Here is a 56,911-nt window from a genome sequence, read left to right as displayed (position 1 = left end):
CCAAGACGGTGTGGCACGCCGAAACCACCAAGGCCGCCGCCGCACGGGGCTACAGCACCGCCACCGATGTCGCGGATTACCTCGCCCGCAACGGCCTGCCTTTCCGCGAGGCGCACGAGGTCGTGGGTGGGCTGGTGGGCCTTGCCAGCCGCTCTGGTCGACAACTCTGGGAATTGACCGACGAAGAATTGTGCTCGGCCCATCCACTCCTTTCCGCTGAAGTCGCCCAGAAGCTGACCGTAGAAGAAAGCGTTCGCAGTCGCCAAAGCTTTGGGGGCACTGCACCAGAGCGGGTGCGCGAGGCGATTGAGGCGGCGAAGCGGCAGATGGCTGAAGGCTGAAGGCAGATGGCGAAGTCTGTTCAAAATCGTGCTGAAGTGCTTCGGGCCATCGCCGCGCACCGTGAGGAACTGGCGGCGCTGGGCGTGGCGGAGGTGTGGCTCTTCGGTTCGGCGGCGCGTGACGAGTTGCGCCCCGACTCGGATATTGATGTGCTGGTGCGGCTTTCGCGTCCGCTGGGTCTGGCGTTTTTCGACATCGCCCCCGCTCTGGAAGGCTGGTTGGGGCGGCGGGTGGAGGTAGGGACATTCGACGGCCTGCACGAGCGGGCCCAGGCCCAGGCACAACGAGAGGCCGTGCGTGCCGCGTAGCGATGCCGAGCGTGTGGCCGATGCGCTGCAATCGGCACGTCTTGCCGTAGATTTTGTCGCCGCGATGAGCTTGGGCGACTTGACCGCCGACCCCCGAACCCTGGCCGCCCTCAAATACGAGTTGCTGGTTCTGGGGGAAGCTCTGGGAAGCGTCAGCGAAAAAACGCGTCTCGGTGCCGCCCAGCTGCCGTGGTCGCAGGTGCGGGGTCTGCGAAACGTCATCACACACGAATATTTCCGGGTCTCGCCTGCCATTTTGTATCAAGTCGTCACTGCCGACCTGCCTGAACTTATCCCGGCCTTGGAAGCCTTGCTCAACGACTTGGAGTTGAAGACAGATGACTGACCAGGCGAAGCCCCTTTTTTTCAATCTGGACGGCACGCTGCTGCAAAAGCGCGAGCGGGAGTGGGCGCACCACCTCGCCCAGCCAGACGAAAATCCGCTGACCACCCGCGCCGACTTTGCCGGGGGCTTCACGTTGGAAAATGACCTGTGCGTCTACACCCAGAACCCCAAACACTTTGACGGGCTGCCCCACTCCGGCCTCATCGTCACCAAGCGTCCATGCGAAACCGTCTTTGACCTGACACCCGCCGAAGCCGCCGCCGTCCATGCCCTGCTGCACGAAGTCCGCGCCTATCTGGATGCCACTGTTCAGCCCGACGGCTACACCGTAGGCTGGAACGTCTACCCGGCGGGCGGGCAGCACATCCCGCACGTTCACCTGCACGTCATCCCGCGCTGGAACACCGACGCGGCAGCGGGGGCGGGTGCGCGGTACTTCCTCAAAGCTGCGGCCCAGGCCGCCGAACGACGAAGTTAAGCATCTCGAAGTTAATCTTTAGATTAACCGAGCGGAGCGAGTATCGAAAAAAGTACGTCGAACCGGGAATGAAGCGTTTTCGGTTCTTTCCCGAAAATGCGAAATGTTAGGTTCGACGTACTTAGGCCGCCTACCCATTGCCATCAGCCACCCGCACCCAAAAGGAGTTTTCCCCTTGACCCTCTCCGACAAACACATTCGCCTGCTGCAAGCTGGCCCCGACGACTTTGAAACGGTCAAATCCCTGCTCCGGCAGGCCGAGTTGCACACTTCCAGCGTGACCCCCGAAGGCTCGACCTATTGGATCGCTTTTCTCGACGGCAAGCCCGGCGGCTGCATCGGCCTGGAGCACGGGCAGGGCGTGTCGCTGATTCGCTCGACGGCGGTGCTGCCCGATTTTCGCAGCCACGGCCTGGGGCGGGCGCTGGTGCGGTCGGCCCTGACCCACGCGACCCTGCGCGGCGACCACACGGTTTACCTGTTTTCCTCCGAGGCGGGCGACTACTGGAAACGCTTCGGCTTCGTGCCCAGCACGGCGGCAGAGGTCGAGGCCGCCATCCCCGAAGCGCCGCAGGTCAAAAGCGGCATGTGCAAGGGTTGGATTCAGGAAGAACAGGTCTGGAAGTGCCAACTGGCACAGCCGGAGGTCGCGGGGTGAGTCAGACAGCCTGCGCCGCAGCAGGTGTCCTGCGCTATGCTGCGCCCACAGAAAAATTTGCCCGGCAAGGGCTGGAACTGGGCAGCGCGGCGGCCTGGTGTTCCGCTTCTGCCGCAGGAGGACTGCATGACCGATACCACTCTGACCACCCGTCTGGCGAACGCTGCCGACAAACCCAATGTGACCCGCGTGTTTTCCGAAGCCGGGCTGGACACCGACGCCACGCTGGAAGGTGGCACGACCTACTGGATCATGGAGCGCGACGGGCAGGCCGTCGGTGCGGTGGGCTTGGAACACGGCGACGGGGTCAGCCTGTTGCGTGGAGCCGCCGTGACTCCGGCAGCGCGGGGGCTGGGCCTGGGGCGTCAACTCGTCATCAGTGCGGTCGAGTACGCACGGGGCCGGGGCGACCGGGCCATCTACATGTTTTCCAAGGGGGGCAACTGGGAAACCTTCGGCTTTACTCAGATTCCGCTGGCGGTGGTCATGGGCGAAATCCCCGACGCGCCGCAGATTCAGGCGTACAAGGCACGCGGCGAGCGGCCCGGCGGCACAACCTGGATGCGCGACCTGACCAAGTAAGGGTCGCCACGTCCGTGCGGGCGGGGGAGAGGCGACTATGACCTTTCTCGCGCTCGATTCCATTGCCATTCCTGACCTCCACCCCGACGCGCCGCTGCATGAGCGTAAGGCGCGGCTGTCGGACATCGAAGCCATTCACGAACTCATCGGCTACTGGGCGGCACGGGGGCTGATGTTGGTGCGTTCGCGCCCGCTGCTGGCGGAAACCATCCGTGACTTTCATCTGGTGCTGGCCGACGCCCACGAGGGCAAATCCGGCGGGCTGGCGGGCGTGTGCGGGCTGCACATCCTGGCCCCCGACCTGGCCGAAGTGCGCGGTCTCGCCATTCACCCCGCCATGCAGGGCCGGGGACTGGGCCGCCAACTGGTCGCCGCCTGCGAAGCCGAGGCCCGCGCCCTGAACCTGCCCGCCCTGTTCGCCTGGACGTATCAGCAGGGCTTTTTCGAAAAGTGCGGTTTCTGGCGTATCGAAAAGACCAGCCTGCACCCCAAGGTCTGGAGCGAGTGCCAGCGCTGCGCCTTCTTCGAGAACTGCAACGAAATCGCCATGTTCCGCGAACTGACCTGAGGTAGTTGGTTATGTTATTTACGTAAAAAAAGATAAGCCATCTGGCTCATGACCAAGCGTTCGTTGTTCGCTATGCTCTGGTCATGAACAAGAATGTTCTGGTGACGGCGGGGCTTCTGGCTCTCGGGTCTGGCGCGCAGGCGGCGAGCTTGGCGGGGCATCTTCCGGCGGGGGCGCTGCTGACCTTCGAGACGCACGACGCGCAAAAGGCGTTCGGGCGCATCGTGGGGCTGGGGGCCGACGCCGCCGCCAAATTTGGGCAGAGCGAAGACCTGACGGGGGCAGTCAAGGGCATCAAACAAGTGCTCAACGGCTCGCTCGCCGATGAAGCGGTGGTCGGTGTCTTCGCGGTGGGCAAGCCGGGGAAGCCCTTCATGCCACAGGTGCTGGGGGCCACGCGGGTGTCGGCGGAAGCCCGTGGCCTGCTGCGTGACCTGATTCCCGACAAACCCGGCGCACGGGTGGGCAACTACACCTTCTCGCGTCAGGGCAGCGTGTTTGTCGGCATGTCGCAGAACATGGCGTACTTCTCCACCGACAAAGACCTGCTGATGGCCTACCTGGGCCGACTCAGTGGCAAGGCTGCGCCCCGCTTGATGGAATCGGCGGCTTACACCATGCCTACGCGCTCGATAGGGCAGCAGGAAATGTCGCTGTACATGAACTTTTCGGGTGCGGCCAAGGTCGTTCGCAGCCAACTGGGACAGTGGGGCTTTCCGCGCCTGCTCTCGCCGCTGGTGGACGCGCTCGACACCCTGGGCCAGTACGCGGGCGGCCTGACGACCAATGCCGGGGGGCTGACCAGCGCCGGGGCGCACGTGGTCAACACGGCGGGCAAGGACAAAGCACTGGCCCGAGTGCTGACGCACCAGACCACCTTCGGCGTGGCGAACATCATCCCCGCCGATGCCGAGTCCGTGGTCGCCAACGCTTGTGCGCCGGAGAGTAGCCCCTATACCGCCCGCTGGCTCACCCGGTTCGATCTGCTCGACCCGTTCGGCTTCCTGAGCGACAGCCAACTCGCCAGCCACCTCGAACGCTCGGCGCAGTACCTCGGGGACGAGTGCGCCCAGGTCGCGTTGGCGGGCAGCACGGTCAGTTCGTTCGACTCGCAGACCGACCCGCTGGCGAGCATGGCCCATAGCCTGTACTACCAGCGCGTGCGTGACCGCGCCCTCGCCGAAGCCGAATTGCCCGGTTATGTCGCCAGCGTCAACAAGGCGTTCCAGGGGGTCGGGCAGTCGCTGGGTGAGCTGCTGAAAAACAAGGACTTGCCTGACGAAGCGGCGACGGCCCTGGGTCAGGTGGGCGACCTGGGCAGCGCCCTGTCCGACCTGAAGATGGTCTACGGTTTCCGGGGCGACTATGTGGTGTTTGCCTTCAGCGACTCGGCCCTGAAGAAAGCGCTCGACGAAACTGCGCCCGTCCTCGGCAGCGACCCGACCTTCCAGGCGGCGCAGTTGCCCCAGACGGGTGCGGGCTGGCAGTACGGGCGCAACCTGCCCGACCTGACGCCCGAAGACTTTGGCCTGGCCCTGGACGGCGCAGAAGCGGAAGATACGGGCCTCGACCTGACCGGCGAAGAATATGCCGACCTAACCGACGAGGAACGGGCTCAACTCGAAGAACTCGACGCCCTGCTGGCCGAACTCGGGCCGGACGGCCCCAGCGCCGAGCAGCAGGTGGGCCTGGTCATGGCTGACCTGTTCAACCGTTACGACGGCATGACGGCCTCCAAAGCGGTGCGCGGCAATGTCGTTCTCAGCAAATCCAACGTGCTTTACCGCTGGTAGCGCGCCTGTGTAGACGGCCGGGCCTCTCCTTCGGCGGGTGGCCCGGTCCCCTTTTATGCGGCTGGCAGTGTCAACAACCATTGGCTGGTTCTACGGGTCATCGGCTCTAGACGGGTCGCCTGCTCAGGGAAAGGGGAGGGGGCCGCCGAATAGGGCAGAATAGGGGGAAGGCGGGACTCGGGTCTCGCGCGCTAAACCATGAAATCCGCCCAGCGAGGCGATATGGAGGTAAGAACATGATTCGCAAGGAACGCGCCATTCTGGCCCTGGAAGACGGCACCGTGTACCGGGGCTACGCCTTCGGACACCGGGGCGAAACGGTGGGCGAGGTGGTCTTCAACACGTCCATGACGGGCTACCAGGAAATCATGACCGACCCCAGCTACAACGGTCAGATCGTCACCATCACCTACCCCCATGTCGGCAACTACGGCGTCGCCATCTATGACATGGAGAGCAACAAGCCCTACGTACGTGGCTTCATTTCCCGCGAATTCAGCGGCGAGTACTCCAACTACCGCGCCCAGCAGTCGCTCGAAGAGTTCATGCAGGCGCACGGCGTGGTGTCCATTCAGGGCATCGACACGCGGGCGCTCGTTCGCCGCCTGCGCACGGGTGGTGTGGTCAAGGGCGTGATTGCCCACCGCAGCTACACCCACCCCGACGACCCCTACGGCGAGTTCACGCCTGCCGAGGAACAGGTCTACGTGCAGCGGGCGCTAGACCACCAGGACATCGACGGTCACGACATGACCAAAGAGGTGACCACGGCCCTGCCCTACGCCTTCCCCACGCTGCGCCAGGGCAAGCGCGTCGTCCTGATGGATTTTGGGATCAAGCACACCATCATCGAGCGCCTGGCCGAAGTGGGCATCGAACCGATTGTGGTTCCGGCGCATACCACTCCGGCCCAGATCATGGCGCTCCAGCCACACGGCCTTTTCCTGAGCAACGGCCCCGGCGACCCCGCCGCTCCCACGTATGCCCATCAAACGGCCTGGGAAATGATGGGACTGCTCCCCACCTTCGGCATTTGCCTCGGCCATCAGATTCTGGGACTGGCGGCAGGCGGTAAGACCTTCAAGATGAAGTTCGGGCACCGGGGCGGCAACCAGCCCGTCAAGAACCTGCTGACCGGAAACGTCGAGATCACCAGCCAGAACCACGGCTACGCGGTGGACCTCGACAGCATTCCGAACGGCGCCTTCGTGGCGACCCACGTCAACCTCAACGACGGCACCCTGGAAGGCATGGCCCACAGCCGTTACCCCGTCTTCTCGGTGCAGTACCACCCCGAGGCCAGTCCCGGTCCTCACGACAGCCGCTACCTCTTCGACCGCTTTATCGAGGAAATCGATGCTTTCGATGGTGGAAACGGTACTCCCATTTCTAAAGCAAGTGCTGGGCGTCTGGGGGTTTGACAACTGCCTAAGGGCGCGGAATCATGTTCGCAGAAGGTTCACCTACGTGAGATTTATCCGTTTTCCGAAACACTTTGTGATAAATCTCATGAAAACCTTCTCGCGTTAGGGCATTATGATAGGTGTCACGCTTGTACTCACCTGGCCGTGAGTGCAACGTGAGCGACAGAAAAGTGTGTTTTGAAGCATAGAGCCATCTGACGTATTCGGGCGCCTGTCGGATGAGGAGCGAGTGGCGCGACCGACAAAGCCGTGTTCGCACGATTTGTCGGTTTTTTAGTTGCTGTCTGGATCGTATCTCTGTTCCTCAAGGAGTCATCATGAAGAAATCCTGGTCTTTTATCGCTCTGGTTGCCGCCCTCGCCGTAGGTACCGCTTCTGCCGAAGAGCAGCCCACTGCCGCTGGCACGAAGATTATCAACGAGGCGGAAATCACCTTCACCCCCGAGCCCACGAAGGACAACCCCAATCCCCCGAGCGTGACGGTGACGACTCCTCCTGTCGAAACGGTCGTCGTGCCCGTGCCCAGCTTCACCATTACCCCCAACGACGGCAGCACCGACACCACCAAGCCCGACTACACCGACCCTGGTCAAACCGGCACCGTCAAGCCCTGTGACAAGGACGTCAAGTTTGTCTACAAGCTGATCAACACCGGTAACGTCAACGGTGAGTCCTACACCCTGACCAACACCCCGGATCCCACCGGCGCGGTCAAGACCCCCGAGAACATCCGTTACTACATCGACAGCAACGCCAACGGTCAGCTTGAAGCCGCCGAGATTGCTGCCGGTGCTGTCACCACCATCACCAACGTGGCTATCGGCCAGACGGTGCAGTTCATCCAGGTCTATGACATCCCCTGCACGGCGACCAGCACCGACAAGTTCGGTGGCGACCCCACCGGCACCCGCAACGACAACCCCAACTTCAACAACGACCCCAGCGTTCCCCAGGACGGCAACAACTCCAACGTGGTGACCGTGGACCGTAAGGACGGCGTTGTGATCGGGCCTAAGGCTGACGCCGACGGCAACGGCAACCCCGTGACCCCTGCTTACCAGAGCCCCGAAGGCATCACCATCACTCCCACTGCCAGCGACAGCCAAGTGGCGACCGTCACCACGCTGCCCAGCGGCCAGCTGACCGTGACCTTCACCAACACGCTCCAGAACACCGGTAACCGCACCGACACGTTCGAGCTGACCCAGACCAACAACTTCCCCGCCGGCACTACGGTCGTTTTCAAGGACGCCAACGGCAACACCCTGCCTGACGCGGACGGCGACGGCAACCCCGAAGTGCCCGGCCTCGCTCCCAACGCGACCGCCGACATCCAGGTCATCGTGACCCTGCCTGCGGGCACCACCGCGCCTCAGCTGGCCGGTCTGCCCTCGGTGGTCATCACCACCACCAGCCAGAACGACCCCACCAGGAGCGACAAGACCACCGACATCATCGAAGTCAAGGTGCCCGGTCTGTCCTTCGGTGACCCCACCCCCAACACCCCCGGCGGTGATCCCACCATCCCTGGTACGCCTGCGGTTGACGTTCCCGGTAACCCCAGCAACCCTGTCAAGCCCGGCAACCCCGAAACCTGCACGGCCCCCATCCGCAGCTACCTGCCGATGGAAATTGCCAACCTGGGCAGCCAGGACGACACCTTCACGGTCACCGGCACCGCGCCTGTCACGGTCCTGAACGCCGATGGCACCGTGAACCCCACTCCCGTCATCGTGCCTGTGACGTACTACAAGGATGTCAACGGCGACGGCAAGCTGGACGCTGGTGACACTGCCTTGGTCAACGGCAACACCGGCCCCATCAAGCCCGGCGAAGAAGTCAAGCTGATTGCTGTGGTCGACGTGCCCTGCGCCGCCGCCAAGCAGACCATCACCCTGAACCAGGAAGCCAAGTCGAACACCAACCCCAACGTCAAGGTGCCCGACACCAACGACACCATCACGGTTGGCGACAACGGCGGCAAGCCCACGGTCACCAAGACGGTCGACTTCAAGGAAGCCAAGCCCGGCGACACCCTCACCTACACCATCATCGGCAAGAACACCACCAACGCCAACGTCACCAAGGCTCTGGTGTGCGACACCCTGCCAGCGAACACCACCTTCGTCAGCTTCGTCGCGACCACCACGGCTACCGGTACGGTGCTGTACTCGACCGACGGCGGCACCACCTGGAGCGCGACGGCTCCTGCGACGGCGGGCACCAAGCTGTGCGCGGCTGTTGATACGGACGGCAACAACCTCATCAACACCAGCGACATCCTGAAGCCCGGTCAGACGGTGAACGTGACCTTCAAGGTCAAGGTGAAGTAAGGCCCCTTGCCAAGCGGCGCACGCTCTGCCCTTGGGCGGGGTGCGCCGCTTTCGCTCACTTGTTCATGTAAGACTTCTCCTTTTCGTATCCCTCACAACAAAAGACACCCGTTTTTGAAGTCAACCCTGAGTTTGGGAGGCAACGTGCAACAATCCCTTGGACTGAAACAGTCTCGCCTAAAGTTCACCGCGCCGCTGCTGGCGCTGAGTCTCGCGCTGAGCACTCCCGCCCTGAGTGCTGGAACGCCTGCGGGCACGGTCATTCGTAACCAGGCCACCCTGGACTATGTGCTGCTCGATGGTCAGCCCGGTCGTGTGCCCAGCCCCGTGGTGGAAACGGTTATCAACCCGGTCTGTAGCGCCAGCGTCACACCGAACGGCAGCGTCAGTGCGCCTGGGCAGAGCATCACGCTCGACCCCGGTGGCACGGGCTTCCTGCGCTATCAGCTCTCCAACGCCGGGAACGTGAGCAGCCTGTATAACCTGAGCGCAGTCACGGAAACGGCGTCGCAGTTCACGCCACAACTGACCATCTACCAGGACACCAACGGCAACGGTGCGGTGGATGCAGGCGAATCTGCTGTGACGAGTACCACGGTAGGGGCCGACCAGACCGTGAACCTGCTGGTTCGGGTTTCGGCGGCGGAAAGTGCGCGTGGCACGGCCTACCCCAACCTGATCGCGAGCTGCACGAGTAACAGCGTGGACACTGCGGGTGGTCGTGATGCCGACAACGTGGCTCAGGTGCTCCTGACCGACCCGCCCGCGCTGGCGCTGCAAAAGACCTTTGCCCCCACCGAGGTGCGCCCCGGCGAAGAAACCACCGTCAATGTGGTTCTGAGCAATACGGGCGGCACCTCGCAGGAAGCGGTCGTCACCGACTTCCTCAACACGGCGGACATGCGCGACTTCACCTTCGTGAGTGGCAGCGCCCGCCTCGGTGGAACAGCTGCCGCCGCTGCGGTCCTCGAATACACCGCCGATGGCGTCACCTGGAACACCACGCAGCCCCAGACGGTTCTCGGCATCCGGGCACGGACGCCTGCTGTCGCCCAGGGCGGCAATCTGGTGCTCACCTTCCGGGTGCAGGCTCCGCGTGTAGACGCCACCACCCGCCGCAACGTGGCGACGGTGACGAGCGGCGGAGCCACCATCGACGCCTCTGCCGTGGTAACCATCCGCCCCGAGCCGGGCATCGCACTCGGGCCGCAGGGCAACCCGCAGGCCCTCCCCGGCGGCGAACTGAGTGCCAACGACCGTCAGGTGCGCGAGCAGGCGCTCGGTGGTCAGGTCGTGTGCTTTACCCACACCGTGCAGAACCTGGGTGACCTGCCCGATACCATCACGACGCGTGTAGAAAACCTGACTGCCGGAGCGGAAGCCCAGCTTCGCGACCTGGCGGGACAGCCCCTTTCCGGCAACGCCTTCGTGGTCACCCTCGACCCGCAGGCCACCGCCGATTTTCAGGCCTGCTATGTCACCGAGCCGACGGAGCCCACACGGGTCGAAGCCACGCTCATCAGCGAAAGCTCCAAGGGAGCCGCGCCCAACCGCACCATCGACCAGATCACGACCGTCTACCCCAACACCATCGGCTTGACCAAGGTCAGCGACCGGGGCAACGGCACGCTGGTGGGTCCGGGTGAGGAGATGACCTACACCCTGAGCTTCACCAACAGCCTGCCTGTGCCGCTGCTGAACGTGGTCGTCCGTGACCCGCTGAGCATCGTCTACCCGCCCGGCACCGGTGTGAAGCCCAGTGCGGTCACCGCGCCCGTATCCAAGCTCTCGGCAAGCGCTGTGAACCAAAGCGTCACCAGCCAGAGTGTCTTGAAGGCGCAGGCGACGGGAACCGCCGTCGAATTCCTGAGTGCTGATCGGGGCGGCGTGCTGGAAAACGGCGAGGTCGTCTGGCGTCTGGGCACAGTGCAGCCCGGCGAGACGGTGACGCTGACCGTCAAGATCCGCGTTCCGGCAGACGCAGTCGACGGCGCGGTTCTGATCAACACCTTCAACGTGACGAGCGACCAGTTCACCACGCCGCTGGTCTCGCCGCCCACCAACAACACCGTCTTCAACAGCGGCAACTTCACCCTGATCAAGGAAAGCAACCCGCCCACGGTCAGCTTCGGTGAGGAAGTCACCTACGTCTTCACCGTGACCAACAACAGCGCCACGCTGCCTCTGACGAACATCGAGATCAAGGACGTGCTGCCGGTGGGGCTGAACTACATCGCCGGAAGCAGTGGCTACCGCGCCACGACGGCCGTGGGTACGGACTTCACGCCGGTTGACCCGCGCATTGATGCCGCCACCCGCACCTACGTCTGGACGATTCCGCTGATTGAACCGGGCAAGAGCGCCCAGGTTCGCTTCAAGGCCACCGTGACCCCGGAAGCCGACCCGCAACTGCGTAACAACGCGGTGGCCCGCGCCGTGGCGAGTGACCGTGAAACCCAGACCAAGAACGCACAGGTTCTGAACAAGGTGGAACCGCTGAGCTTCGGGGTCAACAACGCCGACCTCGTCGGGTACGTGTTCCTTGACCGCAACCGCAACGGCGTCTACGACTACCGCGTGGACCTGCCTTGCCCCAAAGCCCGCGTCATTCTGGCGAACGGCCGCATTGCCGTGACCGACGCCGAAGGGCGCTACCACTTCCGCAACGTGCGCGAACAGACCTGGGGCCTGCGCCTCGACCCCAACTCGGTGGCGCTGCCCAGCCTGAAGATGCCGCAGGACAGTGGCCTGCCCGGTAGCCGTCAGGTGTACGTTCGCAACCTGACCAGCGTGGACTTCCCGCTGGCCCCCGACGGCGGTGACATCGCCGTAATTCGTGACACCACGCTGCGAATCACCGGCGGTCCTGAAGGGGCGCAAAAGGCCATGCAGGTGAACAAACAGGTCTTCACGACCGAAGATAAGGGGGTGTACCGCGTGCAACTGATTCTGAGCAACAGCCAGCCTCTGCCCGGCTTTACCCTCACCGATCCGCTGCCCCAGGGCGCACAGCTCGTGGACGGCGAAAATATTCTGAACTTCGACCCGCTGCCGACGGGCGAACGTGCGGTGACCTACCGCTTCCGTTGGCTGGGCGATTCCAAGGCCGCCGTCACTGACCCGACGGCAAGCTGGAGGTACTGAGAGTGAAACGCGCCATTACCACCCTGACGGCGGCGCTGCTGGGCGCGGCGACCGCCCAGGAAATCGCGACGTCTCTGCCCCTCACCTCCGTCGGCAACAAGCTGATGTGGACGGTGGGCGACCAGGAACTGAAACTGGTGGTCGGGGTTTCTTCCCGTGTGCAACTGGATGTCTATGGGGCGCAGTTCGACCCCCAGGACTACCGCAGCCCCGACTACTACGGTGACGAGAACTACTCCACCGAGAAGCCCAAAGCCCCCGTGTCGAGCACCTTCGTCCTGACCAATGCCGAGGGCGAGGTCGTCAAAGAATTCGACTACGGCCTGGGTGCCCAGGACTGGCAGACTTTCATCAACGAAGACCTGCCCGCCGGAACCTACACCCTCAAGGTCACCACCGAGGGCAACGGCAAGAACACCTTCGCTTTCCGCCTGAACTCCATCAGCGCGGCGGTGCAGGCAGACCACCTCAACGTCACGGTTCGCAGCAACGACTGGGTTCCGGCGCTGAACGTCTACAACCCCGGCGGCGCGATGTCGCTGCGGATGTACGACGGCGACGGCCCCAAGGAACTGGAAGCCGAACTGCGTGACGCCGAGGGCAACACCTACCCCATCAAGGTCAGCGGTCAGTTGGAGTGGGACGACATTCAGGTTCCCGAAGCCAAAGGCAACTACACGGTCTACCTGCGTCAGCCCAAGGACACCTTCCAGTACTCCAACACCGTCGGTTTCGAGCTGACGGGTGCGCCCATCACGGTCGTCAACGCCGACACCACCGGCAAACTGCAACTGGTGGCCGAGCTGGTGCTGCCCGACGAAACGCTGCCGACCCAGGCCACCGTGCAGGTGGGCGAACAGGCTTACGAAGTGCAGGGCTCCGCCGGGCCGTTTACGCTGCCCGCGCAGGAATACGCTCTGGAAGCCGAGCCGATTAAGGGCGCCGAGGTCACCATTGACCAGACGGCGGTCACGGTCGAGAAGGAGCAGACCAAAACCGTCAAGGTGCAGGTCAAGCCCCAGATGGACCTCAGCTTCAGCGCCGACAAGCCTGAAGTGTGTGTGGGCGACGTGGTCAAGTTCACGGCCCGCGCCACCACCGAATTCGAGCGCCAGCCGCTGCCCGCCAATGTGCAGGTCAAGCTGCCCAAGGGCTTTACGGCAGATGGCGAAACCTCGGTGACGGCCCGTGTGGACGCCGCCAACCCTGGGGTGCTGGTTTTCGAGGCCAAGGCTGGCCCGGAAGCGGCTGGGCAGGTCAGCGCAACCGCGACCCTGCTGCCCTGGAACAAGAGCCAGAACCTCGACCTGCGGGTGCTGCCGACGGCGACCCAGATCGAACTGCGCCGCGCCGAACTCTCCGAGGTCAAACCCGGCGAAACGGTGACGGTGACGCTGACCCTCAAGAACACCAGCACGGTAGCGGCCCCCTACCAGCTCACCGACAACCCCGGCGAGCGTCTGGAAGCCCTCGACCCCGCGACTTTCAGCGGCGAGTTGCAGCCCGGCGAGGAAAAGACCCTCAGCTACCGCGCCCGCGTGAAGGGCGAGGAAGCCGGACAGGGCGACCTGCAAGCGACCCTCAGCAGCGCCTGCGACAGCCAGCAGACGGTGGTCGGCACGCTGACGGTGACCCCGCCTCCGCCTCCCGCCAAGACCGTGGTGGCGGTGCAGCGCGAAAGCACGGTGCGGATTCCCTTCGATTCTCCGAAGGCCGCCACCCAGATCGTCATTGCCCACCAGCCGCCCAAAGACGCGACCTACGTGGCGGGCAGCAGCACGCTTAACGGCAAAGCCCTGACCGACCCCCAGACCGGGCCGAGCGGCAAGCTGTACTGGACGACGCCGGGTGCGCCGCGTGGCGTGCTGACCTACAAAGTCACCCACGAAGGTGCGCTGGGCGCCCTCGAAAGCCCCACCCTGGTCGGCAAGTACGCCAAGAACAACCTGGAAGTCCTGGTCGGTGACGGCAACCTCGACGACCTGAACGGGCTGCGTCCGGTCAGCGTGCAGGCCGAGGTCCAGGAAAACCCCGGCGAACTCAAGCTGCCTGCCGCCGGAACCATCTACCGTGACCGCGACCGCATCACGGTGGCCGTGCAGGGCAACATGGACGACGCGTCTCTGCCGACCGTCAACGGCGTGGCTGTGGATGCCGCCACCCTCGGCAAAAAGGTCACCGACCCCGGCAAGGGAACGCAGCGCCGCGAGTTTTTCGGTCAGGTGCTCAAGCCCGGCGAGAACGTGATCGCTTACGGCGGGCAGCAGGTCAAGGTGTACCTCGCCGGTGTGCCGGTTACCGCCGAACTGACCCCGGAGCAACTGGTGGCCGACGGCGTGACGCCCATCAAGGTCGGCATCAAACTGCTTGACGCGGCGGGCCTCCCTAACGGCAGCACGGTGACGGTGCAGACCTCGCTGGAACCCGAGCGCCGTGACGCCCAGCCGACGGTGGGCAGCTACCAGATCACCCTCAAGGACGGCGAGGGCGTGCTGGAAATGCAACCCCTCAATGCTCCGGTGCGCTTCGACGTGAAGGTGCTGGTGGGCGACAAGCCCGTCGTCCGCAGCTTTGAGGCCGTGCCGAGCAAGACCCGCGTCGGTATCGGTACAGTGTCGGCAGGTGCTCTGCTGGGCAGCGGTGGCGCAGCCGCGGGCGAAGTTCGCGCTGCGGGCTACCTCGAAACCCCTATCGGTGAAGGCAAACTCTACGTGGCCGGAGCCGGAGCGATGACGGCGGAGCGTGGAACGAACGGACAGTTCGCCTTCGCGCAGGACAAGAAGGCGGGCCTGCCCAACACTGCTAACCCGCTGGAGCGCTACCCCACCTACGGTGACGCCAGCGTTCACGACATTCCGCTGCAAGGCATTGACCCGGTGGCCTTCCGCTACGAGCACCCCCGTTTCAACGTGCAGTACCGCCAGTCGGCGCTGCCGGTGGACGTGTTCAACCTCGGCATCAACCCCACGGCCCTCAGCGGCTATACCCGCACCAACCCACAGGTGTCGGGCTTCGTGGCGGCGCTGCCCAAGGGCGAGGTGCAGGCCGAGTTCCCCGCCGACGGCACCCGCGTCCTGAGCCTGGGCAAGGCGAACCTGCTGGCCGACAGCGAAGTGGTCGAGGTCGTCTCGGTGGATGCGCGTACCGGAGCCGAGCAGATCAAGCGTCTGCAACGCCTGCGCGACTACACCGTGGACTACTCCAGCGGCGTCGTGTACTTCCAGAAGGCCGTCGGCCTGACCGATGAGGAAGGCAACAACCAGCTGGTGCGCGTTCGCTACCGCCTGGACGACCCCATGACCCAGCGCCAGATTGCCTGGGGCGTGCAGGCCAGCACCCGCCTGATGCAGGACCGCCTGACCCTGGGCGCGGCGGCGGTGGCCCTCGACGGGACGACCAGCGTAGGCGTTCGCGCCCGCTACGCCGACGGTATCAGCCGCGCCGACCTGCTGACCGCCTACAGTGGCGGCGGCGTGATGGTGACGGGCACGGCCAACGTGCAGGCCGAGCGCGTGCAGGCCAACGGCAGCGTGCGCTACCAGGACCCCAAGTACACCGGCCTGAACCAGGTCGAAAACGGTCTGGCCGTCAGCGGCGACGCCGCCTACAAGGTGACGGACCGCCTCGGCGTGGGCGTGTCGGGCTACTACCGCAAGAATGCCCGTACCGACGACCAGGTGGGCAAGGACGGTGGCTACGCCGACGTGAAGGCGACCTACGACCTCAAACCCTTCACGGTGGGTCTGGGCGTGCGTGCGGGCTTCGGTGACCAGAAGGGCTTCGGATTGGTGGGCAGCGCGGGCTACAGCAAGAGCGGCTACGTCGTCAAGGTCGAGCATGCCCAGCCTATCGGCGGCGAACTGACCCCGACGACCACCGTTACGGCGACGGCACCTATCCGCGAGAACGTGACGTTGACTGCCCGTGACGAAGTGCGCTGGGGCAAGGACAGCCGCGCCTCGGTGGGCCTGAACTCGCGCTTCGGCATGACCAACGTGGCGGTCAACTACGACCTGCCCGGTGCAGACGGCTGGGGCAACCGCGCCCGTTTCGGGATGGACACCACCCTGCCCATCAACGACAAGGTGTCGCTGGGCCTCAACGGTGGCTACCTGCTCGACCTCGCGGGTGACGACGACGGCTGGAACGCCGGGGCGAGCTTGCGCTACAAGGACGAGCGTCTGGTGGCGACCCTGGGCAGCGACGTGTCGCACAAGCAAGACGGCTTCCGCGTGGCGCTCAAGGGTGGCGCGAGCTACTCGGTCAACGACCGCCTGACCCTCAGCACCGACGCGACCCGCGTGATGGGGCCGAAAGCCACCGATACCGGCAACAACGTCGCCATCAGCGCCGCGCTGCGGGCCAGCGAGTGGCAGGGCTTGGCCTACCTGCGCTACAAGGACGGCGCACTGGCCGCCCAGAACCCCGAAGTCATCGGTGAAGCGAACCTGGAATACCACGTGCCCCGCTACGCCCTGCGCGGCGGCATCGCGGGCCGGATGCTGCTCAACCAGCCCAACAGCGCCACCTATCAGGCGTCGGCCAGCGGCACCTATTACTTCACCGACCGTCTGGGTCTGGGTCTGGCGGCCCGCGCCCTGCTGCAACCCGCCACGGGTTACCAGGGCTACAGCTTCGGCATCGAGGGCAGCGTGCGTGCCCTGCCGGGGACCTGGGTCACCCTGGGTTACAACCCCATGGGCTTTACAGGCATCAACTCCAACCTGTACACCCGTCAGGGCGCTTACGTGCGTCTGGACTTCATGCTCGACGACGGTCAGCAGGGCGGCGTGGCCCAACAGGTGGCGTCCCAGCAGGTTGTCACCGACACGGCCCCGGTCCGCGTTGCCGCGCCCACATCCGAAGCGCCCGAAATGGAGGGGCAACCCTGATGCAAACCTCTAGCTATTCCCGTTTGCGTTTCCGCCGCAGCCGTCTGGCGCTGACCTTCGCCCTGCCTGCCCTGCTGGCCTGGGGCGGGCAGGCCAGTGCGGCCACGTCCACCACGGATGTGGCGGTCTACAAAAACGTCGACCTCAGCAACAGCCGCGACCCCCGTATCAGCAAGTTCTATGTGGGCGATACGGTCAAGTACACCCTGCAAGTGGTCAACAATGGGCCGGTCGCAGCGGATGGCGCCACCCTGATCGACACGGTCGAGCCGGGACTGGTGGGCCTGAACTGGACCTGTACGGTGGTGGGCGGCGGCGCGCAGTGTCCGGCCCCCTCCGGCACGGGCCTGCCCAACTTCACCATTCCCAAGTTGCCCGCTGGCAGCGAGATGAGAATCACCTACACCGCCAAGGTCACGGCGGTCGATCCCCAGCTCACCAACACGGCGCAGATTCAGCTGCCTGCGGGAATGACCGACAGCAACCCGGCCAACAACAAAGACGCGGTTTACATCTGCACCTTCGACACCAATCTGCCGCGTGACACCACCCTGACCCTGTCCAAGACCAGCAACGGCCCCTGGACGGTCGGCCAGAGCGGGGCCACCTATACCCTGACGGTAACGAACCCGTCCAACTCGCCCACACGGGGAACCATCACGGTCAAGGACCTGCTGCCCACCGGCATCACGCCGACCAGCACCAGGTTCTCGCCCGCACCCAATTGGACGTGCTCGGTCAGCGGGCAACTCGTGACCTGCACCACCACCAGTGTTCTGGCTGAAACGGGCTCGGTGACCCTGACACTTCCGGTCAATGTGGGCAGCAGCGCCGTCGGCAGCGTGACCAACAAGGCCGCTGTGGGCGGGGGAGACGACCCGGACAATATTCCTGACCCGGCGACCTGCACCCCCGGCACCACCAACCCGGCCAACCAGTGCGCTCAGAACACCACCACCGTGACGCAGGTGAATACGCCGGTGCCGACCCAGTGCACCACGCTTTACGGTCTGATGGTTCCCAGCACGGGGAGCCTCTATGACGGGCGCACCATCAACGTCATTGACCCCACCACCAACACGGTCGGTACCCGGATCGCCACCCTGCCCCGCGTTGGCTCGCTATTTACGGGCTATCAGGATTTGACTTCGGCGGCGCTGGCGCTCTCGCCCGACGGCCAGACCTTCTACGTGGCAACCGATGCCATCGGCTATCCCTACAACGTCCCGACCCGTCTGTGGATGTACAACTCGTCCACAGGTCGCTGGACAGAGGGCAGCACATTCAGCGGAGTCTCAGGGCGTATCGTCCGCATGGCGATGACCAGCAGCGGCGTCGGTTACGCCATGGACTCCAGCGGCAACTTCTGGAGCTTCAACACCAGCGGCACGGTCACCAGCCTGGGACAGCTCAAGCCCGCCAGCACAGCGACTGGCGTGTCGGGCTTCTACGAAAACGGCGATTTCTTCGCCACTGCCGACGGCAAACTCTACCTGCTCAGCGCCCAGACCAGCGGCAACGTGAACCTGTGGTTCGTGGACCCCCGCACCCTCACGGCGGAGTATCTCGGCAACCTCACCTCGGCGTCGGCCACGGTGCAGTACAACGGCTTGGCAGCGGTGGGCAACACCATCTATGCCGCCAACTCGGCAGGCAGACTCAATATCGTGGACCCGGCCAAGATTGGCCTGACTGCGGTGGGTGGGACGACTGCGGGTTCGACTGACCTCGCGAGTTGCTCCTACCCCGACCTGCGCCCCATCATCGAGCCGGTCAAGAGCTACAAGAAGGTGGCAGGTCAGGACGGCAGCGCCGTGCAGCCGGGCGATACGCTGGAATACACCATCGTGGTTCGGAATGCTGGTCAGCTTCCGGCCGGGGGAGCGACCTTCCGCGACGTGCTGCCCGAAGGCGTGACCTATGTCGCCGACAGCGCCCGTATCAACGGAGCGACGACGACGGTTCTCAACGGCCAGACCGTCAGCCTTACGGGAGCTGCCTATCCCTTCGCGCAGCCTGTGGGTATTTGCAGCTCGACCAGCACTGGAGCGGCCTGTACCACCCAGGTGCTGCATGTCCATACCACGCCGGGCACGCTCGACCGCGAGGCGGTCATCACCTTCCGTGTCAAGGTCAACGACCCCTTCACCCCCACCAGTGGCATGGTGCGGAACGTCGCCGTCATCACCTACACCGACGGCAACACGCCGCCCATCCCGATTCCCACCAACCCCACCGAAACGCCTATCTACCGTCCGGTCAAGCTCACGGCCATCAAGACCGTGCAGAACGTCACGGCGGGCGGGCCAGTGGGCACGAGTGGCAGCGGCAAACCGGGCGACGTGCTCGAATACTGCATCACCACCACCAGCATCGGCAGCGGCGTGGCGACCAACCTGCGTTTTGCCGACACGGTGCCGAGCAACACCACCTTCCTGGCTGGCGGCTTCGGGCTGGCTGGGCAGGACATCCGTTACACCGACCCGGCCGGACAGACCCAGTACCTGACGGCGGCTGCCGACGGTGACGCGGGCGTCCTCACCAGCGGACGAGTCTATGTCAACGGTGCCCCCGCCCGACTTGAACCCGGCCAGAAGTACCAGGTCTGCTTCCGGACCACCATCAAGTAAGGACGGCACCAGCAGGTGCGGCAAAGGGGCCACCTCTCGGGGTGGCTCTTTTCGTTGCGCTTAGCAGTGGGGCCACCCCTACCTGGGTTCGTGGCCTATCAGAATTTGAAGTGGTAGCTGCGCCGATTTATCATCTTTACGGCAACCACGAAAAGGCATCGTTATGTGCCGGGCGTACCGGGCGGGGTCTGCCGCCTCCCTCCTCCGTCTCTCGCTTCAGAAAGAAGGTCTCCCTATGACTGACCATCCCGACCTGTTCGGCCTCGCTGCGGACGTGCCAGCGCCCAAGCCGCTTTATCCGGCCAACCTGCCCGAAGATTGGAAAGCGGCCCTGCACGACGAATTTGCCGCGCCGTACTTTTATGCCCTCAAGGACTTTCTGGTCGAGGAACGCCGTGAGCAGACCATCTATCCGCCTGCGCCCGACGTGTTTAATGCCCTGCGCTACACGCCGTTGGGCAACGTCAAAGTCATGATTCTGGGCCAGGACCCCTATCATGGCCCCGGTCAGGCGCACGGCCTGAGCTTCAGCGTGCGTCCCGGCGTCCGTATTCCGCCGAGCCTGCGCAACATCTACAAGGAACTGACCGACGATATCCCCGGTTTCGTGGCCCCCCGGCACGGTTATCTGCGCTCCTGGGCCGACCAGGGCGTGCTGCTGCTCAACGCGGTACTGACGGTACGGGCGGGGCAGGCCAACAGCCACCAGGGCAAAGGCTGGGAACAGTTCACCGACGCGGTGATTTCGGCTGTCAACGCCCAGCCCGAGCGGGTCGTCTTTATCCTGTGGGGCAGCTACGCCCGCAAGAAAAAGAAGCTGATTACGGGCAAACAGCACGTCATTATCGAGTCGGGCCACCCCTCGCCCCTGAGCGAGAAACTCTTTTTCGGCACGCGGCCCTTTTCGCAGGCCAACGCTGCCTTGGAGCAGGCCGGGCGAACCCCGGTGCAGTGGCAACTGCCCGAGCAGGTCAGCGAAGAAGGCTAGGCGACAGGGGTAGACTGGACCCATGAAACATCACGCGGTATTGGCGACGGGGCTGCTCATGCTGGGGCTGACGGGCTGCATGCCTGCGGCCAAGTCCCCCAACTGGACGGCGACGCCCGGGCCTGCGGGCACCACCTCGCTGATTTCGGCCACCGGGCAGCCCATCAAAATGGCGCTGACGCCCCGGTTCGCCGTGCAGGAGGGCGACGTGTTCGGCGGGGTCGAACTGGTGGGCCAGATGGGGGTGTGGGTGCTGCGCTCGGACCGCACCCGCGCCGATGTGGACGGCCTGAAGGTGCAGGGCCGCAACCTGCGCGAGCCGGTCAACGTCGTCATGGTAGACCTGTTCGCCAAATCGCCCCAGGAAGCCCTGCTGCGCGTGACCAGCGCCCTGGACCGGGTCGGCCTGAACCCGGCAGACGGCTATACGCACGGCTATCAGGCGTACCTGAACGGCGATTTTGCCCCCGAAGTTCCTGCCGGACAGACCTTCGCCCGTGGCCTCGGCACCGCCCGCGAGGAGCGGCTGCGGCTGTTCGGCCCCTGGAAATACGGTGAGGGATACGTGTTTCTGGCAGGTATCGCCGCGCAGAACGTGACGGGGCAAGGCCGCAGTTTCAGCGACTTTATGGTGACCCGCGAAGATTTGGCCGAGCAACTCAACACCCGCACCCCTTTCCGCAAGAAAGGCTATGTAGACCTGCTGAGCAAGGTAGACACGCCCCGTGAAACCACCGCCGACCATGACGGCTGCGCGGTCGTGTTTGTCGCCCGCGAATAAACTTTGGTCGTTTTTTTCTTCTGCCGCGCCCCGGAGAGCCAATTCCCGGGGCGCGGCATTTTGCCTGAAAAAATCCGAACGTTTTGCAAGCAGGTGGAAAAACTGACGCGAAATCCGGCCATGTGTGCAAGTTGTCCAACTATCTGATGACAAATTGCATGGATTCATCTATCCTTCACCTAGAATTTGGAGAGATTCGGGGAGGATGGCATGAAACTGATTACCGCAGTGGTGAGACTGGAGCGGGTGCAGCAGGTCAAGGAGGCGCTATTCGAGGCGGGCATCAGCGGGCTGACCCTGAGCCGCGTGAGCGGGCATGGCGGTGAGCAGGTACTGGTCGAGCACTACCGGGGCAGCCGGGTCATGGTCGAATTCCGTGACAAGGTGGAATTCCGCATGGCGGTCAGCGAACCGTTCGTGCAGCCCGCCATAGACGCCATTTGCCGGGGTGCCCGGACGGGCGAGGTGGGCGACGGCAAAATCTTCGTGCAGCCGCTCGAACGGGTCATCCGGATTCGCACCGGCGAGGAAGACAGCGCGGCCCTGACCCCGGTCAACGAAACCCAGCTCGTGCCCACCGGGGGAAACGCATGAGCCGCTTCCTTCCTTTCCTTATGCTCTCGCTGCTGTCTCAGGCAGCGGCAGCCCCGGCCAAGGCCGACAGCGGCGACACCGCCTGGATGCTGGTTTCGGCGGCGCTGGTTTTGCTGATGACGCCCGGCCTCGCATTCTTCTACGGCGGTCTGACCCGTGCCCGCAGCGTCCTGAACACCATGATGATGAGTCTGGTCTGCGTGGGCCTGATCGGGGTGCTGTGGATGTTGGCCGGGTATTCGTTCGCCTTCGGGCCGGGCAATGCCTGGTTCGGTGACTTTTCGTTCTTGGGACTGAACGGTTTGCAGGGCCAGCTCACCGGAACCGTGCCGACCTACATTTTCGCGGCATTTCAGGCCATGTTCGCCATCATCGCCGTGGCGCTCATTTCGGGCGCGGTGGTCGAGCGGATGCGCTTCGGGGCCTTCGTGCTGTTCGGCGGCCTCTGGAGCCTGCTGATCTACTCGCCGCTGGCCCACTGGGTCTGGAGTGCCAACGGCTGGCTGTTCAAAGATCAGGCGCTGGACTTTGCAGGCGGCACCGTCATCCACATCTCGGCGGGGGTTTCGGCGCTGGTGGCGGCGCGGGTGCTGGGGCCGCGTCTGGGCTTCCCCCGTCACGCCCACGTGCCCCACAATGTTCCCCTGGTGCTGCTGGGCGCGGGCCTGCTGCACTTCGGCTGGATGGGCTTTAACGCGGGTTCGGCCCTGGCAGCGGGCGAAACGGCGACCCTGGCATTCCTGACCACCCTGATTGCCCCGGCGGCGGCCATGCTGACGTGGCTGCTCTGGGAAAGTGGACGCGACGGTCACCCGACTGCCGTGGGAGCCGCGACGGGTCTGGTCGTCGGTCTGGTGGCGATTACCCCGGCGTGCGCCTATGTGTCGCCCTGGGCCGCGATGCTGATCGGCATTCTCGGTGCGACGGCGAGCTACTGGACGGTTCAGTTCAAGCACCGCCTCAACACCGACGATTCGCTGGACGTGTTCGCCTGTCACGGCGTGGCGGGCATCGTGGGCGCCCTGCTGACGGGTCTGCTGGCCTGGACGACGGGCAGCGGCAAGGAAGTGGGCGAGCAGTTTGTCACGCAGTTGGTCAGCGTGGTGGCGGCCCTGGTCTACGCTGGAGTGGGAACGTTCGTGCTGCTCAAGCTCGTCTCGCTGGTCATGCCTCTGCGCGTCTCGGAGCGGCAGGAACTGGCAGGCATCGACCTCAGCGCCCACCGCGAGCAGGGCTACAGCGAAAGCGAACTGGGTCTGGGCGCGCCGGTATTCCTGGGCGGCGACTGACCACCAGGAGAGTCAGGAGGGGCGGGGAGAGCGAGGTGCTTTCCCCGTTCCCTTTTCGCTGTCTGCTGGGGCACAGTCGCCGTGCCTCTCAGCGGGTTACAAGAGCCGCAGAGCATGTCTGCGAAATCGGGACTCCTGCCCCACAGGTGCTGAATTAAGGCTGTGTTACGATAGACGGGAGTCTGACGCAATCATTACAAGGTCGGGCCACCAGTCTTCGCCGCACCCTGCCCGCGTACCTCATCCCCGGATGAGGCTTTCGTCTGGAGTGCGGGTAGGTTATGAAGGGAAAGGAGGAGGGAGTTGGACGTTTCAAGTCGAGTCTTGAGTGAACTGGCGAGCCGTGAAGCGGCTCTCGATCAACAGATCGAAGCCGCCCGCGAGGAAGCCCGGCGCGAAGTCGAGGCCGCCGAGCAAGAAGCCCGGCGCATCGTTTCGGAGGCCGAGGCCCGCGCTCAGCAGATGCAGGCCGAACATGACCGCGCTCTGGACGGGGAAACCCAGCGCATCCGCGACGAAGCCCGTGCCCAGGCACAGGCCCGTTCGGAAGAAACCCAGTCACGCGCAGCAGGCCGCGTGCAGCAGGCCGCCGAACAGATTCTGAGGGCGGTGCTGCCGTGATTAACCCCATGCAGCAGGTCGTGATTGCCGTTCGCAAGCGGGACAGCGAAGCGGTCATCACGGCGCTGCAAGATGCTGGCGTGCTTCACCTCAAGCCCATTGCCGACGGCCCCCTGCATACGGGGAACCTGGCGGGGCAAGATGCTGCCGACCGCCGCGAGGACGAGCGGCTGCTGGCCCGCGCCGAGAGCACCATTGCCGAACTGGGCGCGTACCGTCCGGCTCCCGCGCCCCTGCCTGCTCAGGGTGAATGGGAAGCAGTGGTCGAAGGCGTGGCGCAACCTGTGGCCGAACTGGCCCGGCAGCGCCAGGAACTGCAGTCTGACCTGGACGTAGAGCGCACCTATGGCGACGCCGTGCGTGCGCTGGCGCGTATGGTCGGCACGCTTGACCGCAGCCGCCGCGTGGCGCTGGTGCCGTTCCTGGTCGGCCCCACCGAAAGCCTGACCGAGCTGGACGCCGCCCTGCGCGAAAGCCTGGGCGAGCGCTACACGCTGGCCAGCGAAACCGTCGGTCAGAACCAGGTCGGGGTCGTGGCGACCCTGCGCGGTGACCGTGACGCGGCCCGCGCTGTCCTGAGCAAAGCCCGATTGGGCGAACTGCGTCTGCCGGGCCGTTACGACACCATGCCGCTGACCAGTGTGGCTGCCGAACTGGAGCAGGTGCGCCAGAACGGTGACGCCCGTCAGCGCCACATCAACACCGAGCGTGACCGTCTGGCGCAGGAACACGGCCCGGCGCTGTTTGCCGTGCGTGACGCGCTGAAAGACCGCGTGGCGGTGCATGACGTTCGTGCGGTGTCGGCACGCGGCAAGTACAGCCTCGCCATGCAGGGCTACGTGCCCGCCGACCGCGTGGCTGGCCTGCAAAGCGCCCTGTCGCGTTTTGGCGACGCGGTGAGCTACGAGGTTCACCCGGTCGACGAGCACCACGACCACGGCGTGCCCGTCGAGCTGAAGAACAGCAGCTACGTGACCCCTTTCCAGAACACGGTCATGGGTCTGATGAGCCTGCCCAAGTACGGCAGCTTCGACCCGACCTGGGTGGTGGCGTGGTTCTTCCCGTTCTTCTTCGGCATCATCATGGCCGACATCGGTTACGGCCTGCTGTTCCTGGCGCTGGGCATGTGGCTGCTGGGCAAGGGCAAGCGTGGCGAGGGCTGGAACGTGCCGGTTCTCGGTGCTTACCTCGGCCCGCAGACCCTCAAGGATCTGGGCTTCGTGACCAACGTCATGGCGGGCTGGACCATCCTGTGGGGCTTCCTGACGGGTGAGTTCTTCGGCACGCTGCTGGAGCACATGGGCGTGTTCTACATGAACAACGACCTGCTCAACCGTCTGTGGGGCTGGACGGGTGTTCACTGGGGCGCACATGGCGCACACGGTGACGCCGCACACCACGGCACGGGCCTGATTCCCATTGTCTTCCCCCGTCTGGATACCGAGAACTTCGGCAACATCGCATTGGTGTTCGCCCTGTGCTTCGGCATTCTGCAAGTGCTGTGGGGCTGGGGCATCCGCGTACAGCAGGGCCTCAAGCACAAAGACCAGGTTCACGTCTGGGAAGGCCTCGCCATGTTCGGCGGCGTCGGTGCCCTGATTCTGCTGGCGTTCATCAGCCGTGGCGCTCAGGACTTCGGTGCGCTGACCAACTTGGCTGACCCCCGCGTGCTGCTCATGATTCTGGGCTTCATCGTCTTCGTCGTGGGCTACCTGCGCGTCGCCAAGCAGTTCCCTATGCTGCCCATCGAACTGATGTCGCAGGGCGGCGCAGTCGTCAGCTACGCCCGTATCTTCGCTGTCGGTCTGGTGTCCGCGATTCTCGCCAAGCTCTGCACCGACCTGGGCTGGACCCTGTCTCAGAGCATCGGATTCATCGGCATCATCATCGGCATCATCGTCGGTGCGCTGCTGCACTTCTTCGTGCTGGCGCTGACCCTCATCGGTCACGTGCTGCAACCCATCCGTCTGCATATGGTCGAGTTCCTGAACCCCACCGGCTTCAACAACGAGACCAGCCCCCGTTACAACCCCCTTCGCCGCCTCAGCCCTGCGCCTCAGGCCGGGCAGGTCAAATAACTCAGGAGAAAACAGCCATGAACAAAACCACCAAGATTGCTCTCGCCGCCCTCGTCCTCGTTCTCGCCAGCACCGGTTTCGCTCAGGAAGCCGTCGAGAACCTTCCCGCCAACGACCCCAACAACAACGTCGGCCTGGCGGGCATCGGCAAGGGTCTGGCCCTCGGCCTCGGCGCTCTGGGCACCGGTATCGCCCAGGCCCGCATCGGCTCCAGCCTGGTCGGCGCTGCCGCCGAAGACTCCAGCAAGCTCGGTCAGCTCCTGCTGGTCTTCCTGCTCCCCGAAACCCTGGTCATCTTCGGCTTCCTGGCCCTGTTCCTGATCTGATATGGCCCTCGACAAGCTCCTCGAAAACGAAGCGCACTCCGAGATAGAGCGCATTCGCGCCGAAGCTCGGGGACGCGCCGAGAAGATCGTGGCCGATGCCCGCGAACGCGCCCAGTCGCTGCTCGACAGCCGCCAGCGTGCGCTGGAGACCCAGCATCAGGCGGGGCTCGTGCGCGCCCGCTCGGCCGCCGACCTCGAACTGAACGCCTCGCGCCTCGCGGCCAGCGAAGCCGGAGTGAATCAGGTCTACCAGATGGTCGATGAGTATCTGGCGGGCATCACGAGTGCTCCTGAATACGGCAACATCCTGTCTCGCCTGATTCAGGAAGGCCTGGAAGCCGTGCCCGACGCCGAAGCCATCGAACTCAACCCCGCCGAGGCCCACATTGCCCGTCACATGGTGACTGGCGTGGAAGTGCGCGAAAACCCCGCCATCAAAGGCGGCGTGCGCGTGGTGGCCCGTGGCGGCAAGAGCGGCATCAACAACACCCTCAGCGGGCGTCTTGAGCGTGTCAAGGCCGACCTGGCCCCGCAGATCAACCGTCTGCTCACGGAATAAGGGCAGGGAAAGGACTCTATGCCCGACGACTACTCCTATATCAATACGCGCGTTCGCGTCATGCGGACCAAGCTGCTGGACGGGCGTGCCCTGGACGCGGCGCTCGCGTCGGGCAGCTACCAGGAGTTCCTGCGCGTCCTGACCGAGACGGACCTGGCGCCCAACATGCGCGAGGCCACCGGTGAGGGTGCGGGCCTGCCCGAACTCGACCGCGCTCTGTCGCAGAACCTCTTTGCGACGACCCAGCGCGTTCTGGGGTTCGCGGACGGCGACGCCAAGCGGGAAATTGAAACCCTGCTGATGAAGTGGGACCTCACCAACCTCAAGACGCTGGCACGCGGCATCGTCAGCGGGCGCGGAGCCGAAACCATCGGGCAAAACCTGATTCCGGGCGGCACCCTCAAGCCCAGCGTGCTGCAAACCGCGTCTCAGGCGTCAGACCTCGCTGGTGCTGCCACGGCGCTGAGCGTGGGCGGTCATCCGCTCGCCAAAGCGTTCCGCAATGCCGTGAACGCCTACACCTCGACGGGTCGCCTGCTCGACCTCGAAGTGATGCTCGACCAGGGCTACTACCGTTACGCCATTCAGGCCACGCGGGACAGCAGCCTGCGCCGCTACCTCAGCCGTGAAATCGACATCACCAACGCCCTGATTGCCCGCAGCTCGCGTGGCGGTGCCCTCGACCCGAACCTGTTCGTGGCGGGCGGCAGCCTCGACGCGGCGGCCTACGGGCGACTGGCGACGGGCGACGCCGGGGGCAACCCCGACCTCACGGCCATTCTCGAAGCGCCCAGCATCGAAGAAGCCGAAGTCGCGGCCCGTTCCGCACTCGACAAGGCCGCCCGCAACAGTGCGGTGGCGGATGTCGAGGGCGTGGGCATCATCCTCGACTTCCTGCGGCGCAAGGAAATGGAAATTGCCAAACTCCGCCTGATTGGGCGCGGCAAGTACTACGAGTTGCCCGCTGACCAGATTCGCAAGGAGGTCGGCGCATGACCAAGGCTGAAGCCACCATGCAACGGGTCGCGGTGCTGGCCGACGCAGAAACGGCGACGGGCTACCGTCTCGCCGGGGCCACGGTCATCGAGGCCAACCCCGATACGGCGGTGCAAACCCTCGAGCAAGCCATCGTGGACGGCGGCTACGGCCTGATTGCCGTCGACACGGGCCTGATCGCTGACCCGGCCACCGCCACCGCCCGCATCATGCGGGGCCGCGACCTGCCCATCTTGCTTCCCATTCCCAGCCTCAAGGACGCTTTTGCGGGCGAAAGTACCGACGCCAAAGCGTACATGGGCAAGCTGGTGCGGGACACGATCGGGTTCGATATCAAACTGTAAAAGTTGTAGAGGGTTAAGGGCGGAGAGTGGAGAGGTAAAAGCGCTTGGATTTTCTCTCTGCTCTCTACCCTCCACCCTCTCCCAAGGAGACTTAAATGACGCAAGAAAAGCAAGGCCAAGTGCAAAGCATTGCCGGGCCTGCGGTGATTGCCAAGGGCATGTACGGTGCCAAGATGTACGACATCGTGCGTGTGGGCAAAGAGCGCCTGGTCGGTGAAATCATCCGTCTGGACGGCGACACCGCGTTCGTGCAGGTGTACGAAGATACCGCTGGTCTGACCGTCGGTGAGCCTGTGGTCACCACGGGCCTGCCCCTCTCGGTGGAGCTTGGCCCAGGGATGCTCAACGGCATTTACGACGGCATTCAGCGCCCCCTCGACAAAATCCGCGAAGCCTCCGGCGACTTTATCGCCCGTGGGATTGAAGTGTCCTCGCTCAACCGCGAGCAGAAGTGGGACTTTACCCCCAGCGTCAACGTGGGCGACACCGTCAGCGGCAGCGGCATTCTGGGCACGGTTCCGGAATTCAGCTTCACCCACAAGATTCTGACTCCCCCCGACAAGGGCGGCAAAATCAAGTGGATTGCGCCCGCTGGTCAGTACAACATCGACGAAACCATCGCCGAACTGGAAGACGGCACCAAGCTGCGCCTGGCCCACTACTGGCCCGTGCGTGCGCCCCGCCCCGTTGCCAAGAAGCTCGACCCCAGCCTGCCGTTCCTTACCGGGATGCGCATTCTGGACGTGCTGTTCCCCCTGGTGATGGGTGGCGCTGCCGCTATCCCTGGCCCCTTCGGCTCGGGCAAGACCGTGACCCAGCAGTCGGTCGCCAAGTACGGCAACGCCGACATCGTGGTGTACGTGGGCTGTGGCGAGCGCGGCAACGAGATGACCGACGTGCTGGTGGAATTCCCCGAACTGGAAGACCCCAAGACCGGCGGTCCCCTCATGCACCGCACCATCCTGATCGCCAACACCTCCAACATGCCCGTGGCGGCGCGTGAAGCCTCGGTGTACACGGGGATTACCCTGGCGGAATACTTCCGCGACCAGGGCTACAGCGTGTCACTGATGGCCGACTCGACCTCCCGCTGGGCCGAGGCGCTGCGTGAAATCTCCAGCCGTCTGGAAGAAATGCCTGCCGAAGAAGGCTACCCGCCCTACCTGGGTGCCAAGCTCGCGGCGTTCTACGAGCGTGCCGGTGCGGTCAAGACCCTGGCAGGCGACGACGGCGCGGTATCGGTCATCGGTGCCGTTTCGCCCGCAGGTGGCGACATGTCCGAACCCGTCACCCAGGCCACGCTGCGTATCACGGGTGCCTTCTGGCGTCTGGACGCGGGTCTGGCCCGCCGCCGTCACTTCCCGGCGATCAACTGGAACGGCTCCTACTCGCTGTTCACGCCCATTCTGGACAAGTGGTACCGCGAAAACGTCGGTGCCGACTTCCCCGAACTGCGCCAGCGCATCGGCACGCTGCTCCAGCAAGAAGCCAGCTTGCAGGAAGTGGTGCAACTCGTCGGCCCCGACGCGTTGCAGGACAACGAGCGCCTCATCATCGAAACGGGCCGCATGCTGCGCCAGGACTTCCTGCAGCAGAACGGCTTCGACCCCGTGGACGCTTCGGCCTCGATGCCCAAGAACTACGGCCTGATGAAGATGTTCCTCAAGTTCTACGACGAAGCCGAGGCGGGCCTCAAGAACGGCCTGACCATCGACGAAATCATTCAGAACCCGGTCATCGAGAAGCTCGCCCGCGCCCGCTACACCCCTGAATCCGAATTCATGGCGTATGGCGAAGGTGTGATGGACGAACTCGATAAGACCTTCAAGGCGGTGAAAGCGTGACCCTTCTTCAGAAGGAATACAACGATGTCGCGTACATCTCCGGGCCGCTGCTGTTCGTGAACGCAGCCAGCGACCTGCCCAACGGCGCGATTGTCAACATCAAGGACGGCAACGGCAAGGTGCGCGGCGGACGCGTGATTTCGGTGTCCGACCAGAATGCCGTCATTCAGGTGTTCGAGGAAACCCGTGGCCTCGACCTCGCCACCGCCAGCGTGAGCCTGCAAGAAGACGTGGCCCGCCTCGGCGTGAGCAAGGAAATGATCGGTCGCCGCTTCGACGGTCTGGGCCGTCCCATCGACGGGCTGCCCGCCGTGGTCGCCGAGCGCCGCATGAACGTGGACGGTCAGCCCATGAACCCGGCGGCCCGTGCCAAGCCCGAAGAGTTCATTCAGACGGGCATCAGCACCATCGACGTGCAGACCTCACTCATTCGTGGTCAGAAGCTGCCCATCTTCTCCGGCAGCGGTCTGCCCCACAACGAACTGGCCGCCCAGATCGCCCGTCAGGCCAAGGTGCCCGGTCACGAAGGCGACTTCGCCGTGGTGTTCGCGGCGATGGGTCTGACCCAGCGTGAAGTCAGCTTCTTTACCCAGGAATTCGAGCGCACGGGCGCCCTCGCCCGCTCCGTGCTGTTCCTGAACAAGGCCGACGACCCCGCCGTGGAGCGTCTGCTGACCCCCCGCATGGCGTTGACCACTGCCGAGTACCTGGCTTTCGAGCACGGCTACCACGTGCTGGTGATCCTGACCGACTTGACCAACTACTGTGAAGCCCTCCGCGAAATCGGCGGTGCGCGTGAAGAAATTCCTGGTCGCCGTGGCTTCCCCGGCTACATGTACACCGACCTGGCGAACCTGTACGAGCGTGCAGGCGTGGTGGAAGGCAAGCCCGGCAGCGTGACGCAGATTCCGATTCTGTCCATGCCCGACGACGACATCACCCACCCCGTACCCGACCTGACCGGCTACATCACCGAAGGTCAGATCGTGGTGGACCGCACCCTGAACTCCAAGGGCGTGTTCCCCCCGATCAACCCCCTGCCCTCGCTCTCGCGTCTGCAAGGCAACGGTATCGGCAAGGGCAAGACCCGCGCCGACCACAAGAACGTGGCCGACCAGCTGTTCGCCGCCTACGCCAACGGCCTCGACCTGCGTAAGCTGGTGGCGATCACCGGTGAAGACGCGCTGACCGAAACCGACAAGCTGTACCTCAAGTTCGCCGACGACTTCGAGAACTACTTCATCGGCCAGGGCGACCAGGACCGCAGCATCGACGACAGCCTGACCGTGGGCTGGGGCATCATGAGCAAGCTGCCGCAGAACCAGCTGACCCGTATCAGCAAGGACGCCATCGACAAGTACTACGGCACCAAGATGGACGAAATGTGGCGGGGCAGCCGCTCAATGCAGTAAATGGTTAATGGTTGATAGTTGATGGTCAAAGTCTTTCCTCCATCAACCATCAACTATCAACATCACCGACGAAGGAGGTGAATCAACATGGCAGGACAAATCAGCCCCACCCGCTCCGCGCTGCTGGCGAGCAAGGCCAGCCTCAAGACCGCTTCAGGCGGTGCCGACCTTCTCAAGCGCAAGCGTGACGCCCTCATCGGCGAATTCTTCGCGCTGGTCAAGGACGCCCTCGCGGCCCGCGAGCAGCTTTCGGGCGTGAGCAAGGGCGCGTATACCAGCCTCTTCGGAGCCAAAGCCTGGGACAGCCCCGAGGCCGTCGAAAGCCTGGCGCTGGCTGGCACGGGCGACTACGCCGTAGACATGCAGATCGAGAGCATCTACGGCGTGAAGGTGCCCAAGATCAACATCCCCGAGCGCACCGCCCAGAGCCACTTCAGCCCCATCAACGTCGGCGCCCGCACCATTCAGGCGTCCAACGACTTCGGCGGGGTCCTGGAAGCCATCGTGAAGGTCGCCGCCACCGAAACCAAGCTGCGCCGCATCGGTGAGGAAATCAAGAAAACCTCCCGCCGCGTGAACGCGCTGGAACAGGTGGTCATCCCCGGCATTCACGACGACATCCGCTTTATTCGCTCGGTGCTTGACCAGCGCGAACGTGAAGCCGGATTTACCCAGAAGAAAATCAAGGCCAAGATCGAAGCCAAGGCCAAAGCGGCCCGCGAAGCTGCGGCAGCCACCAGCCACGGCAGCGCCGCCGACTGATTTTCCTCAGCCACCCACGGCTTAGACCGTCTCCTTCGGGGGGCGGTTTTTTCTATGCTGCGGCCATGACTCCACAACAACTTTTGCTTTTCGAAAATGCCGGAATTCCCAACAATCCGCGTCTGGCTGCCTGCCTTTATCCCGCTGTGCTTGCAGGCCACAGCGCCGCGCAGATTCGTGCCCACTTGCGGGAACGTGATTGGACAGGCACTTGGCGTGGCGTCATCTACGACTATCATCACTACCACAGCCACGCCCATGAGGTGCTGGTGGTGCTGAGCGGCTCGGCACAGGTGATTCTGGGTGGCGCGGGCAGCCCCGAACTGACGGTGGGGGAGGGGGACGTGCTGCTCTTGCCCGCCGGAGTGGGCCACTGTTCGCCCAGCCACAGCCCCGACTTCGAGGTGCTGGGAGCTTACGCGGGCGGGCGCGAGTGGGACATCTGCACGCCGCAGGATACTGACCTCGCCTGGGCCCAGGGGGCGCATCGCCGAGGTGCCGGATTGGGCGCAGGAGCCGGTCTAGGGCTGCTTCAGAATCAGGCGGCTCAGGTCGCGCTCGGCCAGATACGGCACCAGTCCGGCGGCGCGGGCTTGGGCGGCGGCACTCTGCATCAGGCCGGGCTTGTTGGCATATTCGATGGTGAAGACAGGCTTGCCGGCCCCATGCCACAGGCGGTAGTCGGACAGCAGGGCGCGTTGCCTCCCCCCCTCGGTGGGCCGATTGGTGGCATAGACGAAAGTTTCCTCGTTGCCGCTGGCGTCCACGCAGGCCGCGTAGCCGGGGTCGCGAATCAGTTCGGCGGCGTTCTGGGGAATGATGACAAACTGGGGATTTTTCGCCCGGGCGTGCGCGGCGATTTTGCACACCCACTCCACCATCTCGGCGCGGGCGGTGGGGCGTCCGGGGTGACGCTCATAGGCGTCGATCAGGTCCATGTACACGCCGTCAAAGCCCTGATCCATCACGCGGTCAAGCTGGGCCAGGGCGATACGCTGCCACTCGGGATGCCAGTAGGCCACGTCGAAGTTGCCGGGCCAGTCGGGGTCTTCACGCAGCAGCCAGGATGGTGAACCGACTTTCCATCCCTTTTGCCAGTAGGAGCGGTAGCTCTCGGCGGCTCCCATGCTGAGGTAGGCGACCAGCCAGCGCCCCTGAGCAGCGGCCCGCACCTCGGCCTTTGACCAGGGCTGACCGTCGTCGTCGAAGGGGTCCACCACGACCAGTTCAAAGGGGGAGGCCGTGACCGCACTCAGGCGGGTTTTGCCGTAGCCGGTGAGCTGTACGGCCCAGTGCTGGACGTCGGAGAGGGACGGACGAGCAGCGGTAGGCGGCGGCGGGGGAGTGCTCGGCGCAGGGTCTGTGGTTTGCCCCGCTGGGGCCACCGAGCAGGCCGCCAGAGCAGCGGCGAGAGAAACGGACAAGAAACGTTTCATAAGACCTCCTGGGGCCAGCCCCCGGCCAGCGACAGGGCGCGGTCGCTCACGAACGTGGGCAGGCCGAAAGTGGCGGCCCTTTCCCGCGCAGCCTGGGCCAGTGCCGGGGTATCGGCATAGTCGAGAAGTTGTATGTCCAGCCCGCTGCGGCGCAGCCGCTCCAGCCAAAGGGCGGTGTACTCCAGCCCCGCCGCGTCGTGCAGGGCGTAGGGCGCGTGGTGGGTGCTGAACGCCTCGAACAGCACGCCACCACCGGGCGCGGCGCTCAGCAGAGGGGGCAGCGCGGGCCACAGCGAAAAGCCCCGGTTGGCCCACAGGCCCGCTTCCGGGAAGGCGGCCCGCAGTTGCCGCACCAGGGCCAGGGTGGGCTGCGGCGCGGCGCTGTCCAGGGTATCGAGCAGCAGGCCGTCGCTGTGGGCCAGGGCTGCGGCGGCCCGTTCCAGCAAGGTGCGCTGCCACAGGGGATGCGCCGCGTCTACCACCACACTGCCCCAGTCGGGGTTCAGGCCGCAGTGGTAGTCGGCACTGCCGGGCACGCAGGCCCAGTCACCCAGAGGATGGTCCTCACCGACACTCAGATAGGCCAGCACCCGCGTGCCGCCGCCGCGCAGGTGGGCGAGCTGGTCGGGTGAGTACAGCGCCGCCTGCACGAACACCCGCTTGAACTGTCCCAGCGTGGCGAGCGCCTCGGGCGTGGGCCAGCCGTAGTACACCGCGCCAGGGGAGGGGTCAGTGGGGGACGACATTCAAAGTCAGGGTGCCGCTCACGTCGCCGCTTTGCAAGCGCAGTGCGCCGTAGGGTTCGCCTGCCGCGCCGCCCGTGAGCAGATAGGGCAGGGGAGCGGTGCTCGACAGTGTCACCGTGCTGCTGATCCGGTCGTAGACCCCGGCGATTTGCCCCGCGTCCTGGGCGGCGAGGGTCTGGGTGCGGCGTTCGAGATAGCGGCCCAGGTCGTCCCAGCGCAGGGTGGTCAGGGGCAGGGTCGAAAAGCTGCTGTAACGGCCCACGAGTGCCCGAATCCAGTCGGACGCCACACTTTTGCCGGGCGCATACTCGCGGAGGTTGGGGGCGTGCATGTAGTGCGGAAACGCGCCGCCGTCGAGCAGATGGTTGAGTGCGAATCCACTTTCCTGGTTCAGAATCTCGGCGTAGCTGAGGTTGCTTTTCCAGTGCGGTGCCGTGCCCTGGGGGCCATACACGCTGTTGTAGTAACCCGCCATCTCATCGGGCGTGGTGACGAAATAGGCTATGCCGTTGGGCCAGCGTGGGACCAGAAACACGTTGCTGTTCAGCGGATGGACCAGGCCGCAAGTGGGACAGTCGTGGTTCCACTGGCTGGAGACGCTGTGGTTGGAAGCGAGGTAGCGGGTGCCCGCCCTGTTCATGGCGCTCAGCAGAAAGGGGTTGCTGCGGCCCAGGCCCAGATCCTGCTTGGGGTTGAGCGTCGTGGTCGCGTTGCGCGTGCCGTCGTCGTAGGGGTCCATGTAGCCCAGTCCCGACTGCTCGCCCGTGACCAGGGCAGTGCGGCTGAGGTTCAGGCCCAACTGGGTGCCGATGCTGAGGTTGTCGCCCAGTTGCGTCAGGGCAGTGGCCTCGTCCATCACGTCCATCCGCAGGTGGTCGCGGGTGTGGTTGATCCAGTCGAAGTCGTTCGCCAGGCAACGCGAAACGCCGCTCAGGGCCGCTGGATTGGCCGCCAGAGGGTCGCGCTGGCAACTCAGTGGAGCAGTGGGCTGGGCCTCCGTGCCGTTGAAGGCCAGCGCGTAGCGGAAGTTGCGGGCCACCGGAAAGTCCGTCTGAATGGCCTGCTGCTGACCACGCACCGAGAGGGCGTCCTGAGTGCTCAGGTAAAACAGGTCGTTGTAGAACCCACCCGTTGCGGCGTTGTAGTGCAGACCCGGCAGGAGCCAGTCGTCGATGTCTACCTGGAGGAAGCGGCGGTGCTCACCGAGATGCACTCCACGGGTCAGCCACTCGACCAGGCCATAGCCGAGCAGTTGCGTGTGCAGCAGCGTGGGGGCCTGCATGCTGGTGAGCAGCAGCCGCTCTCGCCCGTCGGTGGTGGTCGAGGTGGCGGCCAGTACCCGCCCGGCGGGGTCCACCAGCAGCGGCGTGGTCGTGGCGACGCCCGGTACGCTGACGACCTGGGCCGGGTAGGTGGGGGCGTACTGCAGTTGGATGGCTTGGCGCGTCAGGTCGAGCAGGGTGGCCTGGCCTGCCGGGGTCGCCTGCGCCGTCGTGAGGTTGGTGGCGGCTCCGTCTACGGCACGTAGACCGTAGTCCTCGGGCAGGGCACCCGGCCAGCCGAAGAGGGCCAGCTGCCGGACACCGTAGGCCCGTTCGTACTCGAACAGGGTGGCCCATTCGCCACTGTCGAGCGCACTCGGCAGGCGGCCTTGAGCGTCGGGCTGCATCAGCAGGGCGCTGCTGGTCAGAACGACACCCTGATAACGGCCTACTCCGGCGGCGTCAATCAGCGTGTCCATCGTCAGCGGCGTGGTGCTGACATCCAGAACCTCGAACGGCACGCCCGATTCCTGAAGCATGCTGCGGGCACTCTCCACACCGAAGTCGCCCACGCCGCTCGACAGCACCAGCACGCGCAGGGCCACTTTGCCCGTTTGTGCCCGGTCAGGAAGGGCTTGAGCGCTGAGCCGGGTGCCCTGGGGTACATACCCGCGTGAATGTTCGAAGGCGGCGGCCTGCTCGGTGGCCGAGGGTGCGGTCAGGATAGGTGGCGCGGCCAGAGGCGCTTCCTGACCGGGATGTGCGTCGGCAACGTCGGTTGGTGCGGAAGGAGTGGACATGGCTGGGGCGACGGAAGCGAGCGTCGTCTTGCCGCACCCGCCGAGTAGGAGGGCGCAGCAAAGGGCCGCGAACAGACGAGAGGGAGGGGTCATGTGAGGGTCTCCAAGGTGACCTATGGAGGGCCATAGGCAAGCGGAAAGAAGGAAACAGGATTGATCACATTTGGCGGCTGTGGTGGTACATGGGAAAAATACAGGTTAACCCCTCCGCCAGACTGGGGAGGGGTCAGAAGAGGCCGAAGCTCCTCTCTCAGCGGGGGTTGACGCTGGCGGTCAGGGTGCCGCTGACTTCGCCCTGCTGAATACGGAAGGCGCCGTAGGTCGTGCCCGCGTTGCCGCCAGTGAGGGTGTAGGGCACCGCCTCGCTGCTTTGCAGGGTCACGGTCTTGCTGGCGCGGTCGAAGATCCCGGTGAGGGTTCCGGCAGCCTTGGCCTTCTCTTCGATGGTGTGGCGCTCGACGTATGGCCCCAGGTCGTCCCAGCGCAGGGTGTTCAGCGGCAGGGTCGAGTACTTGGTGTACTTGGTCAGCAGCGCACGAATCCAGTCGGTGGCGAGGCTCTTGCCCAGCGCGTACTGGCGCAGGTTGGGCTGGTGCATGTAATGTGGGAAGGCGCTGCCGTCCAGCACGTGGTTCAGGGCCACGTCGCTCTCGTAGTCGAGGAACTGTGTGTAGGTCAGGTTGTTGGGGAAGTAAGGGAAGCGGCCCTGAGGACCATAGACGCTGTTGAAGAAAGCGGTGGCCTCGGTGGGGTTGGTGACGTGGTAGGCCACGCCGTTGGGCCAGCGGGGCACCAGGAACACGCCGCTGTTCAGGGGGTGGGGCACGCCGCAGGTGGGGCAGCTCGGATCCCGGTGGCTGCGGACGCTGTGGTCGGAAGCGAGGTAACGGATGCCGTTGTTCGTGGCCGCCGTCAGCAGGTTGGGGTTGCTGCGCTCCAGACCCAGGTCGGTCTTGGGCAGGTTGACGTCCGAGTCGTTGTAGGTGCCGTCGTCGGTGGGGTCCATGTTGCCCAGGCCGGAGTGTTCACCCGTCACCAGCGAATTGCGGCTCATCTTCAGGCCCATCTTGGTTCCGATGGCGAAGTTGTCGGCCAGTTGCGCGTTGGCGGTGGCATAGTCCATCACGTCCATTCGCAGGTGGTCCTTGGTGTGGTTGACCCAGTCGAAGTCGTCGTTCAGGCACTTGCTGACGCTGCTGAGCGAGTCCTTGGCGACGCCGGTGAACAAGGCGGTGCAAAGGGTCGCCACGTCGGTCTGTGCGCCGCCACCGTTGAAGGCCATCGCGTAGCGGAAGTTGCGCGCCAGTGGGAAATCCCACCGAATCCAGTTCTGCTGGTCGCGCACCGAGAGGGCGTCGTTGCCGTTGATGCGGAAAGGCTCGGTGTAGAGCGAGTTGGTGGCCGGGTTGTAGTGGTCACCGCCAAGGAACCAGTCGTCAATGTCGATCTGGATAAAGCGGCGGTGTTCGCCGAGGTAGACGCCCTTGGTCAGCCAGCCGACCAACCCGTAGCTCAGGAGCTGGCTGTGGCGCAGCGCCGGATTCTGGGCCATGGTGAGCAGCAGGCGCTCGCGCCCGTCGGCACTCTTGGAGGTGGCCGCCAGCACGCGCCCGTTGGAGTCCACCAGCAGCGGCGTGGTGGTGACTCCGGCCACGTTGACCACGGTGGCGGGGTAGGTGTAGGCGTAGCGCACCGGGATAGAAGCGCTGGTCAGGTCGCTCAGGACGGTGCGGCCTGCTGTGGTGGGCTTCATGGAGGTGGTGGTGGTTTCGGCGCCGCTGACCGCACGCAGGCCGTAGTCCTCGGGCACCGTGCCGGGCGAGCCGTAGAGCGCCAGTTGCCGCACGCCGTAGGCCCGCTCGTACTCGAACAGGGTGGCCCACTCTTCGCTGCTCAGGGCGCTGGGAACCAGGCCGTCGGCATCAGGCTGGGTCAGCAGGGCGCTGCTGGTCAGGAGGATGCCCTGGTAGCGGCCCACGCCGTCGGGGGCAATCAGCGATTCCATCGTCAGCGGCGTGGTGCTGGCGTCAAGGATGTCGAAAGGGACACTCGACTCGTTCAGCATGGCCTGGGCATTCTGAAGGCCGAAGTCGCCCGGACCACTCGAAAGAATCAGAACCTTGAGGGCGACCTTGTCGGTCTGCGCTCCGGCGGGCAGGGCCTGGGCCGACAGGCTGCCCACTTTGCCCGGCACGTACCCTGTGCCCAGACGGGCGCGGGCGGCGGGAGAATCGTCACTCTGGGCCAGAGCGAGTTCCGTCTGGCGCAGGTCAGGCAGCGGAGCGATTTCGCCCGTGGCCCGCACGATGTCCACCTGGTCTTGCACGGTGGGAACGGCGTCGCTCTGTGCCGAGAGGGTGGACTGGGTGGCGGGGAGCTGGGGGGCTTTGGCCTGCTGACCGCAGCCGGCGAGCGACAGGGAAAGAGTAACGGCGCACAGGGTGGCCAGGGGACGCAGATGGTTCATCACTTCTCCAGATGGATTCAAGGACTCGGGAGCAGCGTCGGGCGACGGTGAGGGGTCTGTCCCGGCAGAGACATAAGCCGGTTTATTCACTTGAGTCATCCATACATTCGTTCAATGTATGAAAAACTTAACGTTGTTCAGAGTACAACTCTGCCAGCGCGTCTGCCAGTGTTCCGATGGGGGTATACCCCTGGGCCTTAAGGGCGGTTAAATCGGCCCGCTGGTAGGGCACGTCGCCACTGCGGGGACTGCCGGGGGCGTCTTCCGCAATCTGGCCCGCGTAGCCCGAAAGCCGCACCAGTTCGGTCACGATGTCGCGCACGGGCCTCGCCTCGCCGCTGCCGAGGTTGAGCACGCCCCGCGCCTGTGCGCCCGCCTGTCCCGGCAGGAAATGCAGGGCGGCCCGGCCCACGTCACGGGCGGAAATAAAGTCGCGGTAGGCCCCCAGTGGCCCGAAACGCACCTGCTCCAGTCCCTGAGCGGCGGCCTGCCGCAACTCACGGGCGGCCCGGCCCGGCAGCGACCCCGGATTCATGCCCGCCCCGATGGGGTTGGTCAGGCGCAGGGCCAGGGCGTCCACCTGACCGGAGCGCACCCGCTCGTCCAGCAGCACGGTTCCGGCGAGTTTGCTGGCCCCATAGGGCGACAGCGGCTGCGTGGGGCCGTCTTCGCGGCTGGCTTCTCCGGGGGCGGTGCGCCCGTACTCGGCGGCGGAAGAAAGGTGAATCAGGCGTTGGCCGCCCTCCTGCACGGCGTCCAGCACTCCGGCGAGCAGCAGCACGTTGGCGCGGGTCAGTTCGCCCAGGGTTCCGGCGGTACGCCCGGCGGCATTGACCACCGCGTCCACGCCGCTGAGGTGGCGCTTCCAGTCGGCGGGGCCGAGGTCGGTCAGGTCGCCGGAGATGGTCTGGATGTCCAGGCCAGCGCCCCGCAACTGGGCGTCAATCACGCCGCCGAGAAACCCACCCGCTCCCAGCAGCAGGACGCGGGTCACAGGGACTGGCTCCGACCAGGAACCCCGCCGGGCAGCAGGACTTTTTGCATCTTGTCCCACTGCTCGTTGGCGGTGTCGTAGTCCTCCGGGCGACCGATGTCGAGCCAGTAGCCCCGGAACAGGTCACTGCGCGGATGTTCGCCCGCCGCCAGCAGGTCGAGCATCAGCGTGTCGAAGCCCAGCACTTGCCCCGGTGTATAGCGCCTCAGGGTTTCCTTGGTCATGCCGTAGACCCCCATGCTGACCTGAAACGGCACGGCGGGCTTCTCTCGAAAGGCCACGATGTTTTCGCCCGAGTCGTCTACGTCCAGCACGCCGAACTCGCTGCGGATTTCGCGGTAGTAGGTCGAAACGGTCAGGGGGGCGCCGCTCTGGATGTGACCGCGCAGAAACTCGCCGTAGTCGAGGTCGGTCAGCACGTCGCCGTTCATGATGAGGAACTGTTCGGGCAGCCAGGGCAAGACGTTGAGCACTGGCCCGATGGTGCCGAGCGGACTTTCTTCTTCGGTGTAGTCGATGTCGAGGCCGTACTGCCGCCCGTTGCCCACGAAGGCGCGAATCAGGTGGCTGAGGTGCCCGACAGCCAGGGTCACGCGGGTGAACCCGAACGACTTGAGCTGGTAGAGCACGATTTCCAGAATGGACAGCGAGTCGCCGATCGGCACGAGGGGCTTGGGGATGTGGGTGGTATAGGGGCGCAGGCGGGTGCCTTTGCCGCCAGCAAGGATGACAGCGTGCATAGGTTTCTCCTGTGGGTGAGCGCGGCGGGTGGAGGGTGGAGAGGAAAGGGAAAAAACCAGGAAACCCTCCACCCTTTCCGCTCCGCTTCAGATGGTGTACTGGTCTACGCGGTAGCGGGCGAGGTTGGCGGGGTCGGTAAACCACTCGGCGGTGCGGCGCAGGCCCTCTTCCAGCGTGACCTGGGGCTGCCAGCCGGTCAGCTTTTGCAGTTCGCTGTGGTCGGCGAGCAGGCGCATCACTTCGCTGCCCTCGGGGCGCAGGCGCTGGTCTTCCTGCTTGACTTCGACCTCTTTGCCCATCACCTGGGCAATCAGCCGCACCGTGTCGCCCACCGTGATTTCGCGGCCCGACCCGGCGTTGAGGGTTCGGCCCAGCACTTCCTGGCCCGCTTCGCCCACGGCGCGGAAAGCGCGGGCAGTGTCGGCCACGTAGTTGAAGTCACGGGTGGGGCGCAGGTCGCCCAGCTTGATTTCGGTGCGCCCGGCGGCAATCTGGGAAATGATGGTCGGAATCACGGCGCGGGCCGACTGGCGGGGACCGTAGGTGTTGAAGGGCCGCAGCGTGACCACGGGCAGCTCGAAGCTCAGGAAGTAGCTTTCGGCCAGCTTGTCAGCCCCGATTTTGGTGGCCGAGTAGGGCGACTGGCCCTGAAGCGGGTGCGACTCGTGGATGGGCACGGTGCGGGCGGTGCCGTAGACCTCGGAGGTCGAGGTGTGGATGACGCGCCCGGTGCCGAGGTCGCGGGCGGCTTCGAGCACGTTGAGGGTGCCGCTCACGTTGGTGTCCACATACGAGCGCGGCGCGACGTAGGAGTAAGGAATGGCAATCAGCGCGGCAAGGTGGTAGACGGTTTCGGCATCCCGCATCAGCGCCCGCACGCTGCCCGCGTCACGCACGTCTCCGAGCTGCACTTCGACGTGTTCCATGACCTCGCCCGGAACGGTGTCGAGCCAGCCGTAGCTGCCCTGCGAGTTGTAGATCGCCATGGCCTTGACGCGGTAGCCCGCCCGCACGAGCTCTTCGGTGAGGTGCGAGCCGATAAAGCCGTCGGCTCCGGTCACGGCGACGACGGGGCGGTTGCTGGAAGAAAGGTTCTGGTTCATCGGTAACTCCTGAGGTCACGCAGGGTGACGAAGGTAAGGGGCAAAAGGACAAGAAGAAGCGGTGCCGAGAGCAGCGGCGGAGACACTCCCAGCGCCAGCAGCAGGCTGTAGCCCGCCCAGATGACGAGCAGCAGGCCCTCGCGCCTCTGGTTCGCCAGCCACGTACTCAGCAGCAGCGCCGTACCGAAAGCAGGAACGGTCAACACCACCGCCAGATTGATTTGTTTGGCGGTCAGCGGCAGCGGCACGAGCAGCGCCAGGGCAGCGATGAGCATCAGGCCGTAGAGCAGCGCCGTGCCGAGCACCTGCACCGTGCCTTCCCGAAAAACTCTGGCAAAGTCGCTGCGGATGCGGGCGGTGTGTTGCAGGGCTTGCTGGGCGTTCCAGACTCCGGCTTCGAGCAGTCCGGCGCTGAGGATGATGGGCAGCATGACCCACCCGCCGAGGCGGTGACTCAGGGCCACGAACGCGGCGGCGAGCGCCCAGCCGTAACACGCCAGTCCCAGGCCGGGCCGGAAGGTGCTCCACTCGGCGGGCAACTGGCCCGGTTCGCGGGTGGCCCGCAGGGCGAGCAGCAGCGGCGAGAGGGCCAGGGCCGCCAGCGCCAGCAGTTGCAAGACGGGGTGCGGCCAGACATACACCATGCCGCCCAGCAGCAGCGGCAGCGCGAAGGCCCCGGCCATCTGCCCGCGCTGGTCGAGCGAGAGCAGGACACCCGCCGACGCGCCCGACACCGCCACCGTGCCCCCCAGCAGCACGCCCCAGGCCCAGTGGGCATGCCCGACCATCAGGGCCGCCAGCAGGCCACCCCCCACCAGACCGACCAGGGTGGCGACGGCCAGCGCCAGCCGCAGCGCCGCGCCAGGGGTGCCGAAGGGTTCGGCGTAGCGGATGCGGGCCAGCATCATCGAATAGCCCCACCCGAACGCCGCCGCGAACACGAAGGCGATACTCGCCCCGCTGCCTGCCGCCCCACTGATGAGCAGGCCGCAGGCCCCCGGCAGCAGGTACAGCGGGCCGCGCTGGGCCAGGTACCACGGAAAGGGAGGCATCACCTCGTCACGCGGACGGTCCAGGGCGCGTCCGGTGCCGCGCTGGGCATAGAGCGTTTCGGCGGCGGCAAACAGCCCCCCCGCCCCGTAGCGGTCACGCAGACTCTCGTCGCTCAGCCCGTCGGCTTCAAGGTAGGCGGCCAGTTCCAGGGCGTCCACGGCCCGCTCACGGTCGGGGCGCAGGGTGAGGTCCACCTCGCGCAGCTTGTCGGGCAGCGGCAGGGCGTCGAGCTGTTCGGGCGGCAGCGGCGCTTCCCGGCCCGACAGCACCTCGAACCCTCCGGAATTGCGTGTACTCCGGGTCACAGCGATCTTTGCTCCAGTCGGGCGGCACGGGCGACCGGGTAGGCCCGGCGATAGGCTTCGAGGCAGCCTTCGAGCGTAAAGAGGTTCATGACCCGTTCGCGCGCGGCGTGGCCCAGGCGGTGGCGCAATTCGCCGTCGTCGAGCAGCTTGGTCAGCGCACTGGCGACGCCCATCGCGTCACGGGGGCGCACGATGAGGCCCGCGTCCCCCACCGCCTCGGGTACGCCACCCACGCGGGTCGCCACGGGTGGGCGGCCCATCGCCATCGCCTCGATGACCGTGTACGGAAACCCTTCGCTGACGCTGGTCAGGGCGACCACCTGCCCGGCGCGGTAGGCGTCGGTGATGTCGGCCACGCGGCCCTCGAAGGTCACGTGCCTGTCCAAGTTCAGGCCCGCCGCCACCTGACGGCAGTGCTGCTCGTAGCCCTCGTTGCCTGCGGGCGTGCCGCCGAACAGCCGCAGTTTCGCCTCCGGGCGGCGGCGGCGCACGAGGTCAAAGGCCCGAATCAGGGTCTCCAGGTCTTTGAGGGGGTCGACCCGGCCCACCCAGCTGACGACCGGCTCGGCGGGTTCGGTTTCGGCAGGTGGGAAAATACTGGGGTCGATGCCGTTGTAGACGCACTGCACCTTTTCGGGGGCGGCCCCCAGTTTTTCTTCCCAGCGGCGGTTGTAGTGCGACCCCGGCAGCACCAGCGCCGCGTCCAGATAAGCCGCCGAACACAGCAGACGGTAAAAGCGCAGCAGCATGGTCTTGTAGCCGGGGGCCAGATTCGCCCGCCGGAACTCGATGTACCGCTCACGCAGGTAGATGCCGTGTTCGGTCAGGATGAACGGCGTGCCGTTTTGCCAGTACCCGTGCAGCGCCAGCAGGGCGGCGAAACCGTTGCTGACCGCGTGGCCCACGTCGGCTTCCGGGGGCGTGCTGCACAGCGGGCGCAGGGCGTGTTCGAGCCAGACCTGCACGTCCAGCGCCTCGGACACACTCGGGCGCGGCAAGCGGGGCGACAGGCGCTCACGCTGCGCCGCCAGGGCCACCGCCTGCGCGTCCCAGACCTGCAAAGTCATTTGCGCGGCGCGGGCGCTGTCCAGGGCCGGGGTCAGGCTGCCCTGCGTGCCCAGGTGGCTCAGGCGGCGCAGGGCCTGGGCGAAATACTGGGTGTCCATCAGGCACATGGCGGTCAGCAGGTGCTCGTAGGCGTCGAGAACCCGGTTCTGAAAACTTCGCTGCTGGGACTGGAGCCACAGGCGGCCCCCCGCGTTGCCCGGCGGCGGCCCCCACAGCGGAATCTGCTCCACCCTGACGTTGGCCGGAGTCTCGAGCGCGGCGCGGCTGTAGGGCAGACCGCTGATGGCCTGCACTTCGAACTGGTGGTCGGGCAAACCACGCACGAGCTGGTCTACCCAGACGCTGACACCGCCGTGTGCCTGAGGGTAGGTGCCTTCGGTGTAGAGCGCGACACGAGGCTGGGCCTCGGAACGAAGGGGCAGGGGCGTGTCGAACAGTCTCATGGAATACGTCCAGCTTTCAGAACCGTCAGTGGGGCAGAGGGTGAGGGGGCAAAGGGAACTTCCGGTCGACAAGTAGAAAGCGGGGGAATGTGAAAAACTTCCCTTGCAGCTTACGAAAAGGACTCTTACGTTTTAGTGACAGCGTTGTCGTTAGGGCGGCCCGTTGTCGGCCAGGTCAGCCTTTGTGTCACTTCTTAAGATTTTGTTTATCCAGATCACATCTCTGGCCGGGTGATCTCGTTCTTGACCGACTTGCCTGAGCAGTGCCCTGACCTCAATCGCTTTGGTTATTCCGGCTCTTCTCCAGATCGGTACTTGTCGCGCAGGTAAGCTCCGTTCGCCTGAAGCTGCCGCTCCCGCGTCTGCCGCTGACCGACCTTGACCTCCTGCATGCGGCCCTCTATCAGCCGGAGTTGCTCTAAAAAGGCTTGGTCACGCTGCGCCTGCTCTGCGCTGCTGCTGACGGGCAGAGCGTGGTAGGCATGCAGCAATTCGGGCAGGTCACTGCGGGCGGCTTGCCGCGCATCGAAGCTCTCGCGGGTCAGGGTGGTCTGCCCGGTGGTGGCCCGCAGGGCGTCACGGGTCGCCAGTACGGTGGCCTGAAAAGCGGGCCGGGCCGCCTCACTCACCCGTGGGCCGTATTCGCGCAGCAGCGTCAGCAGGTCGTTTTCCTCGGAGGGAGTGGCCGGGTCGGGCTGGCTGGGCGGCGTGCGCCACAGGGCGAGTACCCGTCTCCCCGTCCAGAACAGACCGACCAGGGCGAGCAGCAGCACCAGCACCAGCACCCAACCTGCCGGGGCGCTGCCGTTCGCCACGCCGACTCCGAGCAGCAGGATGAGCGGCAACAGAAGACCGAGGCCCAGCAGCGCCAGACCCACCAGCAGGGCTGTGCCTGCGCCGCGCCGGGCGACCTGCTGCCCCCGCTGCCAGTTGAGCGGCGCTTCGGTGCTCCCTGCCGCGATCGCCCAGGGGTCGGGCTGGGTCTCGCCTGTCGGGGGCCGGGTCAGGCCGCGCACCACGTTCAGGCCTTGCCGGGCCAGGGCGGGCGCGATGGTCACGACCTGCGGCACTTGACGTTCGCCGTGGCGGTGCTGGTCTTGTGGTGGATGACGCCGACTCATCTCTCTTTGTCCTCTACGCGCCCTGTGACTGCTGGGTTCCTTTGCAACTCGCGCACCCGATCGGCCAGTGCCTGCCAGGGTTCGAGCCGGAAATGGTTGTGCCCCAGCGGACTGGTCGAGGGCAGCACCCACACTTCGGTGTTCGTGGGCCAGTCGAGCGGCAGGCGTTCCTGCGGGCCGTAGGGGAGTTTGCCCGTCGGCAACCCCAGCGTCTCGGAGGCTCCGCGTTTGCTGGTAAAGGCCACGATATGCGGCCGGTAATGCTCGACCTTGCTCCTCAGTTCGTCGGGTCGCCACGCCTCGCCGGGCAGCACCGAGTCCATGCCGCTGTGCCTCTTGGCGACGTCGGTCAGGCCGATGCCGTACTGAGGCAGGGTCGGGTACTCGCTGGGGGCAAGTTGCCGGGGGGTCAGGCCCACTTCAAACAGCGTGCGCCAGAACTTGTTTTCCGGGTTGGCGTAATAGGCGCGGGCGCGGGCGCTGATGTTGCTGGGGGCCGTGCCGACCAGCACCAGCGTCAGCCCCGGTTCCAGCACGTCGGGCACCAGATATTCGCCGCTGCCGGTCAGGTCGGGCAGATGCTCAGTCATCGTCGTACCGCTGCTCGGCGAAGGGGTCGCCCCGCATGTGGTAGCCGTTCTTTTCCCAAAAACCGGGCGCGTCGGCCGCCATGTATTCGAGTTCGGTGAGCCACTTTGCCGACTTCCAGAAATACAGGTGCGGAACCACCAGGCGCAGCGGGCCGCCGTGTTCTGCACTGAGCGGCTGGCCGTCGTAGGTGTGGGCCAGCAGATTTTCGGGGCGGGCGAAGTCGTCGAGCGACAGGTTGGTGCTGTAGCCGCCCACACTGCGCTGCATGACGTGGGTGGCACGGGGGTCGAGCTTGAGGGTCGCCAGCAGGTCGGTCACGCGCACGCCCGTCCAGACGGTGTCCAGCTTGCTCCAGTGGGTCACGCAGTGGATGTCGGTGGTCAGGGTGGTCTGGGGCAGCGCCAGCAGGTCGGCCCAGTGCAGAGTGCGCGGCTCGGCCAGTCCCGTGATTTTTAGCTCCACGGCGTCGGCGGCGTAGTGCTGGACCGGACCGTAGGTCAGGACGGGAAAACGGCTGGTGAGCGCCTGACCGGGAGGCACGCGGCCCCCCAGGTTATCGTCCGGTTTCTTGAAGAATTTGCCGAGCATACCGGGGTATTGGACTGCGTGGGCGGCTGAGGCGGGTGAGCGGCGGGTACAGATGGCTACATCTCGCGCCCGCCCCGTCAGGTTTCTGAAAGGGAGAAGGTGTACTCTGGACACCAAGTCCGGGTGCCTTCCTTTTTCCCGGAAATTCACATCTCGCCCCGGCTGCCCCGACAGGAGGAACGTGCCATGCAAGAGCGAGACCAGGCCAGACACGAGGTCGAACGCGCCCACCTGATGAGCGACGTGCGCGGCTTCCTGTCGGTGCTGCGCCGGGTGCCCAACGACCTGCTGCCCTTCGACTGGGTCAAGCACCTCGCCCCCGAGGGCGAACACCAACTCGGGGTGCAGTCCATCGACGTGAACCGCATCATCGGGTCGGTGGACCGCTACCGCGAGTTCGACCGCCACTACCTGCCCCGCGAGCGCCACCTCGACGAGCGCTGGATCGGCGTGCGGGCGGCGCAGCTTCAGGGCAAGGAGCTGCCGCCCATTCAGGTCTACGAGGTTGGCGGGCGCTACTTCGTCAAGGACGGCAACCACCGCGTCTCGGTGGCGCGGCGACAGGGCCAGAAGTACATCGACGCCAACGTAATTCGCCTTCAGGTGCAGGTGCCTCTCGACGGCACCGAGAGCCTCAAGGACATCATCATCAAGGGGGAGTACGCCCGCTTTCTCAAGCTGACCCGGCTGGACGAACTGGTGCCGCACCACCGGCCCATTCTGTTCACCACACCGGGGCGCTACGACAAACTGCTCGACCACATCCGCACCCGGCAGTATTACCTCGACCGCAAACCGGGCCGCGCCGGGCAGGAACCCGTCACCTGGGAAGAAGCAGTGGTGAGCTGGTACAACCGCCTGTATCGGCGCATTACCGACAACATTGAGGAACATGACGTGATGCTGCGGTTTCCGGGCCGCACCGAGGCCGACCTCTACCTCTGGATCATGGACCACCGCTACTTCCTGACCCAGCGCAGTGGGCAGGACGTGGGCAGCGAGGAGGCGACGGTGGATTTCAGCCAGCGCTACGCTCCGCCCATCTACCAGCGGGTCGGCCAGCGCTTCCGGTTGCTGCTCGGCGGCAAGCTTTCCGCCACGTGAGAGGGGTGAGCGGCTATGGTGCTTCTGCCCCCCGTCGCTCGGTGCGAAATCCTCTAGAATCTGCGGTTGTGGAACGCATCATGTTCAGGGCCAAGATTCACCGCGCGACCGTGACCCAGGCGGACCTGGACTACGTGGGCAGCGTGACCATCGACCAGGATCTTCTCGACGCCGCCGACATTCTGGTCAACGAAAAGGTCGATATCTGGAACATCACCAACGGCAATCGCCTGCACACCTACGCCCTGAGCGGCCCGCGTGGCAGCGGCGTCATCGGTATCAACGGGGCGGCTGCCCACCTGATGCGGCCCGGCGACATGGTCATCATTGCGGCCTTCGGCAACTACACCGAGGAAGAAGCCCGCACCCTGGAACCCAAGGTGGTGCTGGTCGATGCCAAGAACCGCCTGCTGGAGATGCCGACCTAAGCAGGCCGCTTCTCCCTCCTTTCGCGTTCCTTCCCACTTGTATCGGGAAGGTGCTTTTTCGGTGCATGGCTAAATTGACAGGCTGTTATCTAGGGCTGGGACATGGAAAATTTGTCCACAGTTCCCCCAAATCCCCCCTTTGCAAGCCTGAAACTTGCCTTCAGTATTCTCTCATAGGATGATAGACTGTCACTGTGGCTCCCTCTCGCCCTCTGTACTTCGTGTTGCTCGTTCTGGCGGTTTTGGCCGTTGGGTACGCGACTTTTGAGGGGCAACAGGGACTGCTTTCAGGTGCTGCCCTCCTGCTGGCGGTTGTCGGGCTGAGCCTGCATGGTCCGCTGCGCTGGATAGGGTTGGTGGTCTATCCGCTGGCTTTCCTGGTCTCGCTGGTTCTGCCCAATGGAACACCGACTGCCGACAAACTGATTGGCGCGCTCCTGACCATCGTGGCCCTCGCGTGGCTGGTCCTGCGTGAACAGACCATGCAGACCGAGATGATCTGGCTTCGCAACATCGTGCGGGCGCTGAGGGTCGGCTCGGAGCGGTTGAACGAGGCCCGGAACGCAGAGGCCATCATCCGGGCCGGGCTGAACATCCTGGTCAAGCTGAACGTGGCGCCCAACTTGGCTTTCGTGGCCTACCGCCAGGGCACGCCTTATGTGATGGCGGCGGATGGAGCCTTCGAAGAATTCCTGAACAAGCCGGTGTATCCCAGCGACAACGACAGCCGCTCGGTTCAGGCCGACCACTGGGTCGCCGAGGAAGTCCTGGCTTTGCTCGGTCGTGATCAGCGGCGGCGCTACTACGTCGCGGAAGTCTACGGTCGCGACTCCACCCACCTGGGCCTGCTGATTCTGACCCGACCCGCTGACCAACCCTTTACCTCCGACGAGCGCGGTGTGGTGTCTTCCTTCGCCCGCTTGCTCGGCGCACAACTGGGGCAGGAGCGGGCCAACCGCAATCTGGGCGAGGCCAACGACCTGACCCTGCGCTCGCTGGGCGCGGCTTTGGAACGCCGAGACGACGAGACGGGCGGACATACGCAGCGTGTCGTCAACATGAGTATGCGGCTGGCCCGCCGTCTGGGCTGGGATGAGGAGCAGGTACGGGCGCTGCGTTGGGGGGCCTACTTACATGACCTCGGCAAGATTGCCATTCCAGACCGCATCCTGCACAAGAACGGTCCCCTGAGCGCCGACGAGCGCCGTGTCATTCAGTCCCATACCACTGTGGGCTATGAGATGCTGCAAGACCTGCACTTCTTGCCTGCCGAGACACTAGACCTGGTGCGCTATCACCACGAGCGTTGGGACGGTACGGGCTATCCGGCGGGGCTACGTGGTCAGAACATTCCCGACAGCGCCCGTATCTTCAGCATCGTGGACGTGTATGACGCCCTGACCAGTGCCCGCCCTTACAAGCCTGCCTGGACCCAGGAGCGTGCCCTTCAGGAGATTCGTGCTAACGCCGGGAGCCACTTCGACCCACAGTACGTGGACGCCTTCCTGCGCCTGATGGCTGAGCAGGACGATGCCCGCCTGTTGACCTGAACGAGGAAACGAAGAGGAGAACGGCGCAGTAGAGAAAGCCATCTCTGCTGCGCCGTTCTCCCTCGGAGGCTGCGCCTATTGCCCTAAAGCGATGCGGGCAGGCAAAAAGACCATAAAAAACCCCTGCCGCAGCAGGGGAGGTGTTGACGCTCAACGACTCAGACGAGTTCGATGAGGGCCATGGTGACGCCGTCACCACGACGGGTGCCCACGCGCAGGATGCGGGTGTAGCCACCGGGACGCTCGGCGTACTTGGGAGCCACTTCGTCCATGACCTTACGCACGACTTCCTTGTCGTGGATGTCCTGGGCGATCAGGCGGCGCGAGTGCAGGTCGCCACCCTTGGCGGTCGTAATGAGGCTCTCAACGAAGGGGCGAAGCTCTTTCGCTTTGGTGAGGGTCGTCTGAATGCGACCTTCGCGCAGCAGGGCGGTGGCCTGGGCACGGGCCAGGGCAACGCGGGCGCTGCTGTTGCGGTTGAGCTTGCGACCGGCTTTACCGTGACGCATGGGAATCTCCTTGAATCAGCCGCTCAGGGGAGAGCGGGAAAAGTCGGGGGAAAATTAATCCCGCAGGGACAGGCTGAACTGGGCCAGCTGCTGCTTGATTTCATCGAGGCTACGCTCGCCGATACCGGGAACCTTCTTGAGGTCGCGGTCGGACAGGGCGCACAAGGCGTCCACCGAATCGATGCCTTCTTCCTTAAGGGAGTGAAGCACACGGGTGGTCAGCCCCAGACCTTCGAGGGTCACGCGGGGAGTTTCGAGGTCACTGGGGTAGGGCTGAGGGTTGATACTCAGGCTGCCCAGGTCCGGCTGGCGGGGGGTGTCGTAGACGCTGGCAGGCGTGGCCGTCACTGCCGGGTCGTAGACCGAAGCAGGCATGGTCGCGTAGCTGCTTTCGAGGGCTGGCATCGTCTCGACGTTGCCGAACACGCTCAGCTCGTCGCGCAGGATTTCCACAGCACGGTCAAGCGCTTCCTGGGGGCCGACGCTGCCGTCCGTCCAGACACGCAGAATCAAGCGATCCAGGTCGGTTTCCTGACCGACGCGGGTGTTTTCCACGTGGTAGGCCACGCGGCGCACCGGGCTAAACATCGCATCCACCGGAATCGAGTTGATGCGGTCTTTGGTGGCATGCTTGTCGGCAGAAACGTAGCCTTCGCCTTCTTCAATCCGCACTTCCATCACCAGTTTGCCGTCTTCGGCGAGGTTGGCGATGACCAGGTCGGGGTTGACGATTTCGGCGTCGGCAGGCACCTCGAAGGCGCTGGCCCGAACCTCACCTTCACCCTGCGCACGCAGCGTCAGGGTTTTGGGACCGGGAGCGTGAAACTTCACGACCAGTTCCTTGAGGTTCAGAATCAGGCGAATCACGTCTTCCCGGACGCCGGGAATGGTGCTGAATTCGTGCAGCACATCCTCGATGTAAACGCTCGTCACGGCGGTGCCGGGAATCGAGGACATCAGGATGCGCCGGATAGGGTTCCCGATGGTGACGCCGTAACCACGCGCGAGCGGCTCCAGCACGAATTCGCCGTAGTCGCCGTCCACGCGGGCCTTGAGTTGAGGGCGCTTTTGATCCACTGGGGCCTCCTGATTTAGCGCGAGTAGTACTCGATGATGAAGTTTTCGTTGATAGGCAGGGCCAGGTCTTCACGGGCGGGGAGGCGCGAGAAGGTGCCCTTGAAGTTGTCGTGGTCCATCTCGACCCAGGGGCTGACACGGCGGCGCTTCTGGGCGTCCATGTTTTCCTGAATGAAGCCCATGCTGCGGCTGCCTTCGGCCACGCTGATTTCGTCGCCGATTTTCACGCGGTAGCTGGGGATGTCCACTTTCTTGCCGTTGACCAGGATGTGACCGTGACCGACGAACTGACGGGCCTGACGGCGGGTGCTGGCAAAGCCCATGCGGAACACGACGTTGTCGAGGCGGCGCTCCAGCAGTTGCAGGAACACGGTGCCCGTGACGCCGGGAACGTTCGACGCTTCCTCGAAGAGGTTACGGAACTGCTTTTCGTTCATGCCGTACAGACGGGCCAGCTTCTGCTTTTCGCGCAGACGGACGCTGTAGTCGCTGGGGCGACCCTTGCGGCGCTGACCGTGCTGGCCGGGGCCGTAAGGACGGCGGTCCAGGTACTTCTGAACCTTTTCGGTTTCCGCCAGGTTAATTCCTTCGCGGCGGCTTTGTTTGGTGATGGAACCACGGAAACGACCCATTCAAATTCTCCTTGATGCGACTTTTTCAGTCGGGTCTGCGGCCCTCTGTTGCCCAGTTTCTTGCTGGTGGTGACAGCTTCAGTCCATTCGGGCAGCGAAACTGGGACAGGTGGGCACGCGCGGCGCGATTAGGCGCGGAACTTCTTCTTGGGGCGGCAGCCGTTGTGGGGCACGGGGCTGTCGTCCATGATGCTGCGAACTTCGATGCCGGACGCCTGGATGGCGCGGATGGCCTGTTCACGGCCCGAGCCGCTGCCGCGCACAATCACGTCGACGGCGCTCATGCCGAAAGAAGTCTGGGCCTTCTTCACCGCGTCAGCAGCGGCGAGCTGAGCAGCGTAGGGGGTGCCCTTCTTGCTGCCCTTGTAGCCGATGGTGCCGCCACTCGACCAGGCGACGGAGTTGCCGTCGAGGTCGGTGATGGTGACGATGGTGTTGTTGTAGCTGGCGTGAACATACGCACGACCAGCGCTGATGTTGCGCCGGGAGCGGCGCGGAGCCTTGCCTTTGGTGGGTTTCGCCATGGCTTACTTCCTCGTGGCCTTTTTCTTCCCGGCGACGGTCTTTTTGGGACCTTTGCGGGTGCGGGCGTTGGTCTTGGTGCGCTGACCGCGAACGGGGAGACCGCGGCGGTGGCGCAGACCACGGTAAGCGCCGATGTCCATCAGACGCTTGATGTTCTGGCCGACTTCGTTGCGCAGGTCACCTTCGACCTTGTAGGTCTTCTCGATGGCTTCGCGCAGAGTGGACTGCTCCGCTTCACTGAGGTTCTTGACGCGGGTATCGGCGTTGATGCCCGTGCGCTCCAGGATTTCCTTGGAACGCGTCAGACCGATGCCGTAAATGTAGGTCAGCGCGATTTCGACGCGCTTTTCGCGGGGAAGGTCAACACCAGCAATACGTGCCATGCTTAACCCTGCCTCTGCTTGTGCTTGACGTTGGAGCAAATGACCAGCACGCGACCGTGGCGGCGGATCACTTTGCAGTTGTCGCACATCTTCTTGACACTGCTACGAACTTTCATGCTTCCTCCTCGTGCAGCCTTCACCCATCGTGGTTGCTGGCAGCACTCGACCCCTTGCGCTCGGCAAAGAATCTGTTTGGTGTCCTCAGACCTGTCGCGTTAGCGGCGGTAGACGATGCGCCCACGAGTCGTGTCGTAGGGGCTGATTTCCAGAACCACACGGTCCCCGGGCAGAATGCGGATGTAGTGAATCCTCATCTTGCCGCTGATGTAAGCCAGGATGTCATGCCCCGTATCGAGCTTCACGCGGAACGTCGTGTTGGGCAACGCCTCTTCCACCACGCCCTCGGCCCGTACGGTATCGGCCTCTTCCTTCTTCTTCTTTTCCCGCTGTTCCGGCATCTTTCGTCTCGCCACGCAACCTCCAGGCTTGATACAAGCCAAACACAAGCTTACTACATATCGTGTCCTTTACAAGCCTCAGTGGTGGCAAGCCGGGGCCGATTTGAGCGTTGTCCACGTGGAAAATGGCCTATTGTCCTGAATAGATGGACATAGGCTTTGGCAGTGGATTCGAGTTGACATCTGTGGGGCTGGCTTCCATAGTAACGGGAACCTTAAGCAAAACTGACTTTTCGTCTCATTCTTTTCTGGGAGGCACCATGAAACGTACCGTAGCGGCTCTCGCCACTTTGACCGCTGGACTGCTGACGCTCGGCAGCGCGCAGAAGGTCACCACGCCCACCATCGGCATTGCCCTCGCCCAGACGGGCAACGTGGCCCTGCTGGGACAGGAACAGGTCATCGGGGCCAAGTTTGCCGAGAAGCATTTCAACGCGCGCGGCGGCATCAACGGCACGCCGTTCAAACTGGCCTTCCAGGACGCGGGCGGCGACGAAAATGGGGCCATCAACGCCTTCCAGAACCTCATCAACAAGGACAAGGTCGTGGGCATCGTCGGGCCGACCCTCTCGCAGCAGGCCTTTGCTGCCGACCCCATCGCGCAGCGGGCCAAAGTGCCGGTGCTGGGGCCGAGCAACACCGCCAAGGGCATTCCGCAGATCGGTGACTTTATCGCCCGCGTGTCGGCCCCGATTGCCGTGGTCGCCCCCAATGCCGTCAAGCAGGCGCTGAAACTCGACCCCAAAATCAAGAAAGTCGCCGTGCTGTATGCCCAGAACGACGCCTTCTCGGTCAGCGAAACCGGCACCTTTCAGGAAACCGCCAAGGCCCAGGGCCTGAACGTGGTGACGGTGCAGAAGTTCCAGACCACCGACACCGACTTCACGACCCAGGTCACCGCGGTGCTGAACTCCAAGGCCGACCTCGTCATCATTTCTGGGCTGGCAGCAGACGGTGGAAACCTCGTTAAGCAACTGCGCCAGCGCAACTACAAGGGCCTGATTATCGGCGGCAACGGCCTGAACACCTCCAACATGTTCCCGGTCTGCCAGAAGTTCTGCGACGGGGTGATCGTGGCCCAGGCCTACAGCCCCGCCCAGAAGAGTGCGGTCAACCAGACCTTCGTGAAGGAATACCGCGCCCAGTACAAGAAAGACCCGCCCCAGTTCGCAGCCCAGGCCTACGCGGGCGTGCAGGTGATGGTCGAGGCGCTGAGGGTGCTTGACCGCAAGAAGAAGCTGGCGCAGTGGGACCTCGGTGAGCTGCGGACCGCCCTGAACAAGCAGATTCTGGCGGGCAAGTACAACACGCCGCTGGGCCTGATTTCCTTCGACAAGGACGGCGAAGTGCAGCAAAAAGAGTTCTATGTGGCCCAGATCAGGATGAAGGACGCCAAGAACGGCTCGTTCGTTTACCTGAAGTGAGCGGGCCGGGCGGCGGCGTGACCTTCGCTGCTTCCCTGCGCGTCCGGCGAGGCCCCTTCCCCACCCTGGGCAGGGGCTTTTTCCTTCTTTCCGCCCTCTCTTACAAGGAGACGCATGGACTTTCCCCAAATCATCCAGAGCCTGCTCAATGGGCTGGCGATTGGCAGCGTGTACGCCATTTTTGCGCTGGGCTACACGCTGGTCTTTTCCATTCTGGGCATCATCAACTTCGCGCAGACGGCGGTGTTTACGCTGGGGGCCTACTTCACCTACGCGCTGGTGTCGGGGCAGTTTGCCAGCGGGCTGCTGGGCGGTCTGAACCTGTTTCCGAACGGCTCGCCCTTTGCTGGCAGCGGCTGGGGCTTTGCCCTGGCGACCCTGATCGCGTCGGTGCTGGCGGGACTGCTGGCGGTGGTCATCGAGCGGCTGGCCTTCCGGCCTATGCGCTCGCGCTCGGCTGACCCGCTGCTGGCCCTGGTGAGCAGCTTGGGCGTGGCGCTGATTCTGGTCAACGTGATTCAACTGCTGGTGGGCGCAGAAATCTACAGCTATCCCGAAAACGCCTACGGTCAGGTGCAGCCCGCCATCGAATTCAAGCTGGGCGGGCAGATTCTGGGCATCACCACCGTGCAGGTCATCATCTTCTTCGTCAGCATGCTGATTCTGGCGCTGCTGGGCTACGTCATCGGGCGCACCAAAATCGGCAAGGCGCTGCGGGCCGTGGCCGAAAATCCCGGCACCGCCAGCCTGCTGGGCATCAGCGTGGACCGCTACATCCTGATTACCTTTTTCCTGTCGGGGTTCCTGGGGGGGCTGGCGGGTACGCTGGTCAGCATGGCGTTCAACATCGCCGGGCCGTACTTCGGGCAGCCCTACGGCCTCAAGGGGCTGGCGGTCATCGTGCTGGGCGGCTTGGGCAGCATTCCCGGCGCGGTGCTGGGCGGGCTGGTCATCGGTCTGGCCGAAGCCTTCGTGCCGAGTAGCTACAGCGCCTACAAGGACGCCGTGGCGTTCGCGCTGCTGTTCATCATCCTGCTCGTGCGCCCGCAGGGGCTGCTGGGCACGGCCCAGATTCAGAAGGTGTGAGTGCAATGGGCGAATTTCTAGCGACCTACGGCTTTCTTATCGTGACCATGATTCAGGCCGGACTGCTGGGCCTGAGCCTCTACTTTCCCCTGCAAGCAGGGCAGCTCAGTCTGGCGACCCCCGGCTTTTACGCGGTGGGCGGGTACGCGGCGGCGATTATGCTGACCCACCCGTCGCTGTCGGGACTGCGTGATGCGCTGGGCCAGTTCGTCTTTCCGGTGACGTGGCTGGCGGCGGCGCTGCTGTGCGGGCTGCTGGGATTGATCGTCGGCGTTCCGGCGCTGCGGCTGCGCGGCATCTATCTGGCGCTGGCGACGATTGCCTTCGTGGAGATTCTGCGGGTGGTGTCGCTGAACCTCAGCATCACCGGGGGCGCGGTGGGCATCTTCGGGATTCCGCAGGCGTTCGACTTCGGTGACCGCTGGCAGTACATCTGGGTGTTCGGGCCATTGCTGATTCTCACGCTGCTGTTTGCCCGTCAACTGGAAAAGTCGCGGGTGGGCCGGGCTTTCCGCGCCATTCGTGAGGACGAACTCGCTGCCGACGCCATGGGCGTGAACCCCACCTATTACAAGGTGCTGGCCTTCGTCATCGGCGCGGTGCTGGCAGGCATCGTCGGCGCGATGAGTGCGCCCTTCCTCAACACCTGGAACGCCAAGCAGGGGACCTTCGACGCCTCGATTGCGGTGCTGGCCTTCGTGCTGATCGGCGGCTCGCGCAACATCTGGGGGCCGGTCATCGGCGGGGCGCTGCTGACCGCCATTCCCGAGGTGCTGCGTTCGCTGGCCGACTGGCGACTCGTCATCAACGGCGTGGTGCTGGTCATCGCCAGCCTGTATCTGCCGCAGGGCATCGTGGGGGCACTCACCCGCCTGCGCCGACCCCCGCCTCCGCAACGGCCCGCCGGACTGGAACGTGCCGAGGT

The 56,911-nt window shown here is 64.7% G+C and carries 50 protein-coding genes and 2 pseudogenes (1 of these 52 only partly in view); 33 read left to right on the top strand and 19 right to left on the bottom strand.

Annotated elements, in window-relative coordinates:
- From Q4C89_RS00565 to Q4C89_RS00435, 27 genes and pseudogenes are all read left to right on the top strand, one after another.
- Positions 1–341: pseudogene (locus Q4C89_RS00565) on the top strand (argininosuccinate lyase); the annotation flags it as partial.
- Between the two features lie 6 nt (positions 342–347).
- Positions 348–650, top strand: a complete 303-nt coding sequence (locus tag Q4C89_RS00560) for a nucleotidyltransferase family protein (RefSeq protein WP_303100659.1) — start codon at positions 348–350, stop codon at positions 648–650.
- Complete coding sequence (locus Q4C89_RS00555) at positions 640–996, top strand: DUF86 domain-containing protein (protein WP_303100658.1); 357 nt, start codon at positions 640–642, stop codon at positions 994–996. Before Q4C89_RS00560 ends, Q4C89_RS00555 begins: the two co-directional genes overlap by 11 nt.
- Positions 989–1,474 carry an HIT family protein gene (locus tag Q4C89_RS00550; protein WP_303100657.1) on the top strand — a complete coding sequence of 162 codons (486 nt, stop codon included), beginning with the start codon at positions 989–991 and terminating at the stop codon, positions 1,472–1,474. The genes Q4C89_RS00555 and Q4C89_RS00550 overlap by 8 nt, the downstream gene beginning before the upstream one ends.
- A 175-nt stretch (positions 1,475–1,649) precedes the next feature.
- A complete protein-coding gene (locus Q4C89_RS00545; protein WP_303100656.1) occupies positions 1,650–2,132 on the top strand; it encodes a GNAT family N-acetyltransferase in 483 nt (160 codons plus the stop codon).
- Positions 2,133–2,258: 126 nt separating this feature from the next.
- The gene (locus tag Q4C89_RS00540; protein WP_303100655.1) at positions 2,259–2,714 is read left to right on the top strand and encodes a GNAT family N-acetyltransferase; all 456 of its coding nucleotides are present in this window, start codon (positions 2,259–2,261) and stop codon (positions 2,712–2,714) included.
- Between the two features lie 37 nt (positions 2,715–2,751).
- Complete coding sequence (locus tag Q4C89_RS00535; RefSeq protein ID WP_303100654.1) at positions 2,752–3,282, top strand: N-acetyltransferase; 531 nt, start codon at positions 2,752–2,754, stop codon at positions 3,280–3,282.
- An 83-nt stretch (positions 3,283–3,365) separates the two neighbouring features.
- Positions 3,366–5,075, top strand: a complete 1,710-nt coding sequence (locus tag Q4C89_RS00530) for a hypothetical protein (protein WP_303100653.1) — start codon at positions 3,366–3,368, stop codon at positions 5,073–5,075.
- Between the two features lie 236 nt (positions 5,076–5,311).
- On the top strand, positions 5,312–6,496 hold the full coding sequence (gene carA, locus Q4C89_RS00525) for a glutamine-hydrolyzing carbamoyl-phosphate synthase small subunit (protein WP_303100652.1): 1,185 nt from the start codon (positions 5,312–5,314) through the stop codon (positions 6,494–6,496).
- A 320-nt stretch (positions 6,497–6,816) separates the two neighbouring features.
- Complete coding sequence (locus Q4C89_RS00520) at positions 6,817–8,832, top strand: hypothetical protein (protein ID WP_303100651.1); 2,016 nt, start codon at positions 6,817–6,819, stop codon at positions 8,830–8,832.
- A 144-nt stretch (positions 8,833–8,976) separates the two neighbouring features.
- Positions 8,977–11,976 carry a DUF11 domain-containing protein gene (locus Q4C89_RS00515; RefSeq protein WP_303100650.1) on the top strand — a complete coding sequence of 1,000 codons (3,000 nt, stop codon included), beginning with the start codon at positions 8,977–8,979 and terminating at the stop codon, positions 11,974–11,976.
- 2 nt (positions 11,977–11,978) lie between these two features.
- Positions 11,979–16,868: a hypothetical protein gene (locus Q4C89_RS00510; RefSeq protein ID WP_303100649.1), complete on the top strand. Its 4,890-nt coding sequence runs from the start codon at positions 11,979–11,981 to the stop codon at positions 16,866–16,868.
- Positions 16,868–19,498 carry a hypothetical protein gene (locus tag Q4C89_RS00505; protein WP_303100648.1) on the top strand — a complete coding sequence of 877 codons (2,631 nt, stop codon included), beginning with the start codon at positions 16,868–16,870 and terminating at the stop codon, positions 19,496–19,498. Before Q4C89_RS00510 ends, Q4C89_RS00505 begins: the two co-directional genes overlap by 1 nt.
- Before the next feature lie 235 nt (positions 19,499–19,733).
- Positions 19,734–20,486 (top strand): uracil-DNA glycosylase, encoded by a 753-nt coding sequence (gene ung, locus Q4C89_RS00500; RefSeq protein ID WP_303100647.1) that lies wholly within the window; start codon positions 19,734–19,736, stop codon positions 20,484–20,486.
- 22 nt (positions 20,487–20,508) lie between these two features.
- Entirely contained in the window at positions 20,509–21,267 is a 759-nt protein-coding gene (locus tag Q4C89_RS00495) for a hypothetical protein (RefSeq protein ID WP_303100646.1), read from the top strand.
- 210 nt (positions 21,268–21,477) lie between these two features.
- Positions 21,478–21,861 (top strand): P-II family nitrogen regulator, encoded by a 384-nt coding sequence (locus Q4C89_RS00490; protein WP_303100645.1) that lies wholly within the window; start codon positions 21,478–21,480, stop codon positions 21,859–21,861.
- A complete protein-coding gene (locus tag Q4C89_RS00485; RefSeq protein WP_303100644.1) occupies positions 21,858–23,150 on the top strand; it encodes an ammonium transporter in 1,293 nt (430 codons plus the stop codon). The genes Q4C89_RS00490 and Q4C89_RS00485 overlap by 4 nt, the downstream gene beginning before the upstream one ends.
- 324 nt (positions 23,151–23,474) lie before the next feature.
- On the top strand, positions 23,475–23,771 hold the full coding sequence (locus Q4C89_RS00480) for a V-type ATPase subunit subunit G family protein (RefSeq protein ID WP_303100643.1): 297 nt from the start codon (positions 23,475–23,477) through the stop codon (positions 23,769–23,771).
- Positions 23,768–25,849 (top strand): V-type ATP synthase subunit I, encoded by a 2,082-nt coding sequence (locus Q4C89_RS00475; protein WP_303100642.1) that lies wholly within the window; start codon positions 23,768–23,770, stop codon positions 25,847–25,849. Before Q4C89_RS00480 ends, Q4C89_RS00475 begins: the two co-directional genes overlap by 4 nt.
- 17 nt (positions 25,850–25,866) lie before the next feature.
- Positions 25,867–26,175 carry a V-type ATP synthase subunit K gene (locus Q4C89_RS00470; protein ID WP_303100641.1) on the top strand — a complete coding sequence of 103 codons (309 nt, stop codon included), beginning with the start codon at positions 25,867–25,869 and terminating at the stop codon, positions 26,173–26,175.
- Between the two features lies 1 nt (position 26,176).
- On the top strand, positions 26,177–26,734 hold the full coding sequence (locus tag Q4C89_RS00465; RefSeq protein WP_303100640.1) for a V-type ATP synthase subunit E: 558 nt from the start codon (positions 26,177–26,179) through the stop codon (positions 26,732–26,734).
- An 18-nt stretch (positions 26,735–26,752) separates the two neighbouring features.
- Entirely contained in the window at positions 26,753–27,730 is a 978-nt protein-coding gene (locus tag Q4C89_RS00460) for a V-type ATPase subunit (protein WP_303100639.1), read from the top strand.
- Positions 27,727–28,074, top strand: coding sequence for a V-type ATP synthase subunit F (locus Q4C89_RS00455; RefSeq protein WP_303100638.1), 348 nt, complete (start codon positions 27,727–27,729; stop codon positions 28,072–28,074). Before Q4C89_RS00460 ends, Q4C89_RS00455 begins: the two co-directional genes overlap by 4 nt.
- Positions 28,075–28,169: 95 nt before the next feature.
- The gene (locus tag Q4C89_RS00450; protein WP_303100637.1) at positions 28,170–29,918 is read left to right on the top strand and encodes a V-type ATP synthase subunit A; all 1,749 of its coding nucleotides are present in this window, start codon (positions 28,170–28,172) and stop codon (positions 29,916–29,918) included.
- Positions 29,915–31,330 (top strand): V-type ATP synthase subunit B, encoded by a 1,416-nt coding sequence (locus Q4C89_RS00445; protein WP_303100636.1) that lies wholly within the window; start codon positions 29,915–29,917, stop codon positions 31,328–31,330. The genes Q4C89_RS00450 and Q4C89_RS00445 overlap by 4 nt, the downstream gene beginning before the upstream one ends.
- An 87-nt stretch (positions 31,331–31,417) precedes the next feature.
- The gene (locus Q4C89_RS00440; RefSeq protein WP_303100635.1) at positions 31,418–32,092 is read left to right on the top strand and encodes a V-type ATP synthase subunit D; all 675 of its coding nucleotides are present in this window, start codon (positions 31,418–31,420) and stop codon (positions 32,090–32,092) included.
- A gap of 65 nt (positions 32,093–32,157) precedes the next feature.
- Positions 32,158–32,442 (top strand): annotated as a pseudogene (locus Q4C89_RS00435) (cupin); the annotation flags it as partial.
- Positions 32,443–32,613: 171 nt separating this feature from the next.
- Here Q4C89_RS00435 and Q4C89_RS00430 read toward each other — a convergent pair.
- The 12 genes from Q4C89_RS00430 to Q4C89_RS00375 form a co-directional block, all read right to left on the bottom strand.
- Positions 32,614–33,528: an MJ1477/TM1410 family putative glycoside hydrolase gene (locus Q4C89_RS00430; RefSeq protein WP_303100634.1), complete on the bottom strand. Its 915-nt coding sequence runs from the start codon at positions 33,526–33,528 to the stop codon at positions 32,614–32,616.
- The gene (locus Q4C89_RS00425) at positions 33,525–34,274 is read right to left on the bottom strand and encodes a hypothetical protein (protein WP_303100633.1); all 750 of its coding nucleotides are present in this window, start codon (positions 34,272–34,274) and stop codon (positions 33,525–33,527) included. Before Q4C89_RS00425 ends, Q4C89_RS00430 begins: the two co-directional genes overlap by 4 nt.
- On the bottom strand, positions 34,258–36,429 hold the full coding sequence (locus Q4C89_RS00420) for a hypothetical protein (RefSeq protein WP_303100632.1): 2,172 nt from the start codon (positions 36,427–36,429) through the stop codon (positions 34,258–34,260). Before Q4C89_RS00420 ends, Q4C89_RS00425 begins: the two co-directional genes overlap by 17 nt.
- A 157-nt stretch (positions 36,430–36,586) precedes the next feature.
- Positions 36,587–38,803, bottom strand: coding sequence for a hypothetical protein (locus Q4C89_RS00415; protein WP_303100631.1), 2,217 nt, complete (start codon positions 38,801–38,803; stop codon positions 36,587–36,589).
- A gap of 127 nt (positions 38,804–38,930) precedes the next feature.
- Entirely contained in the window at positions 38,931–39,797 is an 867-nt protein-coding gene (locus Q4C89_RS00410; protein ID WP_303100630.1) for an NAD(P)-dependent oxidoreductase, read from the bottom strand.
- Complete coding sequence (locus tag Q4C89_RS00405; RefSeq protein WP_303100629.1) at positions 39,794–40,537, bottom strand: nucleotidyltransferase family protein; 744 nt, start codon at positions 40,535–40,537, stop codon at positions 39,794–39,796. Before Q4C89_RS00405 ends, Q4C89_RS00410 begins: the two co-directional genes overlap by 4 nt.
- Positions 40,538–40,624: 87 nt before the next feature.
- Positions 40,625–41,641, bottom strand: a complete 1,017-nt coding sequence (locus Q4C89_RS00400) for an NAD-dependent 4,6-dehydratase LegB (RefSeq protein ID WP_303100628.1) — start codon at positions 41,639–41,641, stop codon at positions 40,625–40,627.
- A complete protein-coding gene (locus tag Q4C89_RS00395; protein ID WP_303100627.1) occupies positions 41,638–42,999 on the bottom strand; it encodes a hypothetical protein in 1,362 nt (453 codons plus the stop codon). Before Q4C89_RS00395 ends, Q4C89_RS00400 begins: the two co-directional genes overlap by 4 nt.
- A complete protein-coding gene (gene pelF / locus Q4C89_RS00390; protein WP_303100626.1) occupies positions 42,996–44,510 on the bottom strand; it encodes a GT4 family glycosyltransferase PelF in 1,515 nt (504 codons plus the stop codon). The genes Q4C89_RS00395 and pelF overlap by 4 nt, the downstream gene beginning before the upstream one ends.
- A 287-nt stretch (positions 44,511–44,797) precedes the next feature.
- Positions 44,798–45,631, bottom strand: a complete 834-nt coding sequence (locus tag Q4C89_RS00385; protein ID WP_303100625.1) for a hypothetical protein — start codon at positions 45,629–45,631, stop codon at positions 44,798–44,800.
- Entirely contained in the window at positions 45,628–46,221 is a 594-nt protein-coding gene (locus Q4C89_RS00380; RefSeq protein WP_303100624.1) for a mismatch-specific DNA-glycosylase, read from the bottom strand. The genes Q4C89_RS00385 and Q4C89_RS00380 overlap by 4 nt, the downstream gene beginning before the upstream one ends.
- Positions 46,214–46,810 (bottom strand): sulfite oxidase-like oxidoreductase, encoded by a 597-nt coding sequence (locus Q4C89_RS00375; protein WP_303100623.1) that lies wholly within the window; start codon positions 46,808–46,810, stop codon positions 46,214–46,216. The genes Q4C89_RS00380 and Q4C89_RS00375 overlap by 8 nt, the downstream gene beginning before the upstream one ends.
- Before the next feature lie 186 nt (positions 46,811–46,996).
- Between Q4C89_RS00375 and Q4C89_RS00370 the strand changes: the two genes are divergently transcribed.
- From Q4C89_RS00370 to Q4C89_RS00360, 3 genes are all read left to right on the top strand, one after another.
- Complete coding sequence (locus Q4C89_RS00370) at positions 46,997–47,914, top strand: DUF4032 domain-containing protein (RefSeq protein WP_303100622.1); 918 nt, start codon at positions 46,997–46,999, stop codon at positions 47,912–47,914.
- Between the two features lie 68 nt (positions 47,915–47,982).
- The gene (gene panD, locus Q4C89_RS00365; RefSeq protein ID WP_303100621.1) at positions 47,983–48,342 is read left to right on the top strand and encodes an aspartate 1-decarboxylase; all 360 of its coding nucleotides are present in this window, start codon (positions 47,983–47,985) and stop codon (positions 48,340–48,342) included.
- Between the two features lie 194 nt (positions 48,343–48,536).
- Positions 48,537–49,892, top strand: a complete 1,356-nt coding sequence (locus Q4C89_RS00360) for an HD-GYP domain-containing protein (RefSeq protein ID WP_303100620.1) — start codon at positions 48,537–48,539, stop codon at positions 49,890–49,892.
- A gap of 158 nt (positions 49,893–50,050) precedes the next feature.
- Here the strand turns inward: Q4C89_RS00360 and rplQ are convergent, their stop codons facing one another.
- The 7 genes from rplQ to infA all read right to left on the bottom strand — a co-directional run bounded on the left by rplQ (position 50,051) and on the right by infA (position 53,476).
- Positions 50,051–50,401 (bottom strand): 50S ribosomal protein L17, encoded by a 351-nt coding sequence (rplQ, locus tag Q4C89_RS00355; protein ID WP_017869820.1) that lies wholly within the window; start codon positions 50,399–50,401, stop codon positions 50,051–50,053.
- 54 nt (positions 50,402–50,455) lie between these two features.
- A complete protein-coding gene (locus tag Q4C89_RS00350) occupies positions 50,456–51,478 on the bottom strand; it encodes a DNA-directed RNA polymerase subunit alpha (protein WP_303100619.1) in 1,023 nt (340 codons plus the stop codon).
- A 14-nt stretch (positions 51,479–51,492) separates the two neighbouring features.
- Positions 51,493–52,110: a 30S ribosomal protein S4 gene (gene rpsD / locus Q4C89_RS00345; protein ID WP_303100618.1), complete on the bottom strand. Its 618-nt coding sequence runs from the start codon at positions 52,108–52,110 to the stop codon at positions 51,493–51,495.
- A 128-nt stretch (positions 52,111–52,238) separates the two neighbouring features.
- A complete protein-coding gene (rpsK, locus tag Q4C89_RS00340; RefSeq protein ID WP_303100617.1) occupies positions 52,239–52,634 on the bottom strand; it encodes a 30S ribosomal protein S11 in 396 nt (131 codons plus the stop codon).
- 3 nt (positions 52,635–52,637) lie between these two features.
- Positions 52,638–53,018, bottom strand: a complete 381-nt coding sequence (rpsM, locus tag Q4C89_RS00335) for a 30S ribosomal protein S13 (protein WP_017869817.1) — start codon at positions 53,016–53,018, stop codon at positions 52,638–52,640.
- A gap of 2 nt (positions 53,019–53,020) precedes the next feature.
- A complete protein-coding gene (gene rpmJ, locus Q4C89_RS00330) occupies positions 53,021–53,134 on the bottom strand; it encodes a 50S ribosomal protein L36 (RefSeq protein ID WP_012693977.1) in 114 nt (37 codons plus the stop codon).
- Positions 53,135–53,233: 99 nt separating this feature from the next.
- Positions 53,234–53,476 (bottom strand): translation initiation factor IF-1, encoded by a 243-nt coding sequence (gene infA / locus Q4C89_RS00325; protein ID WP_303100616.1) that lies wholly within the window; start codon positions 53,474–53,476, stop codon positions 53,234–53,236.
- 260 nt (positions 53,477–53,736) lie between these two features.
- On the opposite strand from infA, the gene Q4C89_RS00320 reads away from it, so the two are divergent.
- The 3 genes from Q4C89_RS00320 to Q4C89_RS00310 form a co-directional block, all read left to right on the top strand.
- Positions 53,737–54,900, top strand: coding sequence for an ABC transporter substrate-binding protein (locus tag Q4C89_RS00320; protein ID WP_303100615.1), 1,164 nt, complete (start codon positions 53,737–53,739; stop codon positions 54,898–54,900).
- A gap of 114 nt (positions 54,901–55,014) precedes the next feature.
- On the top strand, positions 55,015–55,986 hold the full coding sequence (locus tag Q4C89_RS00315; RefSeq protein ID WP_303100614.1) for a branched-chain amino acid ABC transporter permease: 972 nt from the start codon (positions 55,015–55,017) through the stop codon (positions 55,984–55,986).
- Positions 55,987–55,991: 5 nt separating this feature from the next.
- Positions 55,992–56,911: the 5' portion of a branched-chain amino acid ABC transporter permease gene (locus Q4C89_RS00310; protein WP_303100613.1), read on the top strand. 10 nt of this gene lie beyond the right edge of the window; only the first 920 of its 930 coding nucleotides appear in the window; it begins with the start codon at positions 55,992–55,994; its stop codon lies beyond the right edge, outside the window.

This window comes from Deinococcus sp., assembly GCF_030523985.1.
Classification (GTDB): domain Bacteria; phylum Deinococcota; class Deinococci; order Deinococcales; family Deinococcaceae; genus Deinococcus.
Note: the sequence above shows the minus strand (reverse complement) of the source record. Positions and strands in the feature narration are given on the sequence as shown.

Coding starts and splice junctions, on each gene's coding strand:
- Q4C89_RS00560 (WP_303100659.1), top strand. CDS start 348: ATGGCGAAGTCTGTTCAAAATCGTGCTGAAGTGCTTCGGGCCATCGCC.
- Q4C89_RS00550 (WP_303100657.1), top strand. CDS start 989: ATGACTGACCAGGCGAAGCCCCTTTTTTTCAATCTGGACGGCACGCTG.
- Q4C89_RS00540 (WP_303100655.1), top strand. CDS start 2,259: ATGACCGATACCACTCTGACCACCCGTCTGGCGAACGCTGCCGACAAA.
- Q4C89_RS00535 (WP_303100654.1), top strand. CDS start 2,752: ATGACCTTTCTCGCGCTCGATTCCATTGCCATTCCTGACCTCCACCCC.
- Q4C89_RS00530 (WP_303100653.1), top strand. CDS start 3,366: ATGAACAAGAATGTTCTGGTGACGGCGGGGCTTCTGGCTCTCGGGTCT.
- carA (WP_303100652.1), top strand. CDS start 5,312: ATGATTCGCAAGGAACGCGCCATTCTGGCCCTGGAAGACGGCACCGTG.
- Q4C89_RS00520 (WP_303100651.1), top strand. CDS start 6,817: ATGAAGAAATCCTGGTCTTTTATCGCTCTGGTTGCCGCCCTCGCCGTA.
- Q4C89_RS00505 (WP_303100648.1), top strand. CDS start 16,868: ATGCAAACCTCTAGCTATTCCCGTTTGCGTTTCCGCCGCAGCCGTCTG.
- ung (WP_303100647.1), top strand. CDS start 19,734: ATGACTGACCATCCCGACCTGTTCGGCCTCGCTGCGGACGTGCCAGCG.
- Q4C89_RS00495 (WP_303100646.1), top strand. CDS start 20,509: ATGAAACATCACGCGGTATTGGCGACGGGGCTGCTCATGCTGGGGCTG.
- Q4C89_RS00490 (WP_303100645.1), top strand. CDS start 21,478: ATGAAACTGATTACCGCAGTGGTGAGACTGGAGCGGGTGCAGCAGGTC.
- Q4C89_RS00485 (WP_303100644.1), top strand. CDS start 21,858: ATGAGCCGCTTCCTTCCTTTCCTTATGCTCTCGCTGCTGTCTCAGGCA.
- Q4C89_RS00470 (WP_303100641.1), top strand. CDS start 25,867: ATGAACAAAACCACCAAGATTGCTCTCGCCGCCCTCGTCCTCGTTCTC.
- Q4C89_RS00465 (WP_303100640.1), top strand. CDS start 26,177: ATGGCCCTCGACAAGCTCCTCGAAAACGAAGCGCACTCCGAGATAGAG.
- Q4C89_RS00460 (WP_303100639.1), top strand. CDS start 26,753: ATGCCCGACGACTACTCCTATATCAATACGCGCGTTCGCGTCATGCGG.
- Q4C89_RS00455 (WP_303100638.1), top strand. CDS start 27,727: ATGACCAAGGCTGAAGCCACCATGCAACGGGTCGCGGTGCTGGCCGAC.
- Q4C89_RS00450 (WP_303100637.1), top strand. CDS start 28,170: ATGACGCAAGAAAAGCAAGGCCAAGTGCAAAGCATTGCCGGGCCTGCG.
- Q4C89_RS00440 (WP_303100635.1), top strand. CDS start 31,418: ATGGCAGGACAAATCAGCCCCACCCGCTCCGCGCTGCTGGCGAGCAAG.
- Q4C89_RS00430 (WP_303100634.1), bottom strand. CDS start 33,528: ATGAAACGTTTCTTGTCCGTTTCTCTCGCCGCTGCTCTGGCGGCCTGC.
- Q4C89_RS00425 (WP_303100633.1), bottom strand. CDS start 34,274: ATGTCGTCCCCCACTGACCCCTCCCCTGGCGCGGTGTACTACGGCTGG.
- Q4C89_RS00420 (WP_303100632.1), bottom strand. CDS start 36,429: ATGACCCCTCCCTCTCGTCTGTTCGCGGCCCTTTGCTGCGCCCTCCTA.
- Q4C89_RS00415 (WP_303100631.1), bottom strand. CDS start 38,803: ATGAACCATCTGCGTCCCCTGGCCACCCTGTGCGCCGTTACTCTTTCC.
- Q4C89_RS00405 (WP_303100629.1), bottom strand. CDS start 40,537: ATGCACGCTGTCATCCTTGCTGGCGGCAAAGGCACCCGCCTGCGCCCC.
- Q4C89_RS00400 (WP_303100628.1), bottom strand. CDS start 41,641: ATGAACCAGAACCTTTCTTCCAGCAACCGCCCCGTCGTCGCCGTGACC.
- pelF (WP_303100626.1), bottom strand. CDS start 44,510: ATGAGACTGTTCGACACGCCCCTGCCCCTTCGTTCCGAGGCCCAGCCT.
- Q4C89_RS00385 (WP_303100625.1), bottom strand. CDS start 45,631: ATGAGTCGGCGTCATCCACCACAAGACCAGCACCGCCACGGCGAACGT.
- Q4C89_RS00380 (WP_303100624.1), bottom strand. CDS start 46,221: ATGACTGAGCATCTGCCCGACCTGACCGGCAGCGGCGAATATCTGGTG.
- Q4C89_RS00375 (WP_303100623.1), bottom strand. CDS start 46,810: ATGCTCGGCAAATTCTTCAAGAAACCGGACGATAACCTGGGGGGCCGC.
- Q4C89_RS00370 (WP_303100622.1), top strand. CDS start 46,997: ATGCAAGAGCGAGACCAGGCCAGACACGAGGTCGAACGCGCCCACCTG.
- rplQ (WP_017869820.1), bottom strand. CDS start 50,401: ATGCGTCACGGTAAAGCCGGTCGCAAGCTCAACCGCAACAGCAGCGCC.
- rpsD (WP_303100618.1), bottom strand. CDS start 52,110: ATGGGTCGTTTCCGTGGTTCCATCACCAAACAAAGCCGCCGCGAAGGA.
- rpsK (WP_303100617.1), bottom strand. CDS start 52,634: ATGGCGAAACCCACCAAAGGCAAGGCTCCGCGCCGCTCCCGGCGCAAC.
- rpsM (WP_017869817.1), bottom strand. CDS start 53,018: ATGGCACGTATTGCTGGTGTTGACCTTCCCCGCGAAAAGCGCGTCGAA.
- rpmJ (WP_012693977.1), bottom strand. CDS start 53,134: ATGAAAGTTCGTAGCAGTGTCAAGAAGATGTGCGACAACTGCAAAGTG.
- infA (WP_303100616.1), bottom strand. CDS start 53,476: ATGCCGGAACAGCGGGAAAAGAAGAAGAAGGAAGAGGCCGATACCGTA.
- Q4C89_RS00320 (WP_303100615.1), top strand. CDS start 53,737: ATGAAACGTACCGTAGCGGCTCTCGCCACTTTGACCGCTGGACTGCTG.
- Q4C89_RS00315 (WP_303100614.1), top strand. CDS start 55,015: ATGGACTTTCCCCAAATCATCCAGAGCCTGCTCAATGGGCTGGCGATT.